42 protein-coding genes (2 of these 42 only partly in view) are annotated in these 57,671 nt (G+C 51.4%); 18 read left to right on the top strand and 24 right to left on the bottom strand.

Going from position 1 to position 57,671, the window contains the following annotated elements:
- Positions 1–534: the 5' portion of an outer membrane beta-barrel protein gene (locus ACO08I_RS06290; protein WP_421948833.1), read on the bottom strand. 27 nt of this gene lie to the left of the window's left edge; the window shows 534 of its 561 coding nt (coding positions 1–534); its start codon is at positions 532–534; its stop codon lies off the left edge, out of view.
- A gap of 756 nt (positions 535–1,290) precedes the next feature.
- The gene (locus ACO08I_RS06285) at positions 1,291–3,387 is read right to left on the bottom strand and encodes a hypothetical protein (RefSeq protein ID WP_421948832.1); all 2,097 of its coding nucleotides are present in this window, start codon (positions 3,385–3,387) and stop codon (positions 1,291–1,293) included.
- Positions 3,388–3,612: 225 nt separating this feature from the next.
- Here ACO08I_RS06285 and ACO08I_RS06280 point away from each other — a divergent pair, with 225 nt between their 5' ends.
- Together ACO08I_RS06280 and ACO08I_RS06275 are read left to right on the top strand one after the other, a co-directional pair.
- Complete coding sequence (locus tag ACO08I_RS06280) at positions 3,613–4,890, top strand: asparagine synthetase B (RefSeq protein WP_282775272.1); 1,278 nt, start codon at positions 3,613–3,615, stop codon at positions 4,888–4,890.
- A 5-nt stretch (positions 4,891–4,895) separates the two neighbouring features.
- Entirely contained in the window at positions 4,896–6,071 is a 1,176-nt protein-coding gene (locus tag ACO08I_RS06275; RefSeq protein WP_282775273.1) for a S1C family serine protease, read from the top strand.
- Between the two features lie 52 nt (positions 6,072–6,123).
- Here ACO08I_RS06275 and ACO08I_RS06270 read toward each other — a convergent pair whose 3' ends face one another.
- The gene (locus tag ACO08I_RS06270) at positions 6,124–6,723 is read right to left on the bottom strand and encodes a pyridoxamine 5'-phosphate oxidase family protein (RefSeq protein WP_282775274.1); all 600 of its coding nucleotides are present in this window, start codon (positions 6,721–6,723) and stop codon (positions 6,124–6,126) included.
- 548 nt (positions 6,724–7,271) lie between these two features.
- On the opposite strand from ACO08I_RS06270, the gene ACO08I_RS06265 reads away from it, so the two are divergent.
- Complete coding sequence (locus ACO08I_RS06265; RefSeq protein ID WP_282775275.1) at positions 7,272–7,901, top strand: MarC family NAAT transporter; 630 nt, start codon at positions 7,272–7,274, stop codon at positions 7,899–7,901.
- A 2-nt stretch (positions 7,902–7,903) separates the two neighbouring features.
- Here ACO08I_RS06265 and ACO08I_RS06260 read toward each other — a convergent pair whose 3' ends face one another.
- The 9 genes from ACO08I_RS06260 to ACO08I_RS06220 form a co-directional block, all read right to left on the bottom strand.
- Positions 7,904–15,586: a T9SS type B sorting domain-containing protein gene (locus ACO08I_RS06260; RefSeq protein WP_421948831.1), complete on the bottom strand. Its 7,683-nt coding sequence runs from the start codon at positions 15,584–15,586 to the stop codon at positions 7,904–7,906.
- An 87-nt stretch (positions 15,587–15,673) separates the two neighbouring features.
- The gene (locus tag ACO08I_RS06255) at positions 15,674–15,940 is read right to left on the bottom strand and encodes a hypothetical protein (RefSeq protein ID WP_044228778.1); all 267 of its coding nucleotides are present in this window, start codon (positions 15,938–15,940) and stop codon (positions 15,674–15,676) included.
- Positions 15,933–16,442 carry an MOSC domain-containing protein gene (locus ACO08I_RS06250; RefSeq protein WP_421948830.1) on the bottom strand — a complete coding sequence of 170 codons (510 nt, stop codon included), beginning with the start codon at positions 16,440–16,442 and terminating at the stop codon, positions 15,933–15,935. Before ACO08I_RS06250 ends, ACO08I_RS06255 begins: the two co-directional genes overlap by 8 nt.
- Positions 16,423–17,187, bottom strand: a complete 765-nt coding sequence (locus tag ACO08I_RS06245; RefSeq protein WP_282775277.1) for a hypothetical protein — start codon at positions 17,185–17,187, stop codon at positions 16,423–16,425. The genes ACO08I_RS06250 and ACO08I_RS06245 overlap by 20 nt, the downstream gene beginning before the upstream one ends.
- A gap of 268 nt (positions 17,188–17,455) precedes the next feature.
- Positions 17,456–18,193 (bottom strand): S24 family peptidase, encoded by a 738-nt coding sequence (locus ACO08I_RS06240; RefSeq protein WP_282775278.1) that lies wholly within the window; start codon positions 18,191–18,193, stop codon positions 17,456–17,458.
- A gap of 147 nt (positions 18,194–18,340) precedes the next feature.
- Positions 18,341–18,898 carry a GNAT family N-acetyltransferase gene (locus tag ACO08I_RS06235; protein WP_282775279.1) on the bottom strand — a complete coding sequence of 186 codons (558 nt, stop codon included), beginning with the start codon at positions 18,896–18,898 and terminating at the stop codon, positions 18,341–18,343.
- Positions 18,899–18,908: 10 nt separating this feature from the next.
- Positions 18,909–20,093 (bottom strand): aminotransferase class V-fold PLP-dependent enzyme, encoded by a 1,185-nt coding sequence (locus tag ACO08I_RS06230; protein WP_421948829.1) that lies wholly within the window; start codon positions 20,091–20,093, stop codon positions 18,909–18,911.
- Positions 20,094–20,098: 5 nt separating this feature from the next.
- Complete coding sequence (locus tag ACO08I_RS06225) at positions 20,099–21,331, bottom strand: Nramp family divalent metal transporter (protein WP_421948828.1); 1,233 nt, start codon at positions 21,329–21,331, stop codon at positions 20,099–20,101.
- Positions 21,332–21,462: 131 nt separating this feature from the next.
- Positions 21,463–21,705, bottom strand: a complete 243-nt coding sequence (locus tag ACO08I_RS06220) for a YkoF family thiamine/hydroxymethylpyrimidine-binding protein (protein WP_282775282.1) — start codon at positions 21,703–21,705, stop codon at positions 21,463–21,465.
- Between the two features lie 68 nt (positions 21,706–21,773).
- Here ACO08I_RS06220 and ACO08I_RS06215 point away from each other — a divergent pair, with 68 nt between their 5' ends.
- Both ACO08I_RS06215 and ACO08I_RS06210 read left to right on the top strand, forming a co-directional pair.
- On the top strand, positions 21,774–23,123 hold the full coding sequence (locus tag ACO08I_RS06215; RefSeq protein WP_282775283.1) for a hypothetical protein: 1,350 nt from the start codon (positions 21,774–21,776) through the stop codon (positions 23,121–23,123).
- The gene (locus ACO08I_RS06210) at positions 23,116–25,038 is read left to right on the top strand and encodes a tetratricopeptide repeat protein (RefSeq protein WP_421948827.1); all 1,923 of its coding nucleotides are present in this window, start codon (positions 23,116–23,118) and stop codon (positions 25,036–25,038) included. The genes ACO08I_RS06215 and ACO08I_RS06210 overlap by 8 nt, the downstream gene beginning before the upstream one ends.
- A gap of 113 nt (positions 25,039–25,151) precedes the next feature.
- Here the strand turns inward: ACO08I_RS06210 and ACO08I_RS06205 are convergent, their stop codons facing one another.
- Positions 25,152–25,841 (bottom strand): SDR family NAD(P)-dependent oxidoreductase, encoded by a 690-nt coding sequence (locus ACO08I_RS06205; RefSeq protein ID WP_282775285.1) that lies wholly within the window; start codon positions 25,839–25,841, stop codon positions 25,152–25,154.
- Positions 25,842–25,853: 12 nt separating this feature from the next.
- On the bottom strand, positions 25,854–26,609 hold the full coding sequence (locus ACO08I_RS06200; protein ID WP_282775286.1) for an SDR family oxidoreductase: 756 nt from the start codon (positions 26,607–26,609) through the stop codon (positions 25,854–25,856).
- 235 nt (positions 26,610–26,844) lie between these two features.
- On the opposite strand from ACO08I_RS06200, the gene ACO08I_RS06195 reads away from it, so the two are divergent.
- The 3 genes from ACO08I_RS06195 (at position 26,845) to ACO08I_RS06185 (ending at position 30,579) form a co-directional block, all read left to right on the top strand.
- Entirely contained in the window at positions 26,845–27,594 is a 750-nt protein-coding gene (locus ACO08I_RS06195; protein ID WP_193789879.1) for an MlaE family ABC transporter permease, read from the top strand.
- 9 nt (positions 27,595–27,603) lie between these two features.
- Complete coding sequence (locus tag ACO08I_RS06190) at positions 27,604–28,365, top strand: ABC transporter ATP-binding protein (RefSeq protein WP_282775287.1); 762 nt, start codon at positions 27,604–27,606, stop codon at positions 28,363–28,365.
- 192 nt (positions 28,366–28,557) lie between these two features.
- Positions 28,558–30,579: a caspase family protein gene (locus ACO08I_RS06185; RefSeq protein WP_421948826.1), complete on the top strand. Its 2,022-nt coding sequence runs from the start codon at positions 28,558–28,560 to the stop codon at positions 30,577–30,579.
- Positions 30,580–30,642: 63 nt separating this feature from the next.
- Here ACO08I_RS06185 and ACO08I_RS06180 read toward each other — a convergent pair whose 3' ends face one another.
- Positions 30,643–32,100 (bottom strand): GWxTD domain-containing protein, encoded by a 1,458-nt coding sequence (locus tag ACO08I_RS06180; protein ID WP_044228740.1) that lies wholly within the window; start codon positions 32,098–32,100, stop codon positions 30,643–30,645.
- A gap of 206 nt (positions 32,101–32,306) precedes the next feature.
- On the opposite strand from ACO08I_RS06180, the gene ACO08I_RS06175 reads away from it, so the two are divergent.
- On the top strand, positions 32,307–32,903 hold the full coding sequence (locus tag ACO08I_RS06175) for a hypothetical protein (protein WP_421948825.1): 597 nt from the start codon (positions 32,307–32,309) through the stop codon (positions 32,901–32,903).
- Here the strand turns inward: ACO08I_RS06175 and yjjX are convergent.
- Positions 32,881–33,417, bottom strand: coding sequence for an inosine/xanthosine triphosphatase (gene yjjX / locus ACO08I_RS06170; RefSeq protein ID WP_044228734.1), 537 nt, complete (start codon positions 33,415–33,417; stop codon positions 32,881–32,883). The two genes, ACO08I_RS06175 and yjjX, sit on opposite strands and share 23 nt — an antisense overlap.
- A 9-nt stretch (positions 33,418–33,426) precedes the next feature.
- A complete protein-coding gene (locus ACO08I_RS06165; protein ID WP_044228730.1) occupies positions 33,427–33,819 on the bottom strand; it encodes a lipocalin family protein in 393 nt (130 codons plus the stop codon).
- A gap of 257 nt (positions 33,820–34,076) precedes the next feature.
- Here ACO08I_RS06165 and ACO08I_RS06160 point away from each other — a divergent pair, with 257 nt between their 5' ends.
- On the top strand, positions 34,077–34,568 hold the full coding sequence (locus ACO08I_RS06160; RefSeq protein WP_282775290.1) for an Lrp/AsnC ligand binding domain-containing protein: 492 nt from the start codon (positions 34,077–34,079) through the stop codon (positions 34,566–34,568).
- An 8-nt stretch (positions 34,569–34,576) separates the two neighbouring features.
- Here the strand turns inward: ACO08I_RS06160 and ACO08I_RS06155 are convergent, their stop codons facing one another.
- A complete protein-coding gene (locus ACO08I_RS06155; RefSeq protein ID WP_421948824.1) occupies positions 34,577–37,252 on the bottom strand; it encodes a choice-of-anchor L domain-containing protein in 2,676 nt (891 codons plus the stop codon).
- Between the two features lie 354 nt (positions 37,253–37,606).
- Here ACO08I_RS06155 and rpsP point away from each other — a divergent pair, with 354 nt between their 5' ends.
- The 3 genes from rpsP to ACO08I_RS06140 all read left to right on the top strand — a co-directional run bounded on the left by rpsP (position 37,607) and on the right by ACO08I_RS06140 (position 40,439).
- Complete coding sequence (gene rpsP, locus ACO08I_RS06150) at positions 37,607–38,170, top strand: 30S ribosomal protein S16 (protein WP_282775292.1); 564 nt, start codon at positions 37,607–37,609, stop codon at positions 38,168–38,170.
- Positions 38,171–38,397: 227 nt separating this feature from the next.
- A complete protein-coding gene (locus tag ACO08I_RS06145) occupies positions 38,398–39,792 on the top strand; it encodes a hypothetical protein (protein WP_282775293.1) in 1,395 nt (464 codons plus the stop codon).
- A 191-nt stretch (positions 39,793–39,983) separates the two neighbouring features.
- The gene (locus tag ACO08I_RS06140) at positions 39,984–40,439 is read left to right on the top strand and encodes a hypothetical protein (protein ID WP_421948823.1); all 456 of its coding nucleotides are present in this window, start codon (positions 39,984–39,986) and stop codon (positions 40,437–40,439) included.
- Here ACO08I_RS06140 and ACO08I_RS06135 read toward each other — a convergent pair.
- Complete coding sequence (locus ACO08I_RS06135; protein WP_282775294.1) at positions 40,436–41,941, bottom strand: hypothetical protein; 1,506 nt, start codon at positions 41,939–41,941, stop codon at positions 40,436–40,438. The two genes, ACO08I_RS06140 and ACO08I_RS06135, sit on opposite strands and share 4 nt — an antisense overlap.
- A gap of 824 nt (positions 41,942–42,765) precedes the next feature.
- On the opposite strand from ACO08I_RS06135, the gene ACO08I_RS06130 reads away from it, so the two are divergent.
- The 4 genes from ACO08I_RS06130 to ACO08I_RS06115 all read left to right on the top strand — a co-directional run bounded on the left by ACO08I_RS06130 (position 42,766) and on the right by ACO08I_RS06115 (position 48,444).
- Positions 42,766–44,496 carry a hypothetical protein gene (locus ACO08I_RS06130; protein WP_421948822.1) on the top strand — a complete coding sequence of 577 codons (1,731 nt, stop codon included), beginning with the start codon at positions 42,766–42,768 and terminating at the stop codon, positions 44,494–44,496.
- A 37-nt stretch (positions 44,497–44,533) separates the two neighbouring features.
- Positions 44,534–47,407: a CHAT domain-containing protein gene (locus ACO08I_RS06125; RefSeq protein ID WP_421948821.1), complete on the top strand. Its 2,874-nt coding sequence runs from the start codon at positions 44,534–44,536 to the stop codon at positions 47,405–47,407.
- Positions 47,408–47,543: 136 nt separating this feature from the next.
- Positions 47,544–48,134, top strand: a complete 591-nt coding sequence (locus ACO08I_RS06120) for a DUF4240 domain-containing protein (RefSeq protein WP_282775297.1) — start codon at positions 47,544–47,546, stop codon at positions 48,132–48,134.
- Positions 48,097–48,444: a hypothetical protein gene (locus ACO08I_RS06115; protein WP_421948820.1), complete on the top strand. Its 348-nt coding sequence runs from the start codon at positions 48,097–48,099 to the stop codon at positions 48,442–48,444. The genes ACO08I_RS06120 and ACO08I_RS06115 overlap by 38 nt, the downstream gene beginning before the upstream one ends.
- A 40-nt stretch (positions 48,445–48,484) precedes the next feature.
- On the opposite strand, the gene ACO08I_RS06110 is transcribed toward ACO08I_RS06115, so the two are convergent.
- The 5 genes from ACO08I_RS06110 to glgP form a co-directional block, all read right to left on the bottom strand.
- Positions 48,485–49,420 carry a hypothetical protein gene (locus tag ACO08I_RS06110; RefSeq protein WP_421948819.1) on the bottom strand — a complete coding sequence of 312 codons (936 nt, stop codon included), beginning with the start codon at positions 49,418–49,420 and terminating at the stop codon, positions 48,485–48,487.
- Positions 49,421–49,441: 21 nt separating this feature from the next.
- On the bottom strand, positions 49,442–49,987 hold the full coding sequence (locus ACO08I_RS06105; RefSeq protein ID WP_282775299.1) for an RNA polymerase sigma factor: 546 nt from the start codon (positions 49,985–49,987) through the stop codon (positions 49,442–49,444).
- 1,063 nt (positions 49,988–51,050) lie between these two features.
- On the bottom strand, positions 51,051–52,574 hold the full coding sequence (locus tag ACO08I_RS06100) for a T9SS type A sorting domain-containing protein (protein WP_421948818.1): 1,524 nt from the start codon (positions 52,572–52,574) through the stop codon (positions 51,051–51,053).
- Positions 52,575–52,631: 57 nt separating this feature from the next.
- Positions 52,632–53,018, bottom strand: a complete 387-nt coding sequence (locus ACO08I_RS06095) for a T9SS type A sorting domain-containing protein (RefSeq protein WP_421948817.1) — start codon at positions 53,016–53,018, stop codon at positions 52,632–52,634.
- Between the two features lie 241 nt (positions 53,019–53,259).
- Complete coding sequence (gene glgP, locus ACO08I_RS06090) at positions 53,260–55,824, bottom strand: alpha-glucan family phosphorylase (protein WP_421948816.1); 2,565 nt, start codon at positions 55,822–55,824, stop codon at positions 53,260–53,262.
- A 273-nt stretch (positions 55,825–56,097) separates the two neighbouring features.
- On the opposite strand from glgP, the gene ACO08I_RS06085 reads away from it, so the two are divergent.
- On the top strand, positions 56,098–57,671 hold the 5' portion of the coding sequence (locus ACO08I_RS06085; RefSeq protein WP_421949709.1) for a beta-galactosidase. 433 nt of this gene lie beyond the right edge of the window; 1,574 of the gene's 2,007 nt are visible here — the first part of the coding sequence; its start codon is at positions 56,098–56,100; the stop codon falls past the right edge of the window.

The following is a 57,671-nucleotide window of genomic DNA, read 5'->3' as shown; positions in this document are numbered from 1 at the left end:
GGCAATAGAAACCCCGAATCCAACTTCCCCAAACAGGCCTACTCTTTGGCCAAGGCAATACCGGGCACCAAGGAAGGCGGTGTACAGAAAGTTGCTGCCGGTACGGCCAATACCTCTTTCTGCTTTTATCTTTTTTTCTTCTCCCTGCATCATCTCGATAGCAGAGTTGGTGTAGCCTACATTCAGGCCGCCGTAAATATTTAAGCAATCATTGATAAGCCTGCTGTGAGCGGCAGCACGAAGCGTCACCGTTGAGAATTTGTTGCGCCACTGAGCGGTAGTGCCGTCCCGGAACTGGTATATTCCTGACTCCGTGATTGAATAAGAACCGGCAAGCCCAAGACTGAAGTTTTCGGTGAACTTATAATCAGCAGTAAGGCTCATTGGCAGCATTTTGGCTTTGCCGTGGTCCTTTACAAATGTTGGAAGGACACCAATGCCAAGGTTGAGGTCAACATGTGGCTTAAAACGCTGGGCTTGTACAAACTGAATAGCCAGGCAGAGTACAGTAAGGCTGAGGAATAGCTTTTTCATGGTTCCAAATTTTAGGTGTTCTAAAACGATTATCACCGTCCAGCTGCAAAAAGCTTAACGGTACAAAGTATTGTGATTACTGCATTGAGTGGAGCGATGCTGTCCGTAAGCTCGGGATGAGCATAGCACTCCTGCTGCAACACACTTTATGTGTTGCACTAATTTTTAGAAACAGCCAGGCTAATGACATCTGACATAAGATTGCCATGCAGCTCATTGCCGTTTCAAAATTCCAACCTTGTACCCCAATTATTCAGAATAGCATTATTGCTATTGTATCCAGAATTTGAGCGCTCTTTAATCCCTGTTTGCTTATTAATTACGCCTTCAAGTTATTACCATTGACGTGAAAAATCCAGGCCTCGTTGGGTGCTTAATCAAAAATTAACATCTTTTTTCAAAATTTTTAACTCAGCCCCTTATTTTGTTTGGATAATGTTAAAACGGCTTTTGGTTTATTTTGGTGTATGGATGGAATGTTTTAATAGTTTAAAATCACCAAAATGCCGCCGCTTTTACATTCGTCAAAACTTTATTTACTCTCAAGATAAGTCATTGCCTGCAAAAGGTCAATCCTTGAATTTCCTATAAGTCAGCTTTCAGACTGAAATTTCGGGAAGCGTCTAAATCATGCTCGTATGTTCTTACATATACTCTATACATCAAACAGCCGTTGCGTTGCATGGCTACAACGTTTTTTTTCTAAATCGTCAGAAAAGTAAAGCCAACAGAAAAAATAATAAGGCTTATCCACCCCTAATAAGATCCAAAGTAACGCCGCAGCGCCCATTCAGAAGCCAGCAATAGCAAAAGGATCGCAAACAACCATTTAAAATTAATGATAGGCTGCGTTTGAGCTGTTTCGTAAATCACAGGTTTAACCGTGTCCCGGCTACGGATAGCAGCGGCAATTTCTAAAATAGACTCCGGGTAGTAAACGGCCCCACCGTACTGCTCGCTCAGCAGGCGCATGGTGTTGTGATCGGCCGTTGTTTCATATTGCTCAAGCTGTATAGGCTGAATGCTGAACTGGCCATCATAGGTGAGCCGTTCGCCGCCAAAGAATACGCTGCCGGTGAACTGATAGTTGCCAACTGGCAGGATGCCCGCATTGAGCCGGTAGGCATTTCCGGCTTTATTGAAGGTGAAATTGTATTCTTTCCCTGCGGCATCTTTTACGGTCAGACTGGCGTCAGGGTCGTTAACGAGTTCAAAGCTCTGGTTATACAGTTCGGCATCGAAGTAAACGGGCTCATTTTCATCGAAGATGTTTTTGCTGAGGCTGATCCGGAACCGGCGTTTGTCTTCTTTCAGGCTGAGGTATTGTACTATTTTTCCGATGAGCTCATTGAACCGCTCGTGGTCCTGGTTCTGAAGATAGTCAAACAACCGCCAGCGCCAGACGCCCTCCCCGCCCAGCACACCTACCTTAGTGCCACTCCCTTCACCCAGCACCAGCAAGGGGTAATCTGTTTCCACTTTGCCAATACGCTGATAGAGTAGGGCAGAGGCGCTGCTCTCGATATTGTAATCACCAAACACAGCGGTGAGTGGAGTGTACCCCGGGAGTTGTTCCTTGAGGTCCTCGCTAAGTTGGAAAAGGTTGAAGCCCGGCTTGAAATAGGCTTGCACCTGATTGGTCGAGCTGCCACGGCGCTGAATGCTGAGTACCCGCTGTGCCTGATTGAATTGCGGTAAGTCCGTTTGATTGCCCACCACAAACAAATGCGGTATTTGCTGACTGGCAATGGCGTTTAGCACGGAGGTGGCTGCCTTGCTCCGGCTGGGCAGGTTATGCAGGATAATAAAATCAAACTCGCTGGGAGATTCCTCCAGGTTATCTACGGTAGCGGTGGTTACCTGGTAGTTCTGATTGTTGGAAAGGGCCTGCCGGAAGGCGGTTAGGTCAGGATGAGGCGCATTGCCCAAAACAAGGATTTTCTGACGGGCATCCAGCACGTCAATAAAAATATCCTTGCTGTTGTTGACCACAGCAGCTTCCTCCGGGATTTCACTAAGTGTAATCCGGAAGCGCTGTACCCCCGCCTGATCTGCATCAAGAATGAACTCGCGGGTTTCAAACCAGTTATTCTGGTCAATCGTGACGGCTTCCTGCTGCAGGAGCGATGCTTTGCCGTTCACGATCTTATAAACATTCACCCGGCTGTTGCTCCCAGCGGCATTATCGCCTGCCAGGTCTACCTGTATGCTGAACTTGTCGCCGAGGTAAACAATGCGATTGTGAAAAACCCGCTTGACCAGCAAGTCACGCTGCGCAGTCGTATCACCCAGCGGAATCGAGAACAGCGGTGCATCCAGGGCGGCATTGGCATACAGCGGATTGCTGCCTTCGTTGTAAATGCCATCGGAGGCTAATACTACCGCACCAAGGTTCTGCCCGCTATAAAGGTCGTAGAGGGAAGAAAGGGCCTCGGCGATATTGCTTTGCTTGTCAGTAAAAGCAGAGTCAATGCCTTCCCGGACTTCACTGCCGAATCCGTACGTTTTTACTTCGTATTCGCCTTCCAGCTCAGCCTGCAAGGCATTCAGGGACGATAAATAGGCTGCTTTCTGTGCGCCCAGGGCAGCCCCAACAGATTCAGACTGGTCCTGTGCGATAAGGATGATCGGTTTTTTGACATCCCGCACCACTCTGCGCAGGAGAGGAGTGAGCAACAAAATGGCAATCAGGCTGACCGCCGCGAACCGAAGGAGCCCCAGCAGCGTGTTTAGGGTGCTGCTCTGGGAGCGGAATGCTGTAGACCGATAGTAGAGTATTCCTGCAAAAAGACCACCCAACGCAAGGCAGAGGAATAAATACCATACCGGATACTGAAAGCTAATATTGTCCATCAATTCTTTTATTTTGCTGCGCTCATCGTCAGAGCACACAATAATAACGGATTTTTCAGGAGACCACCTGAACCTCCTGTTAGTATTTTGTTAAAACACTAACTGAGACATACATTTGGGAGCCTGTTCGTTTAATATCTTATATTACGAGTTTAGTATACAATTGTGTGTCGTAAAATGTTGGACCGGGGGGCTAGCCCACGGCAAAAGAAATATGAAGTATTCATGAAGAAATTAGTGCAGATCGCGTTTTTCCTACTCCTGGCCGCTCAGGTACAGGCTTCTTACATCCTGTTGCCTATGGACCATGAGACCCAAAAGGACCACCTTAAAGCCTACGGCATTACCTACTGGGTGCTGTCCAGCAATGTGGAAGCCTGGTGGTTGCTTAATTACCGGGGGGGCAGTTTTGCTTTCCCCTACAACCGGACTTTTGAAAAGGAATGCCTGACCCGGGGCGTATCCTATGAAGTGGTGGCTGATGGACAGTTCAACAATATCCTGAATGAGATCGCTGACCCGGAAGTCAATATGGAGGCGATCAAGCTTGAAAAAGCGCCTAAGATTGCCGTCTACACACCCGACTTCAATGCCCGGGGCGAAAAAATACAACCATGGGACGATGCCGTGACGCTCGTCCTGACTTACGCGGAGATTCCCTATGAAACCATCTACGATCGTGAGGTGCTCAACGATGAGCTAACCGAATACGACTGGCTTCACCTCCACCATGAAGATTTCACGGGGCAGTACGGCCGTTTCTACCGCACCTACCACAATCAGACCTGGTACCGGGAAAATCAGCGTAAGATGGAAGAACTGGCTTATGACCTGGGTTTCACCAAAGTCTCCCAGCTCAAGCTGGCGGTAGTGAAACGCATTAAAGAGTATGTAGTAGGCGGCGGCTTTATGTTCGCTATGTGCTCTGCCACCGATACCTATGACATCGCATTGGCAGCTGAAGGGGTGGATATCTGCGCCGAGATGTACGATGGCGACCCTGTGGATCCCAACGCCCAATCCAAGCTGGACTACTCCAAGACATTTGCCTTTGAGGACTTCCAACTGGAGCGGAACCCTCTGGAGTACGAATATTCGGATATTGACCACTCCCGTGGGCGGCGGATCAACCCTGAACAGGACTACTTTACTTTATTCGATTTTTCTGCAAAATGGGACCCTGTCCCTACCATGCTTACCCAGAATCACACCCGCACGGTAAAAGGGTTTATGGGGCAAACGACCGCCTTCCGTAACCAAAATATCAAATCGAATATTTTGGTGCTGGGAGAGAACAAACCTGCTAAAGAAGCGCGTTACCTGCATAGTGAATATGGTCAGGGATTTTTCTCTTTTTACGGCGGGCACGATCCGGAAGACTACCGCCATTATGTACAGGACCCGGAGACAGACCTTAGCTTGCACCCTAAATCGCCGGGCTATCGCCTGATTCTGAATAATATCCTGTTCCCGGCAGCGAAAAAGAAAAAACGTAAAACTTAATGGATATGAACAATCGATTTAGCCTATTCATCTGGCTGGCTTTACTCGGCTGTGGTTTTTTTGCCGGTGCTGCGTGGACTTCCCGGGCAGATGCTGACTTGCCAGGTGGAACACCATCGGAGGAATTAGCCGAAACTTCTGACCCTAAGGCTTCGGAAACGGACGCGACGGCCAACTTGCCCTCCACCCGTGAACCTGCCGCCTCTAATGGGCTCAATCCCCAGGAGCGCGCCAATATCCGGTTGTTTGAAGAAGCAGCACCTTCGGTATGCTACATTACCACCACCAATGTGCGGCGGGATTACTTCAGCCGGAATATTACTGAAATCCCGAGAGGCAGTGGCTCGGGTTTCGTTTGGGACTACAAAGGGCATATCATAACCAATTACCATGTGATACAAGGTGCAGACCGGGCTACGGTTACCCTGGCTGACCGCAGTACCTGGGAAGCAGTGCCGGTTGGCGTCGCTCCGGAGAAGGACCTGGCCGTATTGCGTATCGAAGCGCCCCGGAACACCCTGCGGCCAATGCCGGTTGGCACTTCCGATAATTTGCAGGTCGGGCAGTCGGTTTATGCCATTGGCAACCCCTTCGGACTGGACCAAACCCTAACCACAGGTATTGTGAGTGCGCTGGGCCGGGAAATAGAATCCGTAGCAGGAATTCCGATCCGTGATGTCATACAAACGGACGCTGCCATCAACCCTGGTAACTCCGGAGGACCGCTCCTGGACAGCTCTGGCCGCCTCATAGGAGTGAATACCGCGATTTACAGCCCTTCCGGTGCTTCAGCCGGGATTGGCTTCTCCATTCCAGTCGACGTAGTCAGCTGGGTGGTGCCGGAGCTTATTGAGTTTGGACGGCTCAAGCGGCCCTCTCTGGGCGTGGAGCTGGCCAGGCCGCAGATTGTGGAGCGTCTGGGATTGGACGGCGCACTCGTTATTGACGTGATCAAAGGCAGTGGTGCAGAAAAAGCCGGTATCCGCCCAACGATGCGCGACCGTTATGGTAGTATTGTCCTGGGAGATATTATCACCGGGATTGATGGTGAAGCCGTTAAATCTACTAACGACCTGATCCTGATTCTTGAAAAGTATGAACCGGGAGATTTGGTGGAGGTGGAGTTGATTCGGGATGAGAAAAGGCTGAAAGCACCGCTTCGTCTCGACCCCGCCCGCTAAGCAGCGGCCTGCAAGCGGTAATCTTCTGGTCTATCGAAAAAAAGAATGAGCCTCAGGGTGCCACCCAGCTTCCAGCCCATGCGCCATCCTGATAGCTAAACTTAGCCCTTTGGTGCCCCTCGTGGTGCAAGTGCAAAAGGTCTGCTCTGTAAACCTGAGACCTGATGACCATAAAGTGCTCAAAGGCGTAGGCCGTTTCCTGCAGGTCCATCTCATCGTGCCAATGATCAGGCAAAGTCACCTTGTCTGTCACCTGAGGGGTACCTGGTGCATTAAGGGAGGCATAGCTGGAACGCCCCTGTACCGGAAGGCGGTCCCAGTATTGACGGCAACTTTCCGAACCTTGTTCCAGAATGGCCTTTCCGTTCATTCGGATTTGGACCTTTTTGCGTTCATCCCAAAAGAGACAAGACAAATAGGGGTGATTTCTAAGATCCCCCACTTTTGGGGAGCGGGCATCCGTGAAAAAGGTAAGCTGCCGGTTTTGCAAGTCCACTTCGCGCAATACGATCACGCGCTGACGGGCAAAACCATCAGTGTCAATAGTTGCTACGCTGGGTTTCTGGTAATCGCCTTTCCGCTTAATCGCTGCTTTAATCAGCAGGTGCCAGGCATCGTGGAGGAATTTATCTGGATTGTCAAATCTTTCCATTGAAAAAACTGTTTTGGAGACGGCATTGTAAAAATTCGTGATAGATATCACTGCAAATAAGGTAGACTTGTTTTACTTTTACGGTTGCGTAAAAAAAATAAAAAAATGTGTGACTTTGTTGTTTCCCTCAGTCTAAAGGGTTGTAACTAAAACGGTGATCTTTCTCTGAACGCAGAGCAAAAAAAACCGTTCAATTACAAGGGGAATGACGTTGAAGCCAATTAGCAGGAAAACTGCAATTGGCTCAACATTCCGCATCAAATAAAATATGGCATGAAATATTTCATGTAAAGAATATGGGTTTTAGGTGTTTTTCTGGGGAGCAGTCTTTTCTGCTCCCCTTTTTTATTTTTTTTAGTACAGTGTTTTAGGTCAAAAACTTTGAAAATTTAACATAGGTAGGGAAACTTTCAGAAGACAACAAGTGTATATGAAGACTTAAGTGTAGCTTGACCGGCAATTATTTTGATTTTCGGTTTTATCTTGCTTGATTCGGAATTAAATTTTAAACAAGAGTGGTTTTTGCCACCCAAAAAGTATACACAATCATGTTAGAGCTGTTTTTAGCAGTGCTGGCGTCCTTATTTTCCATGGTAAATCCGCTTGGAGCGATTCCGGTATTTCTGGGGATGACTCCGCATTACACCAAACAGGAGCGGACGCAGACGGCTTTGCATACCAGCCTTTACTTCACTTTGATTCTGCTGACTTTTTTCCTGGCCGGTTCGCTCATTCTAAGCTTTTTTGGCATTAGCATCAATGCGATGCGTATTGCCGGAGGATTGGTCATTCTCCTGTCCGGGTACTCTCTCATGAGCGGAAAGTTTGCCGAAGGGCGGGCGGTAGACAAAAAAGTGAAACAGGAAGCGCTGACCAAGGACGATATTTCCTTCTCACCAATGGCGATGCCGCTGCTTTCAGGGCCAGGGTCTATTTCTTACCTGATCAGCATTCAGGCTGAACATACGACCTGGGAGCCAAGACTGGTTATTTCAGCTGTAGTGGTAGCTATGGGCGCTATTGTGTATAGTGTACTCCGGTATTCCCCTTATTTGCAAAAGGTACTGGGTGTCGCCGGACTAAACGCGCTAAGCCGAATCATGGGCTTCCTGGTCATGGCCATCGGTATTCAAAACATTATTACAGGCATTGTTGAACTGGTGAAAATACTGGCTTAGGCTTACCGCAAAAGGAGGACATCACCTGAAATAATGGTGGTGCCTCCTCCTGACAGGTTAATCTCTGCATAGAAGGTGAAAATATCACTATCCATCTCGCTTCCTCTGAACGTTCCGTCCCACCCACAAGCTTCATCATTAAGCGGGCAATCTTTGGCTTGATGCACGAGGTTGCCCCATCGGTCAAAAATCCGGAATACTTCGAGCGTACCGAGCCCATCCCGGCTGTAGAGCAGGAAACGGTCATTGATGTTGTCGCCATTGGGTGAGAACACCGTTGGCGCATAAACGGGTGTTTCCTTAAGTACCTTCACGGTGACAGCAGCCTGGTCCACGCACCCATTCACATCTACTGCCCAAACCTGATAAATAGTAGTTAGCATTGGTGCGACCGTGTAAGACAAGCCTTCCTGAATGCCCGGGGCAGGCCACCACCAGACAGAGTCCGGCGTCCCGGTTTCCACAACCGCAGCAAGGCTGATTTGCTGCCCAAGCTGTATGGTGGTATCTGGCCCAAGTTCAATATCGATGCCACTCGAGACCATAATCGTCACCGTTGAGTCCCACTGACAGCCATTAGCATCCTCAAGCAGGATAGGGTAGGTGCCTGCTGCCAGATTGACGAAGGCGTTATCGGCGGACAGCGCTCCTCCGTTGATACCCGATAGGAAAGGTGGGGTACCCCCTGCTACCGAATCCAGCAGGATGTTGCCATCGCGGTCCCCGGGGCAGGATGGGCTTTGTGCCAGCCAGTTGACATCAGTGATCAGGGGAGAGGAGGCGGTGACCTCTATCGTATCCACCACTGTACACCCATTGCTTTGATCCGTAAGGCTTAATACGTACGAGCCTTCGGCGGTAGCTGTTGCAGTGGGCTGTCCGGTAGGCCCTGTCAGTATGCCGCCCGCTTCCGCAGCCCAGTTGAAGAGCAAGGGGCCGTTGCCGGTGGAAGCACTGCCGTTTAGCGTGACGTTGGTCCGGCTACAGCTGAGCTGTTCCGGTACTGCGATATTGATTTCCGGGAAGTCTGCATCACTTTCCACTTCCACTGTTTCAAAGGATGAGCAGCCATTGGACTCATTAGTGACTTGCAGGGTGTATGCGCCTGGCGTGCTCACGGTCAGCCTCAGCGTATCCTGAGCGAGCACGAGCTCATTGCTGTCCAGCCAGGTATACACCAGGTTAGGGCCACTTTCTGACCCGCTACCGTCCAGCACAATGGATGTGACGGTACAGTTGAGCCGGTTTGGGGTGGTCAGGTCAGCGACAGGCGGTTCGAAATCTCCGTCGACTTGAAAAAGCAGTGTGTCCCGGCAACCGGAGCCTTCATCCTGAACGAGCAGCCGGTAGTTTCCGACTTCCGCTACCCATTGCTGAGCGGTACTGCCAATAGTATTGAAAGCGCCGCGCCGCCATTCGTAAGAAAAGCCAGCGCCTGTGCCGCCAGTGGTGGCAGTAGCATCAAGCAAAAGGCTGTCTGCATCGCAATTGAGCGTAAGCAATCCCGGGTTGGTTAGAGCTGCTTCTGGGGCGATGCGGCCATTGGCAACCCAGGTGGAGTCTATTGCGCTACAGCCGCTTTCCGGGTCAGTAACAGATACGAAATACCAACCGGGCTCACTTATTTGTGGAGTAGCGGTTTGGGGCCCGGATAAGATTTGCCCGTTAGGAGTTGTCCATTGCAGGTCGCTCTGCCCACTATCCGTATTAAGGTCCACACTGAGCCGTATAGGGTCGTTGTTGCAGGTGATTATCGTATCTGCCCCGGCAGTAACTTCCGGGACCCGGTCGTCAGCGTTCACCCAGACCAGCTGTGCAGTGGAGCAGCCATTGTCTACCCGTTCAATCTGCACCTGATAAACGCCAGGCTGAAAAACAGTAGCGGTAGCCTGATCCGGCTGCTGTACCGGCAGGCCGCCCGGGCTGCTCCATTGATACGTCACCAATGCTGCCGGCGTAGCTGTTGCGGTAATACTAATGCTGTCATTATTGCAGGGGAACAGCAGGGTATCTGCTACTTCCAATGCCGGAGCGAGGGTGTCGAGGTCTACGATCACCGTCACCATGCTGGTACAACCTGAAGTGTCATTTTGAACTTCAAATCCATACTGCCCTGGCAGGCTGACATCAATATCAAGCGTTGGTACGCAAGGGCCGGTGGGCACCCCGCTGGCATTCAGGCGGTACCAGCAGGAACTATAACCTGTATTATTTGGAATACTGCCCTGTAGCAATACAGAAGGCGACGCACAAGTCAGCACTGTATCCGGAATGGAAGGTACTGCTGGCAGGTCCGTATTTTGGCTCACGAAAACACTGTCCAAATTAGTGCAGCCAGTCGTGGTATCCGTAACCATAAGCTCATACCAGCCTGGCGTATTGACGGAAGGGTTAAAGGTCGTTCCGCCAGGGATGTTTACCGAAGGGCCACTCCAGGCGTATTGTATGGCATTGCCAAAGGCAGAGCCGCTGCCATCGAGGGTGACAGTAGGTTGCTCACAAGTCAGGGCCTGTGCAGGCCCGGCATCAGCTAAAGGGGGAACGGTATCGGCTATAACCTCGATCTCTCCAGTATTTTCGCAGCCTGTCGATAAATCGGTAACCAGTACGGAGAAAAGCCCGGGGTGAGTGACCACAATGGAAGGGAGGGTGTCTGCTTCAGGCAGTGGTGCGTTTTCACTTGACCATTGGTAGGTGAATAAAGTGCCGGGCATTCCGGAGACGGTCAGGGTGGCCAGGGTGTCTTTGCAGTTTAGTTCCTGGTTCGGGCTCAGGGTTAGCTCAGGTGGACTGGAAAACTCAGCTACATTAACGGTAACTTTTGCAGAAAAACCCAGGGTGTCGGTCGCATTCAGGGTATATAGCCCCGGCTGGTCCACCACAATGGAGAGGCTGTCGGGGGCGCTGAGTATATTCCCGTTCATGGTAGTCCATTCAACGGTACAACCAATACAAGGCTCGCAAAAGCTACCGCTGAGGGTGACTTGCGGAGCGGCACAGGTCAGGGTATCTGCCGGGATACTGTCAATGCAGGGCACGCACTCCTGCTGTATAACAGTCACGTCCCGGAAGCTGGAACAGTTATTGGCAGGGTTGGTGACTGTCAAACGCACTACGCCCGCTGTGTCGAGCAGTACCGCAAGGCTATCCGCACTATCCAGAATGATCCCGCCTTCCCATTCATAAATATACTGTGGGCCTTGGGGCACTACAAAAGCCTGCAACCAAAAAGAGTCCTGCATACAGGGGATGATCGTGGAGCTGAAATTAATATCCGGCAGATTATTACTGCGCTGTACGACAACGATGTCTTCTGCGAAACAGCCGTTTGTGCTGTCGATCACGGTCAGGAAATAAGTACTGGCATCATTCACGAAGATGCTAAAGCTGTCTTTGACAAAAGTTTCATCGTCCAGCTTGGTCCAGGTATAGCCAATGCCTGGCCCAACGGTTGACCCGGTAGCACTTAGAATCGTTGTAGGTTCCGGGCAGGTCAGGGTGTCACCCGGCCCGGCTTCCGCTATGGGGGGCAGGGTGTTGGAAGGCACAATAACAGCTAGAGTATCGCTGAGGCTGAAGGTGGTATTGGTGGCAATGAGCTGATAAATGCCTGGGCAGCGTACGATTGGCTGTAGGGTGCTGCCTCCGGATTCTATACAATCAGGGCCTGGGGCCAGCCAGGTGTAAGTGAGGTTTGGCCCGGACTCCGTACCTGTTGCATTCAGGGTGATTGTGGTGATAGCGCAAGTTAGTGTATCGGGTGCCGCAATCTGGAGGGCAGGGCTACAGTCCAGGGTAGCCGCCACGGAAGCGGTATCCGGGCAGTCGCCGGCTGAATTATTGGCTATTAAGGTATAAATACCTGCACTATCAATCGTGAAGCTAAGCCCTCCGGGCGATATCGGCACCCCATTGAAAAACCAGCTAAATGTGTCGCCTTCCGAGGCTGTGGCATCAAGCAGGGCTGTCCCTTCCAGACAAGACAGTGCAATGCTGTCCGGTAGAATGGCATTAGGGCTCAGTGGGTCCCGGGTTACGACGGCCGTATCTCTTTCGGTACAGCCGTTGAGGGTATCGGTAACAGACAGGATGTAAAGCCCGTCGCAGGTAGCAGAAATGTCCTGAGCGGTAGCATCACCAGACAGGCAGGGGCCTGTCCATTCGAAAATAGTGTTGAGGGTGGTACTGCCTGTACCGTTTAGCGTTACTTCGGGAATGGCACAGCCTAATTCCTGGTCCGGGCCTGCGCTGGCAACCGGGAAGCTGAAGTCTGCTGCCACAAAAACGGTATCTGCTGCCTCACAGCCCGTAGTCGTGTTGCGTACGTTAATGATGTAGGTGCCCTGGGCATTAACTTCAGCGAATTGTCCATTTGCAGGGCCAGAGATGCCTCCCGTTGGCCCGGACCAACTATAAAGTATATCTGCGCCTCCACTGCTGCTGTTGCTGCCGATTAACACAGTGGGTTGGTAGCAGTTAATGAGCGTATCAGCTCCGGCATCAGCCACTGGAGGGAGGGTGTCCTGCAATACTTCCACCTCAGCAATCCGGGTGCAGCCGGTACTGTCATTTTCAATCTCAAGCTGATAGAGGCCTGGGGCATTGACTGTAGGCATCAGTGTATTTATGCCGCTGACAAAGTTGCTGATGTCGGCTGAGCTCCATTCAAAGCTAAATCCGGTGCCCTCGTCAGAATTGGTGCCGTCGAGCATAACTTCCGGCAAGATGCAATTGAGCCGCAGGGGCGTTGCAATAGCTGCGGTTGGGGATAAGGTGTCAATGTTGACAATAGCAAAGGAAGTATCGAGGCAACCATTTTGAGTATCAGTCACCACCAGCATGTACACACCCGGGCTGGCAACGGTAGCCTGAAGCGTGCTCGTATCCACCAGGCCCGTACCAAAGATTTCCACCCAGTCGTAGTCGTACTGAGGGCCTGTGCTCGAACCTGTGCCATCGAGTGTGACCAAAGTGCTGTCGCAAGTAAGGGTGCGGTCCGGTCCGGCAGTTGATAGTGGTTGGAGTGTATCCAGCGCAACATTGACCATGGCCGTATCGGCACAGGCATTTGCGGTATTGGTTACAATAAGCTGGTAGGTGCCGGGGGCGTCTACGGTTGCATTGAAGCCATTAGTACTGACCGGTGGTTGAGGATTGCCGGACCAGGTGTACAGGATGTCCGGCCCGGAAGAAGAACCCGTACCATCCAGGGTAATACTCGGTTGGGAACAGTCCAGCGTATCGGGCGTGGCCAAAACGGCGTTGGTAACAGTAACATCTTCCTGCACCGCTACAGTAGCGGTATCCCGGCAGCCATTTAGCGTGTTTTCTGCAGTCAGGGAGTAAAGAGCCCCTACATCTACAGTAATATTCAGAATAGCCGGATCAGTCAGTATATTGCCACCTAACGACGTCCAGTTGTATGTGGGAGCTGCCCCGGCACCCGTCACAGTTGCTGCAATACCCACAGTAGGCTGGGTACAGGTAATGGTGTCCGGGAGCGGGAGTGTGATCCGTGGTGCAATGGTGTCGTAGTTCACTTCTACCGTAGCCGAATCCCGGCAATTGGTCAGGGTGTTCTCCACCATCAATTGATAGGTGCCGCCTTGACTGACTGTTGGGAAAAGGGTTGTACCATTTTGTATAAGATTGCCGGCTGCGTCCCTCCACTCGTAGGCGAATTCATCTCCGGTGGAAGAACCACTCCCATCCAAAAGGATTTCGGGGTTCAGGCAGGATAATACCGTGTCGGAGCCGGGGCTCACAACCGGGAGGGACTGGTCTTCCAGAACAATAGTCATAGACGTGTCACTGCAGCGATTGTCTATGTCGGTGACCACTAGAAAATAATCACCAGGTTCATTGGCAACAGCGGTAGGCTGGAAAATATCGCTGGTAATATTGCCACCTGGTGTGAACCAGAAGTACGTGTGGTCCGGATTAGGCACTGCCAATGTTCCGAGACTGACCTGGCCTTGTGTACAGTTCAGGGTGTCCGGGGGGCCGGCATCTGCAGTGGGAGGGATGGTGTCAATTTGAACGGTCAGGGTGTCAAAGTCTGTGCAAACAGTCATATCGGTGGACATTTGACTCACTTCCAGCACATAATCTCCTGCCAGGTTTACGGTTTGGGTGGCGTTCGTACCAAGAGGAGTGCCGTCTGTTGCATACCATTGGTAAGTGAGTTGCCCGGACGGTGTGGAGGCAGTTCCGTCAAGGTTGACCTCAGTGGTGATGCAGGTCAGATCAAAGGCAGGGGCGATACTGGCATTTGGTGCCAGCACTTCCACTATTATATTAAGCGTGCTGTCGCAGTTCTGAGTGGAGGTCAGGAAAAAGCTATAGCTTCCCGCCTCGGTAAGGAGGCTGTCTCCAACCGAAAAGCTTTCCCCCTGACAAATGGTGACTGTAGTGTCCACAATATTGGGCGGCAGTACAGTCAGGTCAAGGATGATGATGCTGTCGCACCCGGCAGTGGAGGGGAGGGTATCGCGGAAGATCCCTGTTGTATTATAAATGTTGGGCCCAATCGCAATAAACTGTCCCGGGCAAAGGGTATCGGTCAGATTCGTCTCAACTGGGGGGAGTACCGTCAGGTCTATTTGTACCAGGCTGTCGCACCCGGCAAAGCTGAGCAGTTCGATTTCGTAAAAGCCGGTACTGGTCAGTGTAGTATCTCCGACTACCAGGCTGTCGCCAAGGCAGATGGTATCCTCGATCAGCTCGGTAGTTGGAAGCGGTACAATAGTGACCTGAACACAGCTGTCGCTCAATTCTCCGCAAAAGCGGGGCTCCAGGCCGGTGAGGTTGTTTCGGATACTATCGAGCGTTAGCATTCCATCAGGTTCAGGAAGGCTGTCGAGGTCTTCCAATTGATAGCTTAGCCCGCAGATTTGATAACTGCCCGGTGCAAAGCCAGTCAGGTCAGGGTGATCAGTAGTGTCAATGAAGATGCCATCCTGCCCCAGGAGGTACGTATAGCCATAGATTGCGGTGTCAGGGGTTTGCCCGTTATCGAATGCCAGAAGTGGATCGATATCGAGTATGGTATCCCCTTCGCAGGTGAGGAGGTCATCTGCAAATAAGTTGCCCCCTTCAGCAAAGCAACAGTCCAGGCCACGGGCATCACAGAACTGGATTTGGAAATAGGTGATTTCTCCGATGTAATCTGAGGGGGTGTTTTCAATACTAATGGTCCATGTGCCATTGGCAGGGCCCGTATTGAAATCTTCCAGGCAGCCCTGGAAGGGATAATAAGACCCATTGTAAAAGTTCAGATTGGAAAAATTGCCGGTTTGGTTGTTGTCCCAGCCAAAAAGGGAGCCGGGGTCCGGGGCAGGGACTTCCAAACAGGGCACAAAGCTAATATCCCAAATCGATCCAAAGGTGAATTCAAATTGCTGGTCGGTATCCGGACCGATCAGAGTGACAGATTGGCCGTTGGGAGAGGTGAGCGTGAGTACAAGGTTGTCTACGTACTGATGGGCAAAGCGGATGTCTATACCACAAATGCCCTGATCAGCGGCGCTTAAGTCGTCATTAAAAATATCGAAAACCTCATAAGTGTAAGCGGGGCTGGAGTTGACAGCAATACCGAGGGTGTCTGTAAGCCCGCAGGGCTGCGCGAAAAGAAGAGGTGTGCCACTCAACAGGGCCAAGCAAAACAGGAAACAGGTCCGCCGCATATTTCTAATGTCCTTGGGATTAATGGAACAGTCTTCAAAGTTACTATTATTTAGGAGAAAGCGGAAGCTCCTTAACGTTTGAAGGGATCAAGCCGGCGACAGAATAGTGATTTGCTCCAGCTCTTCGATAAGCCAGTCGTCCAGGCCGCGGTACCAGTCGAGGTGTGGGCTAATAGCGCCACAACCACCGCCATCGTTTGGGCATTGGGTCTCCTCCCATTGCTTTCTGCAGGCAGGGCAGCGCCCTCCGGTTTCAAAAGTATTCCAGAGGTGCCCGCAGGTACACATCCACCAGGCGCGTCCATCGGGTTTCCAGTCACATTTTGGGCAGAGAATTTCTACAGATTTAGGCATGGGACTGAGTTTTAGGTTCAAAAATACGAACAGGGTCTCCCTGTTGAATCGTTCCGCCGTGGACTACTCGTGCTGTCACCCCACCGTGCCCTCTCATGGCGGCATAGCCTCCATCGCCCAGGTTTTCTTCCATCCGGGAGCAGGGGTGGCAATTGCCGGTAATTTCGAGGATGACTTCAGCACCGATCTGCACTTGCTGTTTTATAAGGGAGAGCAGATTGATACGGGATACGACGAGATTGCGGCGGGCAAGCCCGGGGTCAATGGGTTCCCGGTTCAAAATAGCCCCGATAGTATGCAGGTGTTCTGCCTGAATGAGAGTGACTTGCCGTTTTCCACCTTTGCGGCTGTAGTGGTCGCCTACAATACCTTCATCCAGAGTAATGGTGGCGGAAAGGCAAGGCACCAAAGGGCTTTTCTTTTCCGGCCGTTTGCCGATCCAGTCCAAACGACCGGTCTGTGGAACGTACTGCTGAAGGTCTTTAAGCGTCGGAAACTTCACGGATACTGGCTTTTGCTTCTGTTTCAACCAACGCGGCATCCATAAAGTTTCGGAGCCGGTGCATTTCGTCTTTACCAAGGCGCTCACCAGCTTTCGCAAAAAGGTACAATATCAAAGCGATTCCTGCGGCTACTGGTAAAGCCCAAAGTGCAGGAGCAGACATGCCCAGGCTCAATTGAGAAAAACCGGTGATTCCGATGAAGAGGCTGATTGCTCCAAGAGAAGAGTAAAGAAAAACAAACATGAGCCAAACAGAAGGGCGTGGCCCGTAGAGCCCGCGGATTAGTGCCCCCCCCTCCATGTTGTCCTCGATCGTGAGGCTTAACTGAGGGGACCAGTAATGCTGTTGCTCCACAGGCATGCGCAGCACAATGTGGTGGTCCATGACGGAGCCCTTAATGCTGCCGTCGCTGTTTTTTAAAGCCTCGCTAAGGCGATGTATCACCTGTTCGGCGGTGGCGGGATGCTGCCGCTGGAACCTCGGCCTGATTTCAACTGTCGTCATAAAATTGCTGTTGTAGTTGGCTTGGCGCTGCGACGATCTGGCTTCGCTTAATTCGTTATTGCTAGACCAGACGATCAAAAATAGGTAAAAAAATGTAAAGGCTGGATAAAAATTTGGAGCTACTGTAAGTGGTACTGAAGAAGTTATGAGGTGGAAAAGCAGGTGCTTTGCCGCAGCGGCCAGCTTGTTATCCGTGCAGGTGGCATAACGATGTGGGAAGAGGAGAAGGTGATCAATCAAAACAAAAAACTCCCGGGTCCATTACCCGGGAGGCCAATCAAAAAACAGCAGGATATTATTCTTGATAAACACAGACCGGCTATTCTGTTGCCCGAAAAACGAGGCTACAGTTGCAGCCCAACTGATGTTAGTGCTGACCAGTACTATGTAAATTTGGCTTAATTGTGCATCAAGATTCGCTTGGAAATGAGCGTTCGGTTTTGTCCACTCACCTTCCAGGAATCAAGGTGCAGATACGTTGTTGCCACGGGTAAAGGCCCGGGCAGGCCTAAAGATCGCTAATCCGGCGGACTACTTCATACAAGCGGGTGTACGGTCCAACGTCCTCCACGAAAGGATCGTGCTCCAGGTGATTAGCAGAGATCAGCTTAAGATGCGTAACCCTGCCCCGGCTGTCGGTTACACGCTGTACGTACTTTACCCAAAGCTGCCCATTGTTCTTAACGGCATAGATTTTGTTGTCACGTATCTCGTGCAGCCCACTGATCTCTCTGCAGATCACCATGTCCCCGTCGAGAATGACCGGTTCCATACTGTTACCGTTGATTGGAAAAGCGACAAGGCTGGCACCGGAAAGCCCCGGAATACTGAAGAAGGTATTTTCTTCTTTCGTGAAGCTTTCTGCGCTCACTGTAGAGCCCGCAAAGGCTTCCGTGGTGGTGAACATAATGTTGCCGCCCATTCCTGGCGCTTCCTCCATTACCTGATCGTATTTAGGCGCTTCAAGCCCAAAAGGCTCGCCCTCTCCATCGATCATGTAAGACTCATTTACCCCATACTCCCGGCACAGGGCGCGGGCGTGGCGGTAATCAATGCAACGCTTGTCATCCGGGTTGAGGAAAGCACGAATAATATGACCATAGGCACGGTTGCCGAGGATGCGTTCTGCAAAATCGCCCATCCCTTTGCCATTTCGGTCATTTTTGACGATCTCGCCACGTTCTTCCAACATATTGAAAACCGTAATAAATCTTTCATTCAATTGCCGCCTGTCTTCTCGGATCATAATTTTGAGGATTTAATTCGCGCTTATCTTTATCCGGGCCAATGCATGCAGCCCGGGGGAAAAGCGGGTTGTAATAAACAAAAACAATCAACTTGAGCGCAAGTTAAAACAAATTTTTGTTGCAAACAAATCAATTCAGGAAGAAAATCAGAAATTTTTCATTTTCCACTCCCGGCGCAGGATACTGAATAGTTGAAGGTGTTGGTAAGCCTCTTCTTTGAGGAGGGCTTCCCGGAGCCGGCCTTCGGCGGTAAAGCCTAATCGGTTGGCTAAAGCTATAGAGCGCTGATTGTCTTGTGTTGACCGCAGCGAAATGCGGTTGAGGCAGAGTTCTTCAAAGGCATAGTTGAGCAGGCAATGGCAGGATTTTGTGGCCAGTCCCCGGCCCTGAAAACTACTGCCGAGCCAATAGCCTAATTCAGCCCGGTGGTGCTCCCATTCGATGCGGACCAGGCTGACAAGACCAGCTATCTGTCCTTCCGCACGTACCAAAAAAGTGCAACGTTGCTGACCTTCATTGAAACGTATGGCGTCAAATAAAAAACGGTGGACGTCTTTTTCCGTATGGATTTGTTTTACCCAGGCCATCCAGGGTTCAAGTTCAGCCCGGCTTCGGTCGATTAGCTGGTACAACGCACCGCTGTGGGGCAGTTCCGGGCGTAGCAGGTCAAGTTGTGGGCCTCCGGGCAGGGTTTTGGGTAGCATAGGCAGCAGGTTATTGAGTAGGCAATTGCTTTAAGGCTTCCACCGCCCGGTCCAGCTCTGCAGTCGTGTTGTAATAGTGGGGAGAGAATCGCAGCGCCCAGTCCACGCCTTTCTTTTCAAAGTCGATAACCGCTCCTCCTTTCCCGGAAACAGAAGCATTGACGCCTTTTTGGTTCAGGGCAGGGATAACCCCCCTGGCACTCAGCCCCTCAATGGAAAGGGTGACTATGCCGCATAGCTGTTGCCCCTGATCGAGCACCCGGACATGCTCAAGCTGACTGAGCCTTTGCCTGAGGTGGGCTGCCAGCATACTGATCTGCTCTGCAATAGCCGTCAACCCCAGTTCGATTGTGTAATTGGTGGCAGCCCGGGCGGCAAGCACCAGGGCATAGGAGCGCTCCCAGGTTTCAAAACGCACGGCACTTTTCCTTGGGCGGTAGGCATTCGGAGCCGTCCAGGCAGCGCTGTGGAGGTCCATAAATTTTGGCTCCAGCCCCGCTTCCAGCACCCGTTCTGAGATATACAAAAAACCGCCCCCGCGCGGCCCCCGGAGGAATTTCCGGAAGGTGGCCGTCAGGAAATCGCACGCAATGGCTTGCACATCCAATGGCAGTTGTCCGGCAGACTGACAGGCATCGACGAGGTAGTACGCACCATTGGCCCTGCAGACTTCGCCTATGCCCATGATGTTTTGCACCAAGCCGGAATTGGTGGGCACGTGAGTGACCGCTACGAGCCTGGGGCGATGTTGCCGGATCAGCGCTTTCAGCTGGCCGGTATCCACGCCGCCTTCGGGGAGGGTCCGGGCGCGGATGAGTTGGAGGTGATGCCGTTTGACCAGTTGCAGAAAGGCGATCTGATTGGACACATAGTCGTCTTCGGTAGTCAGAATGGTGTCTCCTGCCTGAAAAGGGATAGCAGATAGGGCCGTATTGTACGCCTGCGTAGCGCTGCCGGACCAGGCGATTTGGTCTGGTTTGGCATTCAGCAGTTGGGCAACGGACTCGTAAAAGCCGATACTTTGCTCCCGGACAAGGGCGGCAGCCTCATATCCACCGATTTCAGACTCCAGTTGAAGGTGTTGCTGTGCCGCTTCCAGGACCGGTCGCGGCATGAGGCTGGCGCCAGCGTTGTTGAGGTGGATACGGTGCTGCACGCCGGGGGTATCTGCCCGAAGTTGGTCAATATTGAGCATAGTTTTCAGATGATTTTGGTTAAGAAAAGAGCCAGAAAGAGCAGCAGGCTGAGGATCAGCCCGGCATTAGCCAGCCAGCCGTTTCGGGCATTGCCCAGCCAGGAGGAGCGGTTGTTCATGTAGATGAGAATGGCCGCCAGGAAGGGCATGAAAAAGGCGCCCGTCACGGCGTATAGAATGCCAATCCAGGCAGGTTTGCTCCACCAAACGATGATCAGGGGCGGTATCGCCAGGTAGCCCAGGAACAGCCGGTAGGGCAGGGTAGGGCGGAGGAGCTCCTGGGTAGTGGGGCGTTTTCGGACATTCCGGACGAAGTCTGCAAAAAGATAAGGCACTCCATCCCATACGCCCAGCATGGAAGAAAATACCGCACCCCAAAAGCCAACGAGGAACCCCCATCGGCCTACCGGGCCGGTCACGGTGCCCAGTTGCTCGGCCAGGCTCAGGATCATCCCGTAGCCATTGACCTGTTCCGGGCTGACTCCTGCGGCAATAATCACCAGTGCAACCCCAAACAGGCTGCTCAGCGTGTAGGCGATTCCCAGATCAATACGGGCGTGCTTCATGAAACCCGCCTGGCTCCATCCTTTTTCGGAAAGCCAGTAGGCATAGCTTAGCAGCGTCACACTGCCGCCTACGCCGCCGATCAGCCCGAGGGTGAGTATTACGGCTTTGGGATCATTGGGCAGGCGCGGGTAAAGCAGAGCCATTCCGACATCTCCCCAGTCCGGTGCCAGTCCCCAGGCACTACTAATGACTACTGCAAACATAAGCCCAATGAATAATTTCATCAACCGCTCCAGCAGCTGATAGCTGCCGCCAAGGACGAGGAGCACGGCCAGGCCCGATTGCAGGGCACCCCAGATCAATGTGCCGGTGCTTTCATTTTCATGAATAGGCAGAAGGGTCTGCGCGGCAAGCCCGCAGAAGGAAATCAGAGCGCCAGCTACTACAAAAGACCACAGCATCAGGTAAATTAAAAAGTAATAGGATACCCACTTAGGCAGGTGTTTGATCCAGCCCTGCAGGAGGGTTTCTCCGGTTGCCAGTTGCCAGCGGGCGATGCCTTCGTTGAGCACAAACTTCAGCAGACCGCCCAGCAGCACTGCCCAAAGGATGACGGTGCCATATCGCGCCCCGGCTAGGGAGGCGGCAATCAGGTCGCCAGCGCCCACGCCGGTGGCTGCCACGATAAAGCCGGGGCCTAAATAGCTTAGCCGTCTTTTTAGATTGCTCATTGGGACAAGATACAAAAAACAAGGTCTGTTGGCCCTGGGGTAGAGCTTCCCGCTCTGCTCCGGGTACTTTTTGCAAACCTGCCGGATCCCGGTAAAGCACCGGGAGGGGAGCTCCCCAGCAGTGGCTCCGTTTATTCCGGCACATGCAGCACTTTCATCACCATTACGGTGGTATGCTCTTCGGTGAAGGCTTGCTTCATGGCCGTTTGCAGCCTGGGCATGACCGTATCAAAGTCCCCGAAGATTTGGGTACTCATGTCGTTGACTTGTACACGCAGCCCGTCCTCATCTTTCAGTAGCCCGATAAAATTCAGGATAGGCTGCTCGTAGTTGGGCCGGAAGGGGTACATGGAGATTTCTATGGCGATTTGCATGGTGGGTGTTTTAGCGTTAATGTAGGGGATTTTGGGTATTTCTGTTAATTTTGGACAAATTCTGATTTATGAAAGCGTTGAGAAAGGCTAGCACTCTAGATGATGTTTACCAGGCTTTTCGGGGGGAGCCGCTCCGAATTTCTGAAATGGAGGAGTTTTACCAAAAGACGAAGCCTGCGCGAGGAACGAGAGACCCCAGGCAACGTATAGCCAGATTGCTAAAGAAGTTGCCTGACTCTTATGAGCACTTCCTGTTTGTTGGGTACAAGGGCTGTGGAAAAAGTACAGAGCTAAACCATCTTCAGATGGATATTTCTCATCAGTTTTTGGTGCTGAATTACTCTGTGCAGGACGAACTTGATCCCGTTCATCTCAATTATATAGAGCTATTCATTGTTACAATGGAAAAGTTGTTTACGGTGGCAGATGAAAAGAATTTGTCGATCCGGCAGGAGCTGATCGATAGTATTCAAAATTGGATGGTTAGTGAAGAAGTAAAAGAAATTCGGGAAAAATATAATATTAGTGTAGAAGGCGAAGTCGGTGCTGAAGGCAAAATCGGAATACCCTATCTGAAAAGTTTCTTCGCAAAATTCAGAGCAACAGCCAAAAGCAGCCGGCAGTTAAAAGAAACGCTCAAGCGGAATATAGAACCCAAGCTATCTGACCTTATTGAGCATTGCAATAACCTTATCCGTGAAATCAGCTTTAAACTTGACGAGATAGGTCTTAAAGACATGGTCATCATTATTGAGGATCTGGATAAAATCCCTCTTCAAAGGGCTGAAGATTTGTTTTTCAACTATACCAATCAGCTTACTCAACTGCAGACCAATGTCATTTTTACTTTCCCCATTGCGCTGTATTACCATGTTCGGTTCAATGACATCAAGAACTATTTTTCTGATCCCTACGAGCTGCCCATGATAAAAATCAAGAATCGGGACGGCTCAGAAAATGAGGTGGGGATGCAAGTTATGAGGGATATTGTATCAGCGCGAATGGATACCGATACTCTTTTTGGAGCGGAAGAACTACTCGACCAACTCATTCGCAAAAGTGGTGGTTGTATACGCGATTTGTTCTTGATGATACAGGAGGCGGCGGAAAGCGCCCTGGACCTGGAACGTGAAGCTATTTTGAATGAAGATGTAGCGCTCGCCATCCAGCGCTTGAAAAATGAATACGACAACAATATTGCCGATAACATTATTGATGGAGAGAAATATTCCGCTGACCTTTATTACAAAGTACTAGTCGAGCTTCATAATAGTGAGACTAAGAAGGTAGATAATACACTGCCAGTAATGCATCTGCGCCAGAATCTTTGCATACTCGGTTACAACGGGGAAGGTTGGACCGATGTACATCCCGTAGTGGTAGATATTTTAAGAGAAAGGAAACGGATCGATGAGTGATCAAGCCAAACAGGATCAAACAGCTTATTTTGGATTAATTAATGGTCTGGCACGTTTTCTGAGCCGGGAGCACGAACATGGTTATGTATTCGCTACAGCGGACTACCAGCCATTGGAATCAGAAATCAAATGGAAACTAGCTGAAATTCTGCGTAATAAAGGGAAAAAGCTAACTGTCTTGCGATTAGAAAAAGACCCTAACCGCTCTATCCGTACTCAAATCGAAGACACAATAGCTGAGAGGCAGCCTGATGCCTTACTAGTTCAAGGCATAGATGAATTAATGTCAAGAGACATCAGCACCGGAGAACTCCTCCCAGAGGGCGCTACTTTCGTAGATGAACTCAATTACGCTCGTGAGGCAATGAATAAGTTGAGCTTGCCAGTAGTCTTTTGGCTTAGCCGACGTAATCTATCTTTATTGGCTAACCGCGCCGCTGACTTATTCGCGCAGCGCCGCCGCTCTGTCTTTTTCTTCACCTATCAGCCCGAACTGGAAGCCGACACACCGCATTTGCAAAGCCGCTTTCGCGAAGACTATCGGAGCAGCGAGGATTACAAACGGCTACGCCTACAGGTGAACCTGCTGGAATCCCAGCTAAAGGAAGCGAGGCAAAAGGGGTACTCCGCTCACCGAATTGCAAGGGAGATTGCCCTGCCGCTAGCGACTAAATACAGTGAGTTGGATTTGCACAAGCAAGCTGCAGAACTGCTGGAAGCGTATGACGAGGCCTTCGATGCAACCAATCCGCAACTTCTAAAGCAATTGGCTGAAATAGCTTACAAAGCCGGAGAATATTTAGAAGCAGAGAAGCATGCTCGCTTAGGTTTGAAGGCGCTAGCCACAGCAGAAGACTCTAGTTTGAAGGCCGGATTTTTGATAACTCTGGGGGATGTTTTACGAGATAACGGACAACTTGAGAAAGCCTTCAGAGCCTATCAACAATACTACGCTATGTTAGGTAGTTTAACGGCAAAAGGATACGACGGTAAATATGAGGAGGGAGAAGTCCTACAACGATTAGGAGATTGCTATAAGGCGCTTGGTGGCTACAAAGAAGCCGAAGCATCATATAAAAAAATGTTGAAGATTTTTAGGGAGCTTTATGCCGACAACCCCCACAACGAAGGGTTGAAAAACGGCTTGGCCATCTCGTATGAAAAGCTCGGCGAGATCTATAAAGCCAAAGGGCAATTCGACAAAGCGCTCGACTTCTTCTTGAAAGACTTGAAACTAACGGAGGAGCTTTATGCCGACAACCCGCACAACGAAGGGCTGAAAAACGGATTGGCCATCTCGTATGAAAGGCTCGGCGATATCTATCAAGCCAAAGGGCAATTCGACAAAGCACTCGACTTCTTCTTGAAACGTTCAAAACTCGGTGAGGAGCTTTATGCCGACAACCTGCACAACGAAGGGCTGAAAAACGGATTGGCCATCTCGTATGAAAAGCTCGGCGATATCTATAAAGCCAAAGGGCAATTCGACCAAGCACTCGACTTCTTTTTGAAATACCGCGACTTGATGGAGGAGCTTTATGCGGGCAACCCGCACAATGAAGGGCTGAAAAACGGCTTGGCCATCTCGTATGAAAGGCTCGGCGATATCTATCAAGCCAAAGGGCAATTCGACAAAGCACTCGACTTCTTCTTGAAACGTTCAAAACTCGGTGAGGAGCTTTATGCCGACAACCCGCACAACGCAAATTTAGAAAACGGGCTCGCTATTTCCTACTACAAGCTGGCAGAGTTGTACCTGGCGAAGGAAGATACAGTCAAAGCCAAAGTTTTCTACGATAAATCCATAACGGTCTGGGAAAAGCTGTACGAGCGGACGCAGTGGGGGCAGGTTGGGGGGTATTTGGAGACGGTGCGGGAGCGGGTGGCGGCTTTGGATGGGGATGGAAACACATAGGGACATAGTGAACATAGGGTTAAATTGTCTGGCTATGTGCTCTATGTGCCTATGTGTTTAAAAAAAACTGAAAGCGGAACTTAGGGCACTGTGGGAAACAGCACCCTAAGCCACTAGGGCGTAGACACCGAAACCGGCAACACCTTCCCATTAAAAAAGTGGTGCCCCTGTAGGGCAAAGTAGCTCAAAAAACCACCCATTTGCGCACTGCTCACTGGCGCCTGCATGCCCGGGAAGGCCGCAGCCAGCATTTCGGTCTGCACCGCACCCAGCGCCAGGCAGTTGACGCATACGCCAGAGTCTTTCCATTCTTCCGCCAGGCACTCCGTGAGGGTGGCGATGGCGGCCTTGCTGACGCTGTAGGCGAGCAAGCCCGGGAACTTGGAACTGCCCTGATAGCCTCCCATACTGCCGATATTGAGGACGTGGGCTTTTTCGGCGGCCTGCAGGAAGGGGCGCAGCATTTGCAGCAGGTGGACGGGCCCGTGGAAGTTGACGCTCATGACGTTTTCCCAGTCGGTGCCGGTGGTCTCGTGGAAGGGCTTGTTAAGCAGGTAGCCGGCGTTGTTGATCAGTACGTCTACGGTGCCCCAGGGCTCTACGATTTCGAGCAGGGGGCGGGCATCCGGGGAGGTGATGTCGTAGGCGAGGTAGTGCAGGTTGTCTCCGGCTTCCTGTTGGAGTTCCTTCAGTGCGGCTTCGTTGCGGGACAGGGCGAGGACGCGGTGGCCGTTTTTGGCGAGTTGCAGGGCGGTATCGCGCCCGATGCCCCGGCTGGCCCCGGTGATGATGATGTTTTTCATATTGTCAGTATTTTATAAATCGCCCAGTTGGGGGCGGATGGTGATTTCTTCAATAACGGCATTGGGCGGTAGTTGCCAGGCGCTCCAAATGGCTTCGGCTACTTCGGAAGCTTGTAGCAGGCGGTCCGCTGGCAGGTCGGCGCCGGTCCAGGAATCAGACCAGGTCGGGCCTGGCAGGATAGCAGTTGTTCTTATACCTTTATCTTTGAGCTCGTAACGCATGCTGTGGTGGAAGGACAACAGGGCGGCTTTGGTGATGCCGTAGGAGCCCTTTCCAATATACCCTTCCCGGCTGGCTACGGAGGCGATATTGAAGATATGGCTGCCCCGGGGCATTTGGTGCCATACAGCCCGGCTCAGGTGGTAGGGCGCGTAGAGATTGACCGCCATCATGTGTTCCAGGGTACCGTTGGGTTCCTCCAAAAGGGTGCCGGGCAGGTAGGCGCCGGCGTTATTGATAAGGATATCAACGGTTTCGTAGCCGGCTTTCAGGGTTTGGCAGAGATTCTGTACGGCTTCTGCATCTGCAAGGTCACAGGGGAATACTTCAATGCGGCATTCCGGGGCGATGGTTTGGAGTTCCTGCCGAACTGTTTGCAGGTCAGCTGCAGTACGGGCAATGAGCGCCATACGGGCACAATGCGGTGCAAAGCGATCTGCAATAGCCCGGCCGATGCCTTTGGTGGCGCCGGTCAGAAGGAGTGTGGGGCGTTGGTCCATAATGGGAGCAACGAATGGGAGCAACGTATTGTTTGTACGGGTATGCAAAAAGCGCGGTTTGCCTAATTAAAGGCAGGAAGCTGCCCATTTTTGGGATAAAGCTTCTACATTTGCGCGGTGAAGTTGCGCAAGACTTAGTAGTTTGACGGCAATAAGCCAGACCGTTTTCTCTTTAGGTTTTGCGAAATTTTAACGCAACTTCCAAGTTTTCAGTCGCTTATAAAATTTCGCAAAACCGCAAACGGTCTAACTTATTTTGTTTCCGTCTTTTATAATAAGGCTCATGTTTTTAAAAAATATACTCTACCATTTTGGCCGCTATGTGATGATGCTTGGTACGGCGATATCCCGGCCCGAGAAAGTTTCCATGTATTACAGGGAGACGATGCGGCAGATGAATGACATCGGTATTGGTTCTCTGTTTATCGTTGGTCTGATTGCCATCTTTATTGGTGCGGTAACGGCGGTGCAGTTTTCCTATCAGCTGGATGGTACGCTTGTGCCAGTCTACTACATCGGCTATGTGGTACGGGACATGACAATTATTGAGCTGGCACCAACTTTTACCTGTCTGGTACTGGCGGGCAAGGTGGGCTCCAACATCGCTTCTGAAATCGGGGGCATGCGCCAAAAGGAGCACATCGATGCGATGGAAATCATGGGCGTCAATACCGCAGCTTACCTTATTATGCCCAAAGTGATTGCGGCGCTGGTGGTGATTCCCATGCTGGTGGCGGTGGGTGCATTTATCAGCATTATTGGGGGGTATCTGGCTTCCGTGCCTACGGGCGTTATGGCAGATGCCGATTACATAAAAGGGCTGCGCTCCTTTTTCGACCCCTTTAATGTGACGATGATGTTCATCAAGGCGGTCGTGTTCTCTTTTATCCTTACAACGGTGTCCTGCTATCAGGGGTACCACGTGCGGGGCGGCAGTATTGAGCTGGGGCAGGCCAGTACTAACGCTGTGGTCTTTAGCGACATTTTGATTTTGGTGGCCGACTACCTGCTGGCCGTAATTCTGACGAGTTAAGCAAGGCTTATGATCCGGACGAAAGATATCTTCAAGTCCTTTGACGAAAAGGAAGTACTGAAAGGGATTACCACTGAGTTTTACCAGGGTAAGACCAACCTGATTATTGGGCGCAGTGGTGCGGGTAAAACGGTATTGCTCAAGCTATTGGTCGGCTTGTTGCAACCTACTTCCGGTGAGGTTTGGTACGGAGATACCAACTTTTTCAACTTGAATAAAAAGGAGGTGCGTACCATCCGTATGCAGGTGGGCATGCTTTTTCAGGCTTCGGCCCTCTTTGACTCTATGACGGTGGAGGAGAATATCCGTTTCCCGCTCGATATGTTTACCAATATGACCTACAAGGAGAAACGCAAACAGGTGGACTCCTGCCTGGAGCGGGTCAGCCTCTCCGGGGTCAACGATAGCTTCCCTTCTGAAATCAGTGGGGGGATGCAAAAGCGGGTGGGCATTGCCAGGGCCATCGTGCTCAATCCGCGCTACCTCTTTTGTGATGAGCCCAACTCCGGGCTTGACCCGAAAACGTCTATTGTCATTGACGAGCTGATCCTGGACATTACCAAAGAGAAGAACATCACCACAGTGATCAACACCCACGACATGAATTCGGTGATGGAAATTGGCGAGAATATCATTCTGCTCTATCAGGGTGAGATAGCCTGGCGGGGGCACAGGGGCGAGGTCCTGGAAAGTGATAATGAGACGCTGCAAGACTTTATTTTTGCCTCACCTTTCCTGCAGCGGTTGCGGGAATCGGCTTTAGGGAAGTAAGGCGTCTTCACGCAACGAGTGCAAAGAGGAGCGCAAAGTTCGGTAAGCGGGGGTGTCTGCTCTGGCTTTGCGTATTTTGCGAAAACTTGTGCGCCCTCTGCGTGGACCCCACTCCCCCTACCCAAACCCCTGCAGCACATTTGTCACCGGAAATCCTTATCTTTCAGGGCACAACGCTAAAACCCAAAAACCATGGGCAACCGAGGGCTAGACCTGGAATCCGCCATACCTGCTTTTGATCCCGCCAAAGGGAAAAACCACCTTTTAGTAGTTGGCATCGATAACTACGCGCACTGGCCGGCGCTGCACAATGCTGTGCGTGATGCCCGCACCTTCGCCAACGTCCTTTGCCAGCAGTATCAGTTTGAAGAGGGCGATGTCCGCAAGCTCTTCAATGAGGACGCCTCCGAAGGTGGTATCTACAATGTACTTCGGGAGCTGAAGCGCGGGATGGGCCCTCACGACAGTCTGATTATTTACTACTCCGGGCACGGCTACTTCGATCAGGATTTCGACGAAGGTTACTGGGTGCCCCAAGATGCCCGCAAGGGTGCTGAAGAAACCTATATTTCCAATGCCAATATCCTGAAGCGGGTCAATGCGTTGGAAGGGCAGCACATCCTGCTGATTGTGGACTCCTGCTTTTCAGGTTCGCTGCTAACCAGTACACGCAACGCCTCTGTGGATGAGCACTTCCCATCGCGCCGGGTCATTTGCTCCGGCCGTTTAGAGGTGGTGTCAGATGGTGCGCCGGGGCAGCACAGCCCCTTTGCAGACCTGCTGATCAGCCGGCTACGTGATAATACGGCCCCTGCTCTGAATACGACCGCTTTGGTGCAGTACGTCAAGGAACATATTCCAAAGTTATCCCAACAAGCACCAATTGACGGGCGGTTGCAGAATTCCAGCGACCGGGGCGGAGAGTTCATCTTTCACCTCAAAGTGAGTGAGGATGAGCTGTGGGGCAAAGTGGAGCAGGAAGGGACCGTTTCTGCTTACGAGGCCTATCTCAATGATTATCCGGGCGGGAAATTTGCCCGGCGGGCTAGTCAGCAACTCCTGGTTTTAAGGGAGGACACCATCTGGGAAAATGCCCGGCAAAAAGATAATGAGCTGGCCTACCGCAATTACCTCAAACAGTATGCCGGTAAGGGCAAATACCTGGAAGCCGCCCAAAAACGCCTGGATGCTCTGGAGGCGCAGCAGGAAGACCGCCGTAAGGTGCTGGAGCAGCTTGCGCAAAAAGATGCAGAGCGCGAAGGTATTCAGGAACAGTATCAGGCACTCGTTGATGAAGCGGAACGCCTTTTTCAAAAGGAGGAGATGGAGGGCGCCCGGGAAAAATACCGGGAAAGCCTGCAGTATTTCATGGCGGGCTTTGCACCGGATTACACCTACGTGGAGGAGCAGATCAACCTTTGCACTAATGGGATTGCCTTTGTGCGGAGCCTCAATAATGGCAAAGCAGCGATGGGGCGTGAGAACTACCGCCTGGCCCTGCAGTATTTCAATGAGGCAGCCCAACATGGCGATGACCCCAAGCTGGAAGACCTGATCAGGGTTTGCCGGCAACGGCTCAATAGCCCGGCTCCGGCTGCTTCGCGAGAGACAGCTTACGCCAAAACCACCACCCGGGGTGCCAAAACAGCAACACTGCCAAAAAAACAAAAGGGCAACTGGGGCGGAACCCTGCTGAAATGGATTGGAGGGTTTGCCCTGTTTTTCATCATTTTGGGGGTCATTGGCAACCTGCTGCCAGAAGAAGAGCTCTATACCGATGAACCGGTTTACCAGTCGCCGGAAAGCGTACAGCAAATGCCTCCTGCGGAAAGAGCGTCTTCCGGTCAGGGCAAGCCTGCGGCGGCTAAGCCTGCTGCCACCCCACAGGAGCTCATCCTCGGTGACTGGGCAGTAGAGGATATCGTGATGAACGGGCAGTCTCTGTCTGATTTGGCCGGACAATACGGGACCGACCTCTCGGAGTACGTGTATTCCTTCAGCAGTAATGGTCAGGTCTCTGTCTACAGCCCGGCCGGCACAGAGCAGCAAACGTATTCTATTGAAGGTCAAAATATTTACCTGTATTCCAGCGTATGGGGCGGAAGCCCGGGGGTGATCAACTATATCCGGTCTTCGGAAATGCAGCTCACCTTTTATGTGGCGGATGGCTTTGGAGGCTCAACGCCCATGATCGTTACCTTTGCCCGGGGATAAAAAGAAAACCTGTGCCGTTTATGCTCAGCACAGGTTTCCACATGTCGTCCTGCATACCGTAAATTAGTAGTCCCGGAAGACCCGGCTGGCGTTCCGGTTGAAGTTGTCCATCACATCGGTGCCGCCGAAGGGGTCATTCCCGTTGAGCTCGTTGGCTGGCGCATCACGGTAAAGCTCTCTGAGCCAGCCCGGATTGTTACGTTCGCCAATAGCAGTGGAGTGGAGCAAGACGTAGTCTCCCGGAGAAAGGGACGGGTTGTAGAAAACGAACTTCACGTTATTCTGATTGGTGTACGGGAATTCGTAATAGGTCCAAATCTCGTAGGGTGGCGCAGAGGGTTCCTGATCCCGCATTTCCATATCATCGGGCTGGCCATATTTGAGGTAGTAGTATCCGCGGTCGGTTTCAAAGCCGTGGCGGAAGCCGCTGTCGTACATTTTATCGACTGCTGCGGCAATCTCCATATACTTATCGTAAGCGGTCTTAGGATTATTAGGGGACTGCCCGGCCCAGTAGCTGAACAGGTATAGCCGTTGTGCTTCGAGGTTCTCTGATTTGATCATGGTATTCACCGCCTCCACATCATTTTGTGGCATCTTCGGTGTCAGTGCGCGAAGGCTATACTCCAGCTCTTCCGCATCCAGTAGCTGAACGAACTCTTCCTTTACATCGAAGTCTACCATTTCGATGGGGGCCTCCTCCAGGAATGGGTTGCTGCGCTGGAAAAAGACGGTCTTACTGCTAAGGAGCCCTTTGGTGCGGTCACGCACTTCCACAATCAGGTTGTAATTGCCGGAGGGGAGCTCAGTGATGTCCATGCCAATAAGTACAGGGACAATGGGGGCGGGTTTCTGCCGTTTATGCCCGATCATGATGGGTTTGGCGTTTTCTTTGTTGGCAGGCTCCACAGAATAGCTGACGAGGTAGTCCTCACCCAACGCCTGGTCAGAATTGTAAACTTCATTATAAAAAATCAGTCGGGAAGCGTGGCGGCTGTAGAAGTTAAAAGGCAGGGGCTCCATTTTGATACCGTTCTTGACAAACATGTTATTTTGTCCGGGCTCGGCTTTTGTGTAGCTGGAAAGCAGGGTCAGCCCTGACTGGCATATTTCTGTTTCGGGGAAGCCAATGCTGAAGTTGGTATTGTACTCTTTGGCATTGTCCTTCTCGTTGAGGTCAGAAACGGCGACCACGAGGTTGTAGTCGCCAGGTTCAAGTGCAAAACGCTTGAGATCGATGAAATCAATCCGGGTTTTGGTCAGCGGACTGTTGAGGGCATACTTGTCAAATTTGACAATCTCCTCTCCCTGCTTGAAGAGAATAACCACTTCTACATTTGCCTGGTACAGGCTATCGGGCATCTCATTGAAGGTTACCGTTTGCCCGGCAATGTGCAGGTAAACTTCGATGTAAGGATTATCCGGCGTCCTGAAAGTCGCAAAGGAGATACTGGCGTCTATTGCGAAGAGCCCGAGCGTAAAGCAAAGGCTGGTGATCATGGTTAGGATAAACTTTTTCATGGTATAGCGTTTGAGTCTTACAACTTACAATAAAGATAGCAGTTAAGCCAGCCCAAGGGCGGGAAAAACGGGTGAATGTCAGCCCGGCGTTCGTAATTGCAACTTTTGAACTCCTGAATGAGATGTCTTTTTAATAAAAAAAAGGAAAAGGAAAAAGTTGTATTTTGGTAACAGACAATTGGCCCGCTTAAAAAAGTCAATCTTTTATGCCGTACAAATCTACCTTACAGCAGGTGTTAAAGCAGACCCTGCTGGTCCTGGCTTCTGCATTTTTAGTTTTTCAGTCTTTTGGGCTGCTGTCCGGCATGGATTACTATGCAGATATTAGCTTTTGGCCGGCCGTATTTCTGGCCTGGGTGATCAACATGTTTATAACCGGCATATTTGCGTTTGCCGGTTTTGCCCTGCCTACACAAAGGTTACTGCCGGCCCGGTACTACCATATTGCTAACCCCGGTCAGTTGAAGCGGCTTTATCAGGCCTTTGGGGTGGAGCATTTCCGGAAGTTACTGTTGGCTACGCTGTGGCGCAGCAAAGCGAAGCAGCAAAGGTATTTTAACGGCCGTGCCGATGGGCTGAAGCATCTTGCTGAGCAGTCGAAAAAGGCAGAGTTCGGGCACCTTCTTCCTTTTGTACTCTTGAGTGCAGTTGGCACATATATTGTTTTTTTCGTACAGCCTGTACTGGGTATTTTATGCCTGTTCATCAATTTCCTGGGCAACTTCTATCCGGTTTTGCTACAGCGGCACCACCGGATGCGGCTTCAGCGGATGGCAGCCATCAGAACAACGGCTCGTGCATAAAGGGGATAAGCGCAAAAATCAGTGGTTGGATATAGAGGGCTTCCCGGCTCACAAGCCCATTGGTGAGCAGGCCTACGGCACCACCTTTGTGTTTGGTGTTTTGCTCTTTGAAAAGGCCATCCATGACCGGCCCAAGTTCCTCGCCGCCTTCAATAGCCGCCACTGCTGCTCTTGGAAGCGGGAAGCTGGCACTTCGGGCACTGTATTCCCGGCTATCGGTGCGCACACACATCCAGCCAAAGGCTTGAAGCCCTAACCCCTGTGCATCGGCCACGCCACCCTCCAGGCCTACCCAAAAGTCAGCATGTGGTTGTTCCTGCTGGGCCCGCTGCGCTCTTTGCCGTGCCCCGAGGAGCGTCTCCGCGTCTGTCATGGGCTGATCCCGGACACCTGAAGGGACATCCACTCCGGTGATAGAAATGGCCATATCCGGAAAGGCTTGCTCGAAAGCTTGCCGGGCTGCAGCCTGCTTTACGGGATTGAGAGAGGCAACAATCACCTTTAGTGAGGCCATAGTGGAATTTTATTCTTGGTTAGGGATAGCCCGCAGCAGGTTGAATTGGAAGGGCGTATTTCTAAGTTCAGTTTGCAGGACGAGTGTGCTGTCGGTGATGGAAGCAACGGTATATGCGATAATATTGCCATCCTGGTTTTGCTCAATACTTTGACCAGAGATTTGATAGTCGCTTTCGCCTTTAGCTACCGGCAGATTGGTCCGCATGCTGCCATCGGCGTCAAATTCGTAGTAAAGATCAGCCAGCGACCGGGTCGGCTCACCATTGCGGGTTGCCTGCTGTAATTCCCACCTGCCAGGTAAAAGTTCCTGAATATTCTGCGGCTCCTCTGTACAGGAAACCGCTAGCAGCATCAGGCCAATACACAGCATAAAGGAGTTGGAAATGCGCATAGAGTTCATAGTTATCCAATGATTTATTCGCAAAAGTACCAATTATTTTGAGCTGACCTTGAGAATCATCAGGCAAAATCAGCGGCCAAACGTACACTATCCGGCAGGCAATTGTTAGAAGCTAAAAAATAGCCAGATGTTTCGTGCATGACGAACTAGTTCGTAAACGAACGGTTATTTGAAGAATGTTAATTTAATTCAGGAATATTCGTTTATTTTGAGCGCTATTCAAATAACCCTCCCTGTCTCTGAAGAAATGATAATGTATGGCTAAAGGAACTGAAATTGATGACCTGGACAGAAAAATTCTGTCTATCCTGATGCGGAATGCTAAGAAACCATATACCGATATCGCCAAGCAGCTCTTTGTGTCCGGTGGCACTATTCATGTGCGCATGAAAAAGCTGGAGGATGCGGGCATCGTAAAGGGGTATAACCTGGCAGTCGACCCGAGTAAACTGGGTTACGATATTTCTGCGTTCCTTGGGATTTATCTTGATAAAAGCTCCCTTTATGAAGATGTGGCAAGAGACCTCGCTAAAATTCCGGAGGTGGTAGCGGCTCACTACACAACCGGGTTGTATTCCATTTTTGCAACCATCGTTTGCCGGGATACCAAACACCTGCGGGATGTCTTGCATGATAAGGTGCAGAAAATCAATGGTATACAACGTACCGAAACCTTTATCTCCCTTCAGGAGAGTATCAACCGGCCCATCCATATTACAGATGAGCCATTCCTTGATGAAGAAGGGTAGGTCATAACTTACTGCATTAGCAGGACGTGCCCGCCAATCGTTTTCCGACCACCGGAGGTTAGCTCCAGGATCGCCATGTAAGTATACACGCCGGGGTCCATCTGCTGTCCGCGGAAAGTGCCATCCCATCCCAGCTGTTCCCGGTTGGGCGGAAAGTCTTTGTTTTCGAACATCAGGCCTCCCCAACGGTCGAAAATCCGGAAAATCAGAACCTTCTCTACCTGTGAGGTATTGGCATAGATGTTCAGCCGGTCGTTGACGTGGTCACCATTTGGAGAAAAAGCAGTGGGGACATAGATATCAACCGACTCATCAAGGGTGATTGCAATCGTCAGCTCCGTGGAGCAGCCATAGAGGTCAACCACCCGCAAGGTGTAGGTTTCGGGCTGAGAAAGCTGTACGGTAGGGAATGGGCAGTCTGTACAGCTCAAGCCGTTAGCCGGTGACCACCGAATACTTGAGATCAGGTTGAGAGGTATGTTATATTGGGGTTGTAGCGTATCGGTCAGGCCTGATTTCAATTCCATTAAAGCTGGCAGGTCTGCAATGCGTTCATAGGCAGCCGGCCAGAGCGTGGCCTGTTCGACTTCACAGCCCATGGCATCCTGAATAGTGATCAGATAATGCTCGCCCGGCGTGAGTTGATCCAAAATTGCAGGACCGCTAAAAGTGCCGCCATTGATAGCATACTGATAGGGGGGAGTGCCACCGCTGGCACTGGCTTTAATTGAGCCGGAGCTAATGGATTCACAGTCAAACTGCAAAGGCAGCAGGGGCGGGGGAGCGTTAATTTCGAAAGTCGCCTCCTTCTCACAGCCACTGTCATCCGTTATTATAATTGTGTAAGCGCCCGGGCTTAGCTGTTCTCTTTCCAAATCAGGCTCGGGCGTATCCAGCCAGAACCAGTCATAGGGAGGCGTGCCTCCGCCGAGGCTTACCTTAACTCTGCCATCTGTACCGGCCGAGCAGGAAGCGTTGGTAAGCTCTGCGGTTATCGTAATGGCGTTTACTTCCACCCATGCGCTGCCCCCAACTTCGCCCTCGCAGCCTAAGTCAGCCACGCGGGTCAGCTGATGAGAGCCCCGCAAAGTAGTAGGGAGCAGATAGGGCGACTGTTGGATGTTGTTCACTTGAAATGGTTCACCTTCCACCTCATAACCAATTGACCATGGCGGACTGCCCTCAAGGCTGATTGTCAGCCAGGCGGTGTCTCCTTCGCAAATAAGCTCCTCTCCACTTATGTAAGCAGTGGGTGGAGGTGTAGTGTAGGTACTGGCGGAATCCGTTTCCACATTCCCACAGGCATCAGTCACGGTCAGATAATAAGGTGTGGGTTGCTCACCGGATACGGTGATCGAGCTGCTGTTCTGGCCGTTGCTCCATGCATAAGTGAAGGTACCTGTGCCGCCGCTTATTTCTGCCGACATCGTATTGGTCCCACCCTCACATACGGCTATATCCGGGACAGAAAGCTCGAAGCCCGGGCTGTCCGTGATGTACATCGTGGTGGAGTCAGAATAGCAGGCGCAGGGAATATCGAGCTTAAGGTCAATATGCTCCAGTGGCTCTCCCAGCCCGTCATTGATCAGGTCAACGGGCAGGGTGGCATAATTCTGAAAGGCGGGAATGGTGATACTGCCGGGTAGAACCGGGAAGTCGATACCCTCCTCAGCGGTACTGCTGCTGCTGACCAGATAACTGACAGAAAGCGGGGCGGTGTTGTCCGAACCCGGGGCTCTCTCAAACACGAAGTAATTGCCGGGGCACCCTTCCGGGGCCGGCGCTTGTGCTGTAATTCCTGTGCCAGCTCTCACCTGCACTTCGCCGCCCAGGTTAAAGCTTTCTGCCTCCAGGAAAACCGCCGAATCAAAATAGTAGTCCCCCACATCAGAAACGACCAGCCGTATATGGTAGGTCTCGCAGGGGATGAGGTTCAGAATGGCTGTAAGCTTGGTGGTGAATCCATCGTATTCAATAAACGGATGGTAAGTGCCGGTCGGTGTCGGTAGGTCGCATACATTAGCATCCGTTGCCAGTTCATTGTGGACGTAAAGGTGGGGGTTATCCGCATAATTAACGTTGTTGATGGATACGAAATCAGATGTACCCGGGAGGATGGCAACGTTTTGGGCATTATTGGAAAACGCACCATTGATACCAGGCCCTGAGATGAAGAACCCGAAGACATCGTTGTAGATACTTCCGACAAATTCGCAGTATTCTTCAGACGCAAAAATATAGCGGAAGGCTACTACAGAGTCAAGCGGCATAAAATCAAATTCGATCCCCACTGCATCTTTAACCTGCCCGGTCGCCAGGCTGTTGAGGTCCGGGTCGCCGGAGGCATCTTCAAAGTAGCCGGACAAATCAGTATAATTGTTGGGGCCGTGGGCATTCTCAATGGGGCCGGTGGCGAGGATGACGCCCCGTTCCATCCCGATACTGCTGCTGCCTTGTTCAAAATACCCAATGCCTTCCTCGTGGCCAATAGCTTGTATGTTGGTAATGGTATTGCAGGCGCCATCCACGAAGATGTCCTGCACCAGCTCCTCAACGGTGTAGGTATTGTCGGTGACAATACTGCCTGTGGGCAAGGCATAGCTGTAGCGCTCAGACCGGTGGCTTCCAGCGAGTGTAAGCAGTACCAAAATCGTCCAAAGGCTAATATTCGCCAACCTGCACATGTTATCTGGGTCTTGGATATTTGAATCCGCACGGCCTTTCTCCAATAAGAGGCCTGGTGCAAATTAATAACGGAAAAATACGCAAAATAAACTGATCAATCCGACAGGTAGAAAGGGGGTGGGTTTCAGGGATAAGCTAAACTTAAAGGTAGGCTTAATTTAGAAATAATTGGTGTACGTTTATTCGTCAATTTGTGACACGCTAAATTTGTCTTTGATTTTGTTGCCGGGCTAAGCTTGAACAATCCAACTAATTGCCTTACCTTTGCACCCGTTAAAAACCCGCCGCTTGATATTCAAGTTACGCGGGTACGTTTTCACCACAATAATTTTAACAAGCCAATGGCAGTTAAGATGCGTTTACAAAGAAAGGGCCGCCGCAAGCGTCCTTTCTACCACATCGTTGTCGCAGACGGACGCGCACCGCGCGATGGTCGCTTCATCGAACGACTGGGTTCTTACAACCCGATGACAAAGCCTGCGACGATTGAGATCGACCGGGAAAAAGCTTTTGATTGGTTGCAAAAGGGTGCACAGCCTACGGATACCGTACGTGCTATCCTGCGCTTCAAAGGCGTGTACTACAAGCGCCACCTGATGCGTGGAGTTGCTAAAGGTGCCCTCACAGAGGAGCAGGCTGAAGCCAAATATCAGGAGTGGATCGACGCGAAGGAGTCTAAAATTGCTGCCCGCTTTGAGCAAACTGCTGCTGAGCGTGCGGATTTACTGGCTAAGCTATCTGGTACGCCTCCACCTCCTCCTCCGGCCCCTGAGCCCGAAGAGGAAGAAGCTCCTGCTGAAACTGCTGAAGCAGCAGAAGAAAGTACTGAAGCAGCAGCTGCTGCTGAAGAGACTCCTGCTGCTGAAGAAACAGCCTCTGAAGAGCAACCTGCCGAAGAAGAGAAAAAAGAAGATTAGTCTTAATTTTTTCCTCAAGGATGAAACAAGAGGGTTTGCCGGGTATAGGTAAACCCTCTTGCCATTTTGCGAACTGATGTGGATAATATTCATAAGAAAGCTTTGCGCTTTATCCCACATTAAGTTATATTTGCAATTCAAAACCAAGGCAATACTTTAATTCTATAATATCTGACCTGGTAGTGCATTAATTTGCACTATCAGGTTTGTTTTTAAAATATACATTCATGCAAGCGTTAGCCGAAGCGTATAAAACCAAACTGGAAGCCCTGGGCGCTGAGATTCAGGAGTCCGATGAACTGCAGGCCTATCTTGAAGAAGAAGAGGAAGAGCAGTATATGCAGCTCAAAGAGATGTTCGAGCCCCGTATCGCAATGGTCTACGATGAAGTGGCGGGAGCACATCCCCTGCAACTGATCGCCCTCGAGACCCTCCTTTTGCAACCGGAGTTTGAGGGGCTTTTCCTGCCGAAAATTCTTGGCTTCACTGTTTTGCGCGGAGAAGTGGATGTTGCGCTGATGAAGTACACCCGTACGCAGGAGCATTTTAAGGAAGTCCTGATGGCTATTTGCAATTCTGCTAATTTTGACCTGCTGCGTAAGCGGATCGGGCAGTCTATCCAAATGGGCTTTGCGCTGAGCAGCGATATCTGGGTGACCAACCTGATTAACGAAGTGGACAACAAGCGGGTCCGTTACTTCCTGCAGGGACAAAAGCTGGACCGCTATCGTGTGCTGGAAGAACGCGTCAGAGGTTATCAGCGCTATCAGCGGCAGTTCCGGAGCGAGAACTTTATGTCTGCAGAGTTCCCGGAAGCGCTGTCCGACCTGAAAACCCTCTACTCGCCACTCAAGCGATTCCTGCTTTACCGAGTAGACGGCAACTATGATAACAGCAGCATCATACCGCACCTGCGCAGTTTTGTGGAGAATAAAGATTTCAAGGGCCACCGTGAGCACCTCGAAGTGCTGGTGCTCTATGCTTCTTTCTTTAATCTGGAAGGCGATGACCTCGACCACTTGCGGAAGCATTTCAATGAGGTGCGCCAAAGCATGGATGATTTTCAGGAGCAATACCTGGAATACCTCCTGGAGCTGCATTTGAAAGAGGAAGTGGTTATCGACCCCGATGCTGATAAGCGGATATCATCGGTAATGGACCATAAAATCAAAGATGATCTCTCCAAATATTATGACCTGCTCGACGAAGTGCACAGCAAGGGTTATACTACAGATGAAGCGCAAGAGGCGGTAAAAGCATTTTATGTTCAATATCAGGGGCTCAGCAACATCAATGAGTGCCTGCGGCAGACCATTTACGGCTATTTTAACCGCCTGATCAGCAACCTGGAGGAAACTGACTACCCGGAACTGTTTGAGATTTCCAAGCTCTATCCGGTCTACATGAATATTTTCGCCAATCAGCAGTTCAATCAGCAGCTCAAGGAGCTGAGCCTGGAATACGTGGGCAAGCTGCTGAAAAAATACACCGACAAGCGCGGAAAGGACTATCAGGATATCAAGAAGTTTGTAGCCACAACCTTCCAGGATCTTGGATTCCTCAAGGAGAAAGAAGTCGTGGAGATGTTTAAAACCCGCCGTAAGCGAAAGAAAACTTCATAACACGCAAAATACCAATAGAACTCTACAGCCCTTTGCTTTCCCGCGAAGGGCTTTTTTGTTAATTTTGGCAAAGACTTACTTTACATACTATGGAACCCCTCCGTCGTCTTTTCAATTGGCTGTCTCAGCTGCTTTTTGGACCACCCAACGGGCCGGGAACCTTAAAGATCATCAAGCAAAACGTCTACACCATGATCAACAACATTACCTTCTCTACAGAGATGGATACCCTTTACCTGATCGATAATGACCGGGCTATTCCTTTTTCGTTAGACAATAAAAAGGGCATCCTCATTGGCGTGCTCAAGGGGCAGCTCACTGTAGCTACCGATTTTGAGGCCCCGGCTTCACCAGAGCGCATCGAACTGGAAGATGGCCGGCAGATTGGCTTCAGCCGGTCCAAAACGGAGGTGAAGCTTTCAACTGAAAAAACAGTTTGGTCGGCGGCTTACCACCGGCGGCGGCGGGTGCTGTCTTTTGTTGGCGCCACAGAGGTAGAGGTCCGCAGCAATAATGCTGAATATGACTATAAGCCGGAACTGGTGTTTTTTGAGTTGGACGGCCGGGTGCTCAACATTCAGCGCAAAGGCAATTCGATCGTCGTTAAAAGCATGATTTTGGCAGATACGGATTCACCGGATCGTTAATTACTTTTTTTAGCTTGATCTCTAAATACCAACCTTAGCGGCTTGGATGTCTGTCTGCTTTCCAGCCAGTTCAGTACCAGGTCATCCAGTCCGAGGGGGATACGCTCAGGCGGGTCCGTTTTGTACTGCCCGATGAGGCTGGAAAACTCCTCCATGATGCTCCTCCGGTTACCGGCAGGCTGATCGTACAGTTTCCTTAAATAGGAAGAGCAGGCTCGGAAGAAGCGGGTCGGGGTTTCGGTTTTCTGTTGTCGTATGCTGCGCTGAAGGGCCCGCAGTCCGGAGTCGAATTCGTCGATGTCATCCAATGAATAAGTGGCCATGAGGCGGATGAGCAGGGTGGCCAGGCGGAACTGCTCGCTTTCGACTTTCCGGTTGTAGTGTTGCAATACTTTGTCTGCCCATGACCGGCATTCCTTATGCTGCTCAAGGATGAGCAAAAGGACCGTAACGTTGAAGGCAATAATCAGTTGGCTCACCGGATTCAATTTATAGGTGGCGATGCCTTCCTCTACCCGTTGCAGTAAGCGCTCATACCCCTCTTCAATCCCGAGGTTGATGTGATAAAGCAGTTGGTAGTTGGTCAGTTGTTTGAAAACCAACACCTGATCGTGGTAGCTGCCTGCTTCCTCCTGCTGTATTTTGGTCAGCAACTGCTCAAACTGATCATACTTTTTCTGACTGTAGGAGGCATGTAGCAGGTTGAAGGCATCGGCCAGATAGCGGTTGTATTCTTCGTCCTTGATGTGGGGGTACTCATCCCACCACTCGACCATCTTAGCATAGTAGGTGTTGGCTTGTTCCACATCGCCAATCAGGTCATTAAGCAAAGCATGGCTTTGCAAAAACCGGCGCTGCGCATGAGCGGTAGAAGGCAGGGGGGCAGATTGTGCCTGCAGTTGTTCTGCATAAGCAGCACTGCTTGCCTTTCGGTCTGTTGCCTGATGCTGCTCTTTGGCTACCTGTATCTTATAAGCCAGGGAAAGGTAGCGAAGCTCCTCGTTAATATGGTGTATGTACTCATCTTTGTCTGCCAGCAGATCTTCAATTTGCGAACCGTAGTCGCCCTGCTTCATTGTCCAGACATAATTCAGCTGCTCCCGGCTGATCTCCAGAAGCGCCAGCTGATCGTCCAGGTCCCTGGCCAAAGCTTTGGCTTGCCCCAGCCGCTCCTCGCTCTGGTGGTATAGCCCTCTTTTATAAAGGTATTTAGCGTCGAGCAGCATTTCCTTGATCCGGGCGGCTTTGGATTTGGAGCTGTTATAGTCCCGCATGCTTTTCAGGATCGCGTTATACAGGTAGTGCTTATCGGTGGGCAGGCTGTTGCCAAATTTTTGCTGTAGCTTTTCTTCCTCATAGGCTTCCATCCGGTTGATGGCCTTAAAGAGGTCCAGGTAACGGCTGCTGCTGCGCCCGCTTTTCTTTGCATCCAGTGAAAAGTAGCGCTTTTCGGATTTTGACATGGATTGTATGAGGTCGAACAGGTCATTTTGATGCTTCATGTTGCCGTATAATAGGTTATTCGTGCCGCTTCTTTGGTTTTAGCCACCGTTCCTTGGGTTGGTTTGTGCTTTTTTTAAATAATTTAAGTTTTTTTAGAAGGCTTAGGAATTTAATCAAAACTCTGGTGTTGGGGGTTTTTAAAGATTTGTAATTCAGGGTTTTGTGATTTTTATAAATGTATTTGAGTATAAATATAAGCGTTTTTTCTTTGTTAGAAGTTTAAAGTGAGTGGAATCGGTGGTTTGAGCGGTGCGTGCAATCCCCCTACATTTGTAACTGTAATTAGTCAACAACGTTATTTGAAACACGGGGCACTACTAAGGTTAGAAACTTACTATGAGAAAATTTTCGTAGAGCAAATGTGCAGCCGTATTGTCCTCCGGGGCAGTCGGCTCCGCTCTCCGGAGTTCGGGTTAGAACCTGAAAAAACTATGAACAAGATCTAACTGCCGAATCAGGCAGCTGAAGAATTTAGGGTGTTTTATTTTCAGAAGGGCGCGTCCACAACGGTGGGCACAACCTAATTGGAGATAAGTAGATAGTTGCTATTATTCCGGGCTGGGTAGGGGTTAAACCACTGCCCAGTTCTTTTTTTTGCAGCAACTAAAAAACCAAGCGAAAAACCAAATGAAAGCCATCGGGACAAAGGCCGTCGTTATATCGGAGGGACAAACGGTGTGCCTGCCCGGTGGTCCTGAAAAAGTCGTATTTTAGAGGCAGTACAGGAGGCTTTGGTGCAAGCCCAAAAGCGTTACCATGCAAAGGCCTCCTGCCAAACATATATACCGCGGCAATTGCCGACACCTAAAAACCACGAGCAACTATGAACTTGAAATCTTTCCTCCTTACCCTGGGTTGGGTAGGTTCCTTCCTGTGTTTATTTGAAGGAACAGCGATTGCCCAAATTACCGGTAACCTTAAGGATGCCGATGATCCGGCCGTTCTTACCCTCAATCTTGCCCCTCTGTCCCCACTTGAAGGGACCGATGTGCCCCAGCCATACCGGCAGCTTTTCCTGATTTTTAACGATGGCCAGTTTTACACTGCTGATGAAGCTAATACGGTATTCCAGCAGTCTCATGGCTTTGATGGCGCAACCCTTGGCGGTGCTACGGCCGAAGCGGTGGTCTTCTCCAAAGCTATTTACAGTGATGAAGATGGTGACCCGCCCCCCAAAATTGTGTCCGGAACAGGCCCGACTGTTGCAGCAGCAACCCCGGACAAAACCAAAGCTGTTCCCGATACGGCGCTTATCGCGATCACCCCTGATCATCCGGCACTGATACCCAATGGCCGAACCGTGCTGACCGTCTCTGTGAAAAACGACAGCAATGGTATTGTGTCCGCGGCAGCGCCATATAATGGGTATTTACTGCTTTTTCACGAAAGCAAACTCACCGTTGAAACCGCCAGGCGCCTGAAGAAGAAAGGAGCAGGTGTCATTGAGAAGCTGGAGTTCTCAATATCAGAAACTGATGCCTTCATTGAGCAAAGTTCTGAAATGCCTGACTTGCCCAATGCACTCAGATTAGATACTTATGATGCCGTAGACCTGTCAGGTACCAGTTCCGGGAATACCTATCGGGCCCTTCAGGTCTTTCGGGTATCCGGTCTTCAGCCCGGTCAGGAGCAACATTTCTTCCTGCCTGTCTTCAACCGGAATGTACATTATGACTCTATTCCGGAAGGTGGTTCCGGTGCGGCCAGCTACGCTGCAGTGCTGTTGCTGGAACCCGGTAACTTCAGCTTTCCTCAGCTGAGTGCTGAAGAAGCGGAAGGGGTAAGCAAGCTTAACCTGTCTGCCCTGTTAGAGCAAGGCATACCACTTGCCACTTTAGGAGACCCATCGGGTACGTTGACACTTGGGGAGTTGCAGCCGGCAGCTTACACGAGCGCCATGCAGAGCGTCCGCAGGTCCTATGATCCGAACCTCATTGAGCTTTGGGCGTGCGCCTGCCCGGATACGAGCCTTGCCGGGCAAAAACTGTTGATCAAGGTCGCCTTTGAGAATGAAGGGGCCGGGGCAACCGGTGCGGTAAAAGTGCGCATACCGCTGCCTGCTGCTGTGGATGTGGCCAGCATTTCCGATCAGGAACTGTTTTCTGTAGCGCCGGGGATTGAAACTTTTGATATTGAGAAAGACACTGCTGCCAATACGCTGACAGTCACTTTTCCCAAGCTAAGGCTTGCAGGCACGAGTGAGCACAAAAGCCTGGCTGCACGTTCCGGCTACTTTTCCTTTCTGGCGTATACCCGTTCGGGCACCGATATTGGCACGCTGCCTCCTACACAGGCTTGCATAGCCTTCAGGGATGAAAATGCGCCCCCCGACACCTACAATAGTGAAGTGTGCACTCCGCGGGGCACCGTTACCCTGATTGACGAGGCTGGTATCGCTGCCAATGACTTGGCGCTTAGCTGTACTGTTTGTGAGGTGAAAATGGCAGAAGGTATCACGGTGCTGGGAATGCCACTGTGGCTGTTTTTGCTGCTTCTGGTAGTCGTCATTGGCGCCATTTTACTGGCGTTCTACAGCGATGACTGGCTGGGGTAACCCATTTTCTTAAGTTTTTCGCACAACCCTCCTTCTTATGAAAACTACGATTCAGGGGCTCCTGCTTTGTTTCGCCCTACTTCCTTTTCTATCGGCCCATGCATCCGTTGGCCTGGATTCCCTTGGACAAGTTTACCAGGCACAGGCTATCGCCGCTATCGATGAGCAAGACCGGGATTGTTTTTTCGCAATGCTGGAGAATGCCGGAGCGGCTTTCCAAAATACTGACGACCTGGAAGGCTGGCTGAAATTGTACAAGGAAGCAGGCAAGGCTCTGCGGCAAAGTGACTGGGCAGATGCTGTGCAACAGTCGGTACTGGTGATGCAGCAAGGGCTAAAAAAGGATTTCGGCCGCTCACCGGATACCCCGGAGGAGTGGGATGCCTTAATCTGGCTGCATGTCAACCTGGGGTATATGCATCTGCACTATCAGGACGATTATCAAAACGCCCTTGTGCAATACGAAACGGCCAGCCGGCTCTTCCAGCGGCATTTTGAAGAAGAAGACTACTACACGGTCAACTACATCTATCGGCCCTTAGCCAACCTGTACAGCCGCTTCGGTGATTTTCAGACCGCCATCGGGCTGCTCCGTACGGCTTACCGTTTCTTTAAAGATACCGGCCGTACTGCTGCTCAGGCCAAAGTCCTGAATGACCTGGCTATCGCGGAGGAATTGGCTGGGGAGCCGGATGCTGCCTTGGGGCATATTGAAGCAGCCCTGAATCTGGAAAACCTTTCGGCCAAAGACCTGGTGCTGCTGCATAGCGCACGGGCGAGGGTGCTTGGGGTGTTGGGCCGGCACGAAGCGGCACTGCACGCTATTGACGCTGCGTTTGCCCATTTGCCGAAAGTGGAACAGGTGCCACCTGCTTACCTTCGCGAGTGGGAGGGCTCCCTCTGGAATGTCCGGGGCAGCATCAATGCAGCACTCCAACGATGGGCAGCCTCCGCGCAGGATTTTGCCGAAGGCGAAGCCATCCTGCGCACCTCCGGCGAGGTCAGCTACCGACGCTCCCTGGGGAAACTGCTGGTAGACAAAGGCGAGATGCTGCGGCAAAAAGGGGCTTATCAGACAGCCGCAGCGTGCCACCAATCGGCTATGGAGGCCTTGCTGCCCGGCTACCGATTTAATCACTGGCAGGAATTGCCCGCGCTGGAGTTGCTCTATGCCGAAAATACCTTCTCAGAAGCCCTGACCGGCTGGGCGAATAGCCTGTGGGCATGGTACGAACAGGAGGGCGGGCAGGAGAAACTGGAGCCTGTTCTGCAAGCCTGCAAGCTGATTTTTGAAGTCGAGCAAATGCTGCGCCGCCGCTATCAGGGCGAATCGGCTAAGCTGTCGAGTGTGCAGGGCATCCGGGCGCGGACGGAGCTTGGTGTCCGCGCCGCTTTGGAACTTTGGGCACAGACTCGTCAGCTGGGCTACAAGGAAGCAGCGTTTGAGCTGGCGGAGCAGAGCAAAAGCTTGTTGTTGCGGGAAGCCATGCAAAAGGCCAATGCCGAAAGACAGGCTGACCTGCCTGCTGCGGTCCTGCAAAGAGAGCGGGCGCTTCAGCAAGCCCTGGCTGATGTTGAAGAAAAGTGGTTCCGCCTGCAATTGGAGGAAGGCAAAGCAGGCTCACTGGAGGAAGCTGAAGCAGCGTTGTTCGGGCACCGGCAGGCTTACGCCGCCTGGATCGATAGCCTGGAACAGCATTACCCGGATTATTACCAGCGCAAATACGACCTGGAGGTGGCTACGCTGGCAGAGGTACAGCAGGATTTGCTACAGCCGGGGCAGGCGCTGGTGGAGTACTTTACCGGCAGCAGCCTGAGCTGTGCTTTTGTGATTACTCAAGATCAGTTGGAGGTCATTCCTCTGGATGCCTCTTATCCGCTGACGGAGCAAGTAAGCACGTGGCGTTCTGCAATCGAGGGGTTTCAGTTTAGCAGCGCTGACCGGCAGGCGCTCTGCCAAGTATACCGGCAGGTGGGGCACGAATTGTATGAGGTATTGATATCGCCTCTTGAAGCGCAGTTGGAGCTGCCGGAGCAGTTGATCATTGTGCCGGGCGGGGTGCTGGGGCTTCTGCCCTTTGATGCGCTTTTGACGGGGCCGGCCGGTCATTGCAATTTCTCTGCGATGCCATACCTGATCAACCGTTACGAAATCAGTTATGCTTACGCTGCGACTTTCCAGCGTACGGTGCAGCAGCGTGCGGTGAAGGGAAAGGGGCTTGTGGCCTTCGCACCGGATTTTGACGGCAGGGGCGGGTTTGGGGCATTGGCTCATAATCAGCCACAGGCGGCAGCTATAGCCAGTCTCTTCAGGGGGCAGGCATTCTTAGGTCCGGATGCGACGCGGGCGCAATTGCAGGCGGTGGCAGGAGAGGCCGGTGTGCTGCACTTTTCCACCCATGCACAAGCCAATACGGAAACGGGCAATTTTTCCTTCATCGTTTTTGCAGATGGGAAGGGCGGCTATGATTCACTTTTCGTGAAAGACATTTACCTGCTGCCTTTGCAGGCTGAAATGGTCGTGCTGAATGGGTGCGAGACCTTTGTGGGCCAATGGTACGATGGGGAAGGCGTCATCAACCTGGCGCGGAGTTTCCTGGCGGCTGGTGCCAACAGTGTGATCTCTTCTCTGTGGTCCATTAATGACGATGAAAGCTCCCATGTGATGGAAACCTTTTACACCGGTTTGAGTGCCGGTCAGGCCCGCTCTGCAGCCCTGCGCTCAGCAAAGTTGGAGCAGGTGATTTCCGGTGGTAAATTAGGGGCGCACCCGGTTTACTGGGCGGCTTTTCATGCGGTGGGCAAACCGGGGAAGCTGCCTGCTGCCGGTGGGGGCTCCCGCCTGCTGTTGTGGAGTGTGGTGATTAGTGGCCTGCTGCTGGGCGTGGTGTACTGGCGTTTTCAGCTGTAACAAAGCTTCCTCCTGTTTAGCATAGATTACTTTCGAAAACAGACCGCGTTAAATGGCTGGAAGGAAAGAATTCGGATGGTCAATTGATAATTCAGTTGAAATAGTCTATTTTATGGAGCAAATTTAATTTTTGAATATGCTGACCAAACTACAAATAAGCATAGAAGACTTAAATCCAGAGTGGATCAGAAAGCTTAAGGAACGCTATAATAATGCGCGGCTGGAAATTATCGTGCACGAGGATGGAGAAGTAAAGGCAATGAGCGAATCACAGTTTTGGAGCATAATTGAAACATTGGATTGGTCAAAGGGGGAAAACGATGAGGCTATACTGGCACCCGCAGTGGAAGAGCTGTCAAAGTTCCCGGTAAGAGATATAGAGCGCTTTCAGGATATACTTGCCGAAAAGCTATTTTATTTGGACAAGCAAGCTTACGCTGAGCAAATTGGTACTTACGCTTATGGCGGAGACCAAAATTTCTCCGTGGATACCTTTTTGTATGCACGGGCTTGTGTTGTTGCGAATGGAGAGGCGTTTTACCGGGCAGTGCTTCGCGATCCGGCTAAAATGCCCCGGGAGTATACCTTCGAGCCGCTGCTTTACCTGGCAGGTCTGGCCTTCGAGAAAAAGACCGGGGCTGAATGGGACTATCTTCCTGCCATGAGCTACGAAACCTATTCTAACCGGGATGGATGGGGTGGGAAAAGTTGGCTGGATAACCTTTGAAATGATGTCGTCTAAACACGGAAACAGCCATAGTAACGAGAACGATCACCACCTTTATGCTATACAGGACCGAAAGCGAAAGGGGATATACAAGTATGGTGTTTGTGGAAGGCCGCTCAATAAAGATGGATCTTCTCCCAGGGCTAATGAACAAGTCAGGCTATATAATCGCGTAGTGGGTTGGGCCAGGTTCTTTAGCCAAATCATACTGACTGGCATAAAAGGTAGAAGAGCAGCAGAAGAAAAAGAAGCACAATATATTGAGGATTACCGGGCTCAGTATGGCGAAAATCCTCCGGGGAATCAATAAGAATTGTCGTTTTAGGGGGTGTTATTTAGGACTTGAGCCACTAATTCGCCCACCGGTACCAGCGCGACTCCAAATCATTCAGCAACTGTTCCGCTTTGCCGGCGTACTCATGGCTGGGTGTTTTACGAATTCGCCGTGCCTCCGCAATGACATCAATAGGCGGGTTATCCATAGCAGTGGCAGCGAGGAGGCGGTTCCAGCCTGCCTGTTCCAGCAGCAGGGTTTTGTTGAAATCATCCAGGTTAGAGCGGGGGATTTCCCGCATCAGACTGTCAAATGCCATAAATGCGGCGTTGTATTCCTTCCCAATCAGTTGGCGGTGCGCAAAGTCCATTCTTTCTTGCAGGGGTGTGCTTTCGGCATTTTCTCCGCCCATCGTGCGCTCGGAAATGGGCGACTCATAGTAAGCACGGCTTAGTGCGGGCCCGCTGTAGTTGACCTTAAGGTAAAGGCTGAAGGTGGAGAGCGCGATGAGCAATGCTCCGACCGCCGCCGCTGCATACTGCCACAGGGGCCGGCGGCTGACGACCTTCAGTGTGTTCCCGGAATCTGTCTGCTGAGCCCTTCCAGCCTCCCAATCCTCCAATTTGCTGCGGAAATCTTCATCCTGCGCCGCCTCCATGCCGCCGATGAGCTGCTGATAAGCCATTACCTCTTCCCGGAAAGCCGGGTCTGCCGCCATTCGGGCCTCCACCATTTGTTGTCCCTCAGGCTTCAACTGCCCCTCCAGGTACCAGGTAATAAGTTCTGTCTGGTCATTCGCAGCTGTTTCGGCCGACCAGATGTCCAGTTGGGCCCGGAAGTTTTCTTCCTGCAAGGCGTCCAGCCCTTCCAGCACCCGTTGGTAAGCAGCCACTTCACCACGCAGCTGTTCGTCCTGCTCCAGGTCGGCTTTGAGCTTCGCCTGTTCCGGGGCGGGCAGCGCCTGACGGAGGTAAGCTTCAATCTGTTCTGTAGTCCAATTTTCTGCGTCCATGATCAATGAATTAAAGTGGCATCAAGCAGTCATCAGCTCCCGCATTTTGCGGAGGCAATCGTGTTTGCGGCGTCTGGCAGCTCCGGGAGACGGCAAGTCCAGCTCCCTGGCGATGGCTTCCATGACATAGTTTTTGAGGTAAAACAGCTCCAGCAGTTCGCGGCAGGGCGAGCCCAGGCGGTCCAGCAATTGCCGGGCAAGCTGAGCTTTGGCCTTGCGTTCCTGTTGGTCTTCCACCTCGGGAAGGATGGGGATTTCCGGAATCTCTCCTTCCCATTGCTGCGTGTCTGTCCCTTTGCGCATCAGCAGCACCCGGCCGATCCCTATGATATAGGTACGAAGGGCACTTTTCAGCGGCGCCTGAAGCTTCCCGGTCCGGATATTCCGGTTGAGAATGACCATGGCTTCCTGGAACATCTCTGTGGCGACCTCCGGTGCCGTCCCGTACCGGATGAAGTACAACCGGAAGGGGGAGCGGACCTCTTCGTACAGGTTCCGCCATGCATTTTGGTCACCGCTGCGCAGTTGCTCCAGCAGCGCATTGTCTTCTGAGTAGCTTTCACTCATTGATCGTGTTTTTTGAAAGCATGTTACGTCTGCAACCGAAATTTACTGGTTTTTCCCGGAAGTCCCTGCCCGGATAGGGATTTACCGGTTTAAAAAGTAGGGGAAGGTTTCACGCAGAGGGCGCAAAGGGGGGGGGATTTTGCTTTGCGTTCTCTGTGTGCCCCCCTCCGCGGCCTCTGCGTGAACCACAAAAAACTTTTCCCAAAATTTTCCCCCTAATCCGTAACGTTTAAAAACCTCAGCGGATAAAGCAATGAACGATACCTAAAACCTGTATAATCCCATGACGCCCTTGACCGGTGGGGAGGGGTAAGAGCCTCCTCTGCCGGTCATTATTTCAAAGTGTGTATAACAATTTGCACAAACAGAAAGTGATACCGTAGATTATATACTGACCACTAGAGCCTTAAGCCATAAATACCAGGGGACAACCATCTGCATTTAAGCGCTATGGCTGCTGGGGTAGAGCTTCCCGCTCTGCTCCAGCTTATCCAAAAAGTGCAATTTGTTATTATGCTTGCAATGTACGATGCACACTAATTTGAATTAAAGAAAAGAATATTTGATTTTTTTCGTTTCTTTGGGCAGCAAATCAAAATCAAGGGGAGTCTTAAACCTGAACTACTGATCTATTTCCGGGATTAGTAGCCGACTTCCCCCCAAGTCCGGAAGAGCAACTAACTACAAGACGACCTAATCTGCCCATCAGCTACGGCTGATGGCAGAGTGGTCATGCCGTTGGTGCCTGAGGATTTGGCCTTCCCACCTTGTTCTCAACAGATTACCACGGTTTACCCTAAATATGGTTTCTGCTTTTGCGTTTCCCAAATTTCGCAGGGGCAGAACGGTAGCAACATACAATGGTAGCCGGCAATTTTCCCAATTTCTTCGTTTGACTTAATGCCTGCTTATCCCAAAAAGCAAAGGTAAATTTTCAAGTCCGGCTACCTTTTTTCTGCCCCGCTATCATTGTACTTTTCTGACAGATCGAGCGCCATTTAGCTGACCGTTCTGTACAGGTATCAATGAAGCGACTGACCTCAAAGTCAGGAAACGCTTACCATTATAACTTCACCAACTTCTTCATACCCATCACTCCATTAGCTCCCATCACCCTGCAAAAGTAAGTCCCACCGGGCAGAGCCGCTGTTTCCAGCAGGATATGCTGTGCGCCTTCTCCTGCTGTTTGTTGTAGTACCGGCTGACCCTGAAGGCTGTAGAGGGTGACATTTGCCCTGCCGGAAAGCGGGGTGCTGAACTCCACCGTCGTAAGCCCGGAGGTGGGGTTGGGGTAGAGGCTAAAGCCCGCCCCAGCCTGTGGAGGCACCGTAGGCGTGCTCACCACCGTTTCGCAGGGCGGAGGCGGTGCCTCGCCGGGGATTAGGGGGCCGAGGCGATAGTTGGGGAAATTGGGCAGAGCAGTATCGTGCCAAAAAGGTAAATCTAAGGCATGTTGTTCAACAAAACAAGCTGTGCCTCTCTCATTAGGCTGGTGGATGATATGGAGGGTTTTCACATTGGCAAAAGTGTTGATATAAATTTTACAGTCTGGCGCTAACAGTGCATTTCCAAATGTAGTAGCAAATAACTCTTGATTGCCATCGTAAACTGCGACAACGGTGCCGGAAGCTTCAATATCCGGTGCCATGAGGTCAAACTGCATAATGGTATCAAAGGCGCTGACGTAGCACAGCTCAGAATTGGGGGAAAAGGCAACCCCGCCTAGCGCATTCACGTCCGGTATGGGGATATGCTGAAACGCACTCAGCGCCCCGGCCTGCCGGTCAAGTTCCATGAGGAAGAGCCCGTCGGCACTGTAGCGGGCGTAGTAGCGGCCATTGGGGGAGAAGTTGGCCTGCCCGCCTGAAGAGCCACTGCTACTGCTTATATTACCTATAACCTGGGTATGCGAAAAAGAGGGCCCACTACTATCGAACAGGAAAAAAACATACTCATCTGATTGGTCCAAGGCATTGACAATCCACCAGTCTTCGCCATTGGCGTGCTTTACTGCGGTTAATTGCCCGTAGACGGTAGGTTCCTCAAAAAGGGCAACATTTTTCTCCACCACCCGGCCCAGCCCCTGATTGGCGCTCATATCCACCACAGAATAAAGGATACGGTCGGTGATGACATCAAAGACCGGCTCTTCCTGATAAATGATCCGCTTGTGGAAGAGGTAGTAGAGGCTGTCGCTGCCCGGCATGGGCAGGATTAAGCTGCTTTGACGGCCGGCGGTGTAGCCATATCCTATTTCTTCGCATTGGAGTTGGTGAACCGCTCCAGGGTTTATACTGTCTCCATTTTCCATGACATAATGAGCAGTGTTGTAGATGTCGCATCCATCGGTATAAAATTGCAAAACGCCTTCTTGGTCTGCGATGGATGTACTGCTGACGAAAAAACCACCACCAGTTCTTATACTGTCCACCTTTACCGGAGAAAAATTAAAATCAAGTATGCTCGCTTCGATTCCTGGCTCACCAGCATCACTATCATATCCCTGCAACCAGATGTAATCGTGCTTTTGTGCTGCTCCCGCTACTACGCATAGCAGAAAACCAATTGCATATAAATACTTTTTCATGGTATACGCTTTAGTCAGCAAGGGCTATTCGCTAAAGCTACGGATAGCCCTCACACTTTATAACTTCACCAACTTCTTCACAACGGTCACTCCATCAACTCCCATCACCCTGCAAAAGTAAGTCCCGCCAGGCAGAGCCGCTGTTTCCAGCAGGATATGCTGTGCGCCTTCTCTTGCCGTTTGTTGTAGTACCGGCTGCCCCTGAAGGCTGTAGAGGGTGACACTGCTCCGGCCAGTGATCGGCGTGTTAAATTGTAGCACCGTAAGACCGGAGGTGGGGTTGGGAAAGAGCGTAAAGTCAAGCGGTTCGGTTGCTTTTGGCGCCCGCAAGGCAGCATTGGGTTGGCAGTGTGTAGCATTGTCGAAACGGTAGGTAGGGTCTGCAAGGCGGTAAAGGCTGCGGGCCCGGAAGACGGCATCGCCCAAGCATTGATTATTTTCCATCTCATAGCTATTGTTCAAGGCAATATAGCCTGATCTTAATTGATTTTCAAGTTACTAATTTGATCTGTTATAAATTAGTGCCGGTCAAGAAGTAATAAATACCTCCAATTAAAGGTAAAAGGACAATGCTTTTAAAGGAGTTGGGGCAGCATCAAAACTCAGGCTGTAGAAGTCAATAAAAAAAAACGGCCGTGCCACAACTACAAGAGTGGCACGGCCGCTGCATTTTCAAAATACTATTCTACAACCACTTCACCAGAGGCAGGTCCTGACGGTGCGCCAGCTGACCGGATTTCGGGAAGGCCCGGAAACCGTATTCGTACACACCCGCCAGCTTGGGATCCAGCTCGCAGTGGTAGGTGGCGACGCCGTCTTTGACTTCCTTCAGTTCCAGCTCTTCCTTGAATTGAAGCTTCAGGACTTCTTCATCCACGCGGCTGAAGAAAACGACTTCCACGCCTACGTCTTCGGCAGACACTCCATTGAGGTAGAGCTTGAGGTCAGCGTAAAAGTGCTCGCCGACCTGCAGGGCGCGGTTATCGCTGTCGAAGGTATCGGCTTGCGCCAGCTCGATGCGGTCCCAGCGCTGCTCCATCGTATGCTTCCACTTTGCTACCTGACGTGCACCGGCGTAGTTGTCGGCACGGAGGGCACGGCCCCGCTCAGCCAGCTTGTGGTAGAAGCGCTCGTAGTAGTGGTCGAGCATCCGCTTCATGGTGAAATCGGGGGCGACCTCCGCGATGATCTGCCGGATGTAGCTGACCCACTTTTCGGAAATGCCGTTCTCATCCTGCTCGTAGTAGGTGGGCAGGATATCAAACTCCAGGATATTGTAGATGGACTCGGCGTCCAGCTCATTTTGGAGGTCCTGATTGTCGTAGGTGCGCTCCAGCGGCAGGGCCCAGCCTGCATCCGGGCGGTAGCCTTCTGCCCACCAGCCATCGAGCACGCTGAAGTTCATCACGCCGTTCAGAGCCGCTTTCATACCGCTTGTACCGGAAGCCTCCTTCGGGCGGGTAGGGGTGTTGAGCCAAATATCCACGCCCTGTACCAGCAGCTTGGCCATCTCCATGTTGTAATTCTCGAGGAAGATCACCTTGCCGCGGAATTCCGGGCGCTTGGATACGTCAATGATGTGCTTGATCAGCCCTTGTCCACCGCCATCAGCCGGGTGGGCCTTACCGGCAAACAGGAAGATGATCGGTCGGTCACTGTTGCTGACGATGCTGCTCAGGCGCTCCAGGTTGGTGAACAACAGGTGGGCCCTTTTGTAAGTGGCAAACCGGCGCGCAAAGCCAATCACCAGCGCGTTGTCCTTGATGGCATTGATCAGCTCAAAAATGCTGCGTGGGTTCTCGCCCCGGCGGGTCAGGTCTTCCTGCATAGTCTCCCGCACATAGTCGAGCAGGCGGGCCTTAAGCTTGCGGCGGATGCCCATGATCTGCTCAGAAGGGACATTGTGGATTTTACGCCAGTATTCCTTGTTGGACTGATCGCGGAGGAAGCCGTTGCCGAAGTTTTCCAGGTAAAGGTCATTCCATTCTTTCGCAATCCAGGTCGGGTAGTGGACAGAGTTGGTCACGTATCCCAGGTGGAGCTCCTCGGGGTGGTAGCCCGGGTAAAGTACTTTGAACATCTTCTGAGAGACCGCCCCGTGCAGTTCGCTTACCCCATTGACCTCCTGTGAAAGGCGGATGGCCAGGTGGCTCATAGAAAACAGCTCATCGTGGTTGTGCGGGTCAATTTTGCCCAGGGCGACGAACCGCTGCCATTCGATGCCGAGTTCCGCTGCATAGCTGTAAAGATATTCGCGCAGCAGGTCTTCGTGGAAATAGTCGTGCCCGGCCGGCACCGGAGTGTGGGTGGTGAAGAGGGAAGAGGAACGCACCGTTTCCAGTGCCATTTCGTAGCTCATGCCCTCGTGCTGAATGTAATTCTTCAGGCGCTCCAGGTTGAGGAATGCCGCGTGGCCTTCGTTGCAGTGGTAGATATCGGCATCATCGTGCCCTAAAGCCCGCAGGGCACGGATACCCCCAATGCCCAGGAGGATTTCCTGGCGCAGGCGGTGCTCATTGTCCCCGCCGTACAGTTGGTGGGTCAGGGAGCGGTCGTGCCAATCATTCTCATCAATGTCCGTGTCGAGCAGGTAGAGCGATATCCGGCCTACTTTGAGCTCCCAGACTTTGGCGTAGACCATACGGCCCTTTAGCCCGACGCTGATTTTTACCCACTCGCCCTGTTCATCGCGTACCGGCTGAATGGGCAGTTTGGTGAATTTCTGTGGCGGGAAGTTGTTGATCTGATCGCCGTGCAGGGAGATGGCCTGCTCGAAGTAGCCATAGCGGTACAGCAAGCCTACAGCCACCATATTGGAATTGTCGTCCGAAGCTTCCTTCAGGTAGTCGCCGGCCAGCACGCCAAGCCCTCCGGAGTACAGGCGCAGGGAGATGTGCAGCCCGTATTCCATGCTGAAGTAAGCAATCTTTGGGCTGCCCGCTTCCGGGCTGACTGCTATGTAGGCTTCGAATTCCCTGACCACACCTTGCAGGCGCTGAAGAAAGTCCTTGTCATTCACCAGTTCTTCGGCCCGCTTTGGCGAAAGCTGCTCCAGCAGGGCAACGGGGTTGTAGCGCAGCGCAATGTACTGCTCCTTATCAATGTACTCGAAAAGCGCGATGGCCTCCTTGTTCCAGGACCACCAGATGTTGTTGGCGAGCACCTTCAGGGGCTGCAGGGCGTCCGGGAGTGTAGACTCGATGTAGATGCGCTTGAGTTGTATTTTATTGTCTTTCAATTGGCCAATCATACAGAATGGTTTTTAATGAGGCTGCAAAAATAACCGGAATTCACCGGAAAGTACAGGTATTCTTGTAAAAAGTACACTAAGCCGGGTTGCGGTTCTTATAAAGTGAAGGCGCATCCTGTGCTCACCTGTATGCCAGTCCGCTATATTGACAGGTGAAAACAGGCTCAAAACCACTAAAACATGATGCAATTACTGCGACTTCTCCTTTTTTTGACGCTATTTAGCGCTGTTAGTGCCTCTGTGTGGGCACAACCTGCTTTTACCCCTGGCAAAATGGACGAAATCCTATATGGGGTGGCTTATTATTACGAATACCTGCCCACCGACCGCCTGTCGGAAGATGCTGCAATGATGAAAGACTGCGGGATCAATGTGGTGCGCATTGGGGAATCGACCTGGGCTTATCAGGAGCCGCAGGACGGTGTGTTCAAAACGGATTACCTTACCCGCATCCTTGACACGCTGCATGCCTATGGGCTAAAGGTAATTATTGGTACGCCCACTTACGCTATACCTTCCTGGCTGGCTAAAAAACATCCTGACATTTTGCTCACCAACAAAAACGGGCAACGCCCCTATGGCGCCCGGCAGATTATGGATATTTCCAATCCGGCTTTCCGGTTCCATGCCGAGCGTATCATTCGCAGGCAGATGGAAACTACGGCCCGCCACCCGGCGGTGATCGGCTTTCAGGTCGATAATGAAACCAAACACTACGGTGCGGAAGGCGCCAATGTTCAGGCGCAGTTTGTGGCATACCTGAAGGCTAAATTCGGTGAGCCGGAAGCCATGAACAAAGCCTTTGGGCTGCACTACTGGAGCAACTCTGTTTTTGACTGGGCGGACATGCCTTCCACCATCGGTACCATCAACGGCAGCCTGCGCAATGAGTTCGAAAAATTCCGCCGCCTGCTCGTGACGGAATATCTGGCCTGGCAGGTGGATATTGTCAACGAATACAAGCAGCCGCATCAGTTCGTGACGCAAAACTTCGATATGGACTGGCGCAGCGGCAGCTATGCCATACAGGCTAGCGTAGACCACTTTGAAGCCGCCCGGGCTATGGATATTGCCGGTATCGATATCTACCATGGCACCGGTGACCGCCTCGACGGAGTTATGATTGCTTTTGGAGGTGACCTGGCCCGCTCTATGAAGCAGGACAACTACCTGGTGGTGGAAACCTCCGCGCAGAGCATCCTTGGTCCTTCCAATCAGGAGTTGCTGTACCCAGGGCAACTCCGCACTCAAGCCTACAGCCACCTCGCCAATGGAGCCAACGCGGTAATGTACTGGCACTGGCACTCCATTCATAACAGTGCAGAGACTTACTGGAAAGGACTGCTCTCTCACGATATGGAGCCCAACCCCACTTATCTCGAAGCAAAGGAGGTCGCAGCCGAACTTGAAGAGCTCAGCCCGGCCCTGGTAAATCTTAAAAAAGACAATGAAGTCGCCATCTACTTCAGCAATGAAGCGCTTACTTCCCTTAAGGAATTTGCCTTCAGCAAACAGATGGACTATAACGATATCGTGCGCAACTGGTACGAAACCCTTTACAAAATGAATGTAGAGGCAGATTTCGCTGACCATACCGTGGATGACCTGAGCCGGTACAAACTGTTGCTTGTGCCTCCGCTCTACACCGCTTCTGATGCTGAGCTCGAAAAGCTTAATGCTTACGTGGAAAACGGCGGGCATATCCTTTATGGTTTCAAAAGCGGGTTCACGGATGAGCACGTACAGGTGCACATGGAGCGGCAGCCCGCAATGCTTAGGGGAACTTTAGGGTTTTCCTATCAGCAGTTCACAGGTATTGACCGCCTGCCGTTAAAGAACGACCCGTT

It is taken from the genome of Phaeodactylibacter xiamenensis, assembly GCF_965229835.1.
Taxonomy (GTDB): domain Bacteria; phylum Bacteroidota; class Bacteroidia; order Chitinophagales; family Saprospiraceae; genus Phaeodactylibacter; species Phaeodactylibacter xiamenensis.
The sequence above is the reverse complement of the archived record's forward strand: the minus strand, read 5'-3'. Positions and strand labels throughout refer to the sequence as shown.

Excerpts from the sequence above, each read along its gene's own strand:
- ACO08I_RS06285 (WP_421948832.1), bottom strand. The coding sequence starts at position 3,387 with ATGGACAATATTAGCTTTCAGTATCCGGTATGGTATTTATTCCTCTGC.
- ACO08I_RS06280 (WP_282775272.1), top strand. The coding sequence starts at position 3,613 with ATGAAGAAATTAGTGCAGATCGCGTTTTTCCTACTCCTGGCCGCTCAG.
- ACO08I_RS06275 (WP_282775273.1), top strand. The coding sequence starts at position 4,896 with ATGAACAATCGATTTAGCCTATTCATCTGGCTGGCTTTACTCGGCTGT.
- ACO08I_RS06270 (WP_282775274.1), bottom strand. The coding sequence starts at position 6,723 with ATGGAAAGATTTGACAATCCAGATAAATTCCTCCACGATGCCTGGCAC.
- ACO08I_RS06265 (WP_282775275.1), top strand. The coding sequence starts at position 7,272 with ATGTTAGAGCTGTTTTTAGCAGTGCTGGCGTCCTTATTTTCCATGGTA.
- ACO08I_RS06260 (WP_421948831.1), bottom strand. The coding sequence starts at position 15,586 with ATGCGGCGGACCTGTTTCCTGTTTTGCTTGGCCCTGTTGAGTGGCACA.
- ACO08I_RS06255 (WP_044228778.1), bottom strand. The coding sequence starts at position 15,940 with ATGCCTAAATCTGTAGAAATTCTCTGCCCAAAATGTGACTGGAAACCC.
- ACO08I_RS06240 (WP_282775278.1), bottom strand. The coding sequence starts at position 18,193 with ATGATCCGAGAAGACAGGCGGCAATTGAATGAAAGATTTATTACGGTT.
- ACO08I_RS06235 (WP_282775279.1), bottom strand. The coding sequence starts at position 18,898 with ATGCTACCCAAAACCCTGCCCGGAGGCCCACAACTTGACCTGCTACGC.
- ACO08I_RS06230 (WP_421948829.1), bottom strand. The coding sequence starts at position 20,093 with ATGCTCAATATTGACCAACTTCGGGCAGATACCCCCGGCGTGCAGCAC.
- ACO08I_RS06225 (WP_421948828.1), bottom strand. The coding sequence starts at position 21,331 with ATGAGCAATCTAAAAAGACGGCTAAGCTATTTAGGCCCCGGCTTTATC.
- ACO08I_RS06220 (WP_282775282.1), bottom strand. The coding sequence starts at position 21,705 with ATGCAAATCGCCATAGAAATCTCCATGTACCCCTTCCGGCCCAACTAC.
- ACO08I_RS06215 (WP_282775283.1), top strand. The coding sequence starts at position 21,774 with ATGAAAGCGTTGAGAAAGGCTAGCACTCTAGATGATGTTTACCAGGCT.
- ACO08I_RS06210 (WP_421948827.1), top strand. The coding sequence starts at position 23,116 with ATGAGTGATCAAGCCAAACAGGATCAAACAGCTTATTTTGGATTAATT.
- ACO08I_RS06205 (WP_282775285.1), bottom strand. The coding sequence starts at position 25,841 with ATGAAAAACATCATCATCACCGGGGCCAGCCGGGGCATCGGGCGCGAT.
- ACO08I_RS06195 (WP_193789879.1), top strand. The coding sequence starts at position 26,845 with ATGTTTTTAAAAAATATACTCTACCATTTTGGCCGCTATGTGATGATG.
- ACO08I_RS06190 (WP_282775287.1), top strand. The coding sequence starts at position 27,604 with ATGATCCGGACGAAAGATATCTTCAAGTCCTTTGACGAAAAGGAAGTA.
- ACO08I_RS06185 (WP_421948826.1), top strand. The coding sequence starts at position 28,558 with ATGGGCAACCGAGGGCTAGACCTGGAATCCGCCATACCTGCTTTTGAT.
- ACO08I_RS06180 (WP_044228740.1), bottom strand. The coding sequence starts at position 32,100 with ATGAAAAAGTTTATCCTAACCATGATCACCAGCCTTTGCTTTACGCTC.
- ACO08I_RS06175 (WP_421948825.1), top strand. The coding sequence starts at position 32,307 with ATGCCGTACAAATCTACCTTACAGCAGGTGTTAAAGCAGACCCTGCTG.
- yjjX (WP_044228734.1), bottom strand. The coding sequence starts at position 33,417 with ATGGCCTCACTAAAGGTGATTGTTGCCTCTCTCAATCCCGTAAAGCAG.
- ACO08I_RS06165 (WP_044228730.1), bottom strand. The coding sequence starts at position 33,819 with ATGAACTCTATGCGCATTTCCAACTCCTTTATGCTGTGTATTGGCCTG.
- ACO08I_RS06160 (WP_282775290.1), top strand. The coding sequence starts at position 34,077 with ATGGCTAAAGGAACTGAAATTGATGACCTGGACAGAAAAATTCTGTCT.
- ACO08I_RS06155 (WP_421948824.1), bottom strand. The coding sequence starts at position 37,252 with ATGTGCAGGTTGGCGAATATTAGCCTTTGGACGATTTTGGTACTGCTT.
- rpsP (WP_282775292.1), top strand. The coding sequence starts at position 37,607 with ATGCGTTTACAAAGAAAGGGCCGCCGCAAGCGTCCTTTCTACCACATC.
- ACO08I_RS06145 (WP_282775293.1), top strand. The coding sequence starts at position 38,398 with ATGCAAGCGTTAGCCGAAGCGTATAAAACCAAACTGGAAGCCCTGGGC.
- ACO08I_RS06140 (WP_421948823.1), top strand. The coding sequence starts at position 39,984 with ATGATCAACAACATTACCTTCTCTACAGAGATGGATACCCTTTACCTG.
- ACO08I_RS06135 (WP_282775294.1), bottom strand. The coding sequence starts at position 41,941 with ATGAAGCATCAAAATGACCTGTTCGACCTCATACAATCCATGTCAAAA.
- ACO08I_RS06130 (WP_421948822.1), top strand. The coding sequence starts at position 42,766 with ATGAACTTGAAATCTTTCCTCCTTACCCTGGGTTGGGTAGGTTCCTTC.
- ACO08I_RS06125 (WP_421948821.1), top strand. The coding sequence starts at position 44,534 with ATGAAAACTACGATTCAGGGGCTCCTGCTTTGTTTCGCCCTACTTCCT.
- ACO08I_RS06120 (WP_282775297.1), top strand. The coding sequence starts at position 47,544 with ATGCTGACCAAACTACAAATAAGCATAGAAGACTTAAATCCAGAGTGG.
- ACO08I_RS06115 (WP_421948820.1), top strand. The coding sequence starts at position 48,097 with ATGGATGGGGTGGGAAAAGTTGGCTGGATAACCTTTGAAATGATGTCG.
- ACO08I_RS06110 (WP_421948819.1), bottom strand. The coding sequence starts at position 49,420 with ATGGACGCAGAAAATTGGACTACAGAACAGATTGAAGCTTACCTCCGT.
- ACO08I_RS06105 (WP_282775299.1), bottom strand. The coding sequence starts at position 49,987 with ATGAGTGAAAGCTACTCAGAAGACAATGCGCTGCTGGAGCAACTGCGC.
- ACO08I_RS06100 (WP_421948818.1), bottom strand. The coding sequence starts at position 52,574 with ATGAAAAAGTATTTATATGCAATTGGTTTTCTGCTATGCGTAGTAGCG.
- ACO08I_RS06095 (WP_421948817.1), bottom strand. The coding sequence starts at position 53,018 with ATGGAAAATAATCAATGCTTGGGCGATGCCGTCTTCCGGGCCCGCAGC.
- glgP (WP_421948816.1), bottom strand. The coding sequence starts at position 55,824 with ATGATTGGCCAATTGAAAGACAATAAAATACAACTCAAGCGCATCTAC.